Genomic DNA, 55,666 nt, shown 5'->3' with positions numbered 1-55,666 from the left:
ATTGTTGTTCGCGGCCATGGCCGCCGGTTCGCTCGCGCTCGCAACGGGAGCCAGCGCGCAGGCCGTGAAGATCGGCATGACGGTGTCGACGACCGGTCCGGCCGCGTCGCTCGGCATTCCCGAGGCGAACACCGCCAAGCTGATGCCCAAGGAGATCGGCGGCATCCCGGTCGAGGTCATCGTGCTCGACGACGCCTCGGACACCACCAAGGGCGTCGCGAATACCCGCAAGCTCCTGACGGACGACAAGGTCGACGTCGTTGTCGGCTCCTCGACGACGCCGGTCTCCCTCGCCATGCTCGAGGTGGCCAGCGAGATGAAGGCGCCAATGATTTCGCTCGCGGCCTCCGCGGCGATCGTCAGCCCGATGGACGAGAAGCGCCGCTGGGTCTTCAAGACCCCGCAGAACGATCGCCTCATGGCCGACGCCCTCGTCGACTACATGGCGGCCCAGAAGGTGAAGTCGGTCGCCTTCATCGGCTTCAACGACGCCTATGGCGACGGCTGGCTCAACGTCATCACGCCGGCCCTGAAGGAGAAAAACATCCAGCTCGTCGCGACCGAGCGCTATGCCCGGACGGATACGAGCGTGACGGGACCCGTCCTCAAGCTCATGGCGGCCAAGCCCGAGGCCGTGCTGGTCGCCGGCTCCGGGACCCCGGCTGCCCTGCCGCAGAAGACGCTCAAGGAGCGTGGATACGCGGGCAAGATCTACCAGACCCACGGCGTCGCCAATGCTGACTTCCTCCGCGTCGGCGGCAAGGATGTGGAAGGCACGATCCTGCCGGCGGGACCGGTCCTGGTTGCGGCGCAGCTGCCGGAAACGAATCCCGTGAAAAAGGCTGGCCTGGACTACGTGCAGAAGTACGAGGCCATGTTCGGCGCCGGCTCCGCCAACACCTTCGGCGCGCACGCGAACGACGCCCTCGTCCTGCTGCAGGCCGCCATTCCGGTCGCGGCCAAAAACGCCAAGCCCGGCACGCCCGAGTTCCGCGCCGCCCTGCGGGATGCGCTGGAAGGCCTGAAGGACGTTGTCTACAGCCAGGGCGTCGTCACGATGACCAAGGACGATCACGTCGGCCAGGACAAGCGCGCCCGCGTCATGGTCACGATCGAGAACGGCGCTTGGAAGCTGCTGCCGGAAGCGGCGACGCAATAAGACGGTCGCGGCTGCATGGGCCGGCGCCTCCTAGCGCCGGCCTACCCCCTCGCAATCTCGCGAGGAGCCGTGACAGCCGGCGGCGCGCTCACCATATTCAGCTCCGAAATCGGAGCTGATCAATGTTCCTCTTCCGCAAGAAGACCGAGGTGCCGAGCCAGGCCGACGCTTTGCCTGGCCGCCCCAACCCAATCCCGACCGCCGAACGCCACTTCGTGAATGGCCGCCCGCTGAAGGGGCCCTATCCCGGGGGTGCGCAACTGGCCGTGTTCGGGATGGGGTGCTTTTGGGGGGTTGAGCGGATCTTCTGGCAACTGCCGGGCGTCTGGGTGACGGCCGTCGGCTATGCTGCTGGCCACACGCCGAATCCCACCTACGAGGAGGTCTGTTCCGGGATGACCGGGCACAACGAGGTCGTCCTCGTCGTGTACGACCCTGCGCAGATCGCCTACGAGCAGTTGTTGAAGGCGTTCTGGGAGGGGCATGACCCGACTCAGGGCATGCGCCAGGGCAACGACATCGGCACCCAGTACCGCTCCGGCATCTATGTCTTCGACGAGGAGCAGCGCCAGGCGGCTGAACGGTCGAAGGCGGCTTTCCAGGCCGCACTGGACGGGCGGGGCTACGGCACGATCACGACCGAAATCCGCGAAGCCGGTCCCTTCTACTTCGCCGAGGATTATCACCAGCAATATCTGGCCAAGAACCCCGGCGGTTATTGCGGGCTCGGCGGCACCGGCGTCACGTGCCCGATCGGTGTCGGAGTCGCGGCTTGATGGACCAGACCGGGGAAGCGCAGAATGGCCGGGGTCCCCTGGCCGAGCGCATTGTCGAGACCGTCATCTTCTCGAGCCGCTGGCTGCTCGCCCCATTCTATGTCGGGCTTGTCCTGGCGCTGGGCGTCCTGCTGCTGAAGTTCATGCAGGAGCTCCTGCACTTCGTCTCCCATTCGTTCCGGGCGACGGAGGCCGACATCATCCTCGGCGTGCTGACGCTGGTCGACCTCACCTTCACGGGGTCGCTCGTGGTGATCGTGATCTTCTCGGGTTACGAGAACTTCGTGTCGAAGATCGACATGGCGCAGACTCGCGACTGGCCGGAATGGATGTCGAAGATCGACTTCACCGGCCTGAAGCTCAAGCTCATGTCGTCCATCGTGGCGATCTCGGCGATCCAGCTCCTGAAGATCTTCATGGACCTGAAGAACATCTCGGACCGGGAGGTCGCCTGGTATGTCGGCCTGCACGTCGTGTTCGTGGTGTCAGGACTTGTCTTCGCCCTGACCGACCGGTTCGGCGAAGGCGGCCACGGCAAGTCCCACGGGGACAAGCCGCAACCGCATCTCTGACCGACCCGCGGCGCCTTAGGGCGCCGCGAGCACCTGCCGGCACTCATCCGGCAGGGCCGCCATGGTCATCGGGGGACGCGGTTTCCCAGGCTTCGGGAACAGCATGGCCGGGGTGAACCAGCGGTCGAGCTCGGAGCCGCAGCCCTCGCTCTCCGGCGGCGGGTCCTGGGACCGACAGCTGCCGCTCCCGGCCGGGCAGCCGAGCCGGATGTGGAAGTGGTAATTGTGGCCCCAGGTCGGGCGAACCTTGGCCAGCCAGTCGCGGTCGCCCCTGGCGTCACGGCAGAGCGCGCGCTTGATCGCCGGGTTCACGAAGACGCGCTCCACCTCGTCCTCCCGGGCCACCGCGCGGAGGAGCGCGAGATGCCCCGGCGTGTAGCGCGCCGGGTCGGTGTCGAGGCGGTCGGGCCGGACGAGGTTCGTCGCCGACATCTCCTCCCGTTCCGCCCTGCTCAGGCGACGATCCGGCATCGGGGTGAGCCAGATATCGGCGTCGAGCCCGAGTTGGTGAGACGCGTGCCCCGTCAACATGGGCCCGCCGCGCGGCTGGGCGAGATCGCCGACCAGCAGTCCCGGCCAGCCGTTGATCTGCGGCACCCGCGCCGAGAGTCGCTGCAGGAACGAGACCATGGCCGGGTGGCCCCAGTTCCGGTTCCGCGACAACCGCATCACCTGCCAGTTGGGCCCGTCGATCGGCAGCGCCGCCCCGCCTGCGAGGCAGCCCCTCGAGTAGAAGCCGATGGCCCGCGGCGCGAGCGGAGCTGGCGCCGTTGCCCGGCCGAAGAGCTCCTTGGCAGGAGTTGCGGGATCGTTCGGGTTGGCGAGGGGCGGCAGGGGCTTCGGGTTCAGGGTGCCGCGATCCTGCGCGAGCGCGGGGCCGGACAGGCAGCCCATCAGGGCCAGGGCATGAATCAGACGCATGCGGTAAGTCTAGCCGAGCGCATCTCTGTCCGAAATCGAGCCAATTGTCCGGTCAGGCGCCACCGGCCCGCCTGAACTCGCTCTCGATGTCGCGCACGCGCCCACGTCCGGAGCGGCGTGCGGCCAGGATGCCGCCGATCGCCGCCGCCACGCCCACAATCGCGGCGGCCGTCACGACGGGGTGGAGTTGCGCTTCGAGATAGACGCTCGTCTCTCGGCGCCCGCCGGGCAATCCGGAATGCTCCATCCCATCCTGGCGCGGCGCATAGAGGTTGTCGCGACGCCCAGGCGGAGTGGGCACCTCCGTCTTTTGTCCCTGGAATCCGACCGCCTCCATCATGAGGTCGGTGAGCCGGGGGAAATGCGCGCCCATCAGCGAGATCGCATAACCGCCTAGGCCGACCACGATCGTCCGCTTCGGGGTCTCTGCCGCGTGCAGGATCGCCTTCGCGACGAGCGAGGGGTCATAGGCAGGCGGGGGGTTGCGGATGCCCGGCGCATCGAGCCTGCTTCTCGCGTGCTCGAAGAAGGGCGTGTCGATCGCGGACGGCTTGACGAGCGTCACCGAGACCGGCGCACGGTCATGCTCCAGTTCCATGCGGAGCGTGTCCGTGAAGGCCTTCACGGCATGTTTCGCCGCCGCATAGGGCCCCTGCAGCACGAGCGCGCGGTCCGACAGGACGCTGCCGATGTTGATGATGGCGCCGCCTCGCTCACGTAGTTCGCGGGCCGCGATCAACGAGCCATGCACGACGCCCCAGTAATCCACGTCGAAAACCCGGCGGTGATCGGCCAGCGGGATGTCCTGGACCGTGCCGTAGACGGACACGCCGGCGTTGTTGACCCAGGTATCGAAGCCGCCGAAGGCCTCGCGGGCCCGCGCGGCGACATGCTCGAGATCCTCGCGCCGGGCAACGTCAGCAACCACGACGGCCGCCTCGCCTCCCCCGCGGCTGATCTCAGCGGCCAGGGCATCCAGGGCCTCGCGATTGCGCGACACCAGCACGAGACGCGCTCCGCGGGACGCCGCCAGATGCGCCGTGGCGAGCCCGATGCCGCTCGACGCACCCGTGATCACGATGACCTGGTCGCGGATCGGCTTCAGCTGGATGGCCATTTCTTCTTCCCTCGAACGCCGCTCCAACGTGGGGCCGGAGAGCCCAGTTCCTGCCGGGGGCCGCACCGGAACCGTGAAACAGGCGTGACGTTCACCTCGCAGCTTCAACGAAACGCATGGAGGATCCGATGGCGATCGGCACGACAGACTACGTGACGGGCCAGACGAGCGGCGATGCGGCCGCAGGGATACCGACGCCCGCCGGCAATTCCCTTATCGCAAGCGACCGCGTGGAGGGCACTCCCGTCCGGCGGCCGGACGGCGAGAAGATCGGCACGATCGAGCGGCTGATGATCGACAAGCTCTCCGGCAAGGTGGCCTATGCGGTGATGAGCTTCGGCGGCTTCCTCGGGCTCGGCGAGGATTACCATACGATCCCGTGGTCCGCGCTGAAGTACAATACGGCACTGGACGCCTACGAGATGAACCTGACCGAGGATCAGCTCCGGGATGCACCCCGGCGGACGGGCGAAGGCCGCGACCCGTCCTTCGACCGCGACTGGGAGGAGCACGTCCACCGCTACTACAACGCCACTCCCTATTGGGGGATCTGATCCCCGATGGGGCATCGAGGATCGAGGTATCCTTTGATCCCCTGATCCTCGGCTTCTCAGCCCTCGGCGGCGCCCCCCCGGCGCCGCTGAACGAGCTGGGCGAGGGGCGTGGCGCCGGGCGCTCGCTCGAGCGGTCGGAATCGCACCACGTTTGCGGGCGCTTCGCCCGCCAGGATGTCGTCCTCCGGATCGCGATCCATGACGTCGAGAGTCCTGGCGATGAGGCGTCGCGCCTCGGCGAAAGATTCATCGACCTGCAGGATGTAGTACGCCTGCTGCAGATGGTCCTGCGCCAGCGTCTTCAGCCGTGTTCTCAACTGTCCACCTGCCGACATCCCGAATCGAAACCTCGGAGCCAAGGTTACCGATTCCAGAACGGGTTCAACAGGCAGGAGAGCTGCGGCAATACTTCGATCCAGCCCTAATTTGATCTTGAATCGATTCGCGAAGAGTCAAGCGTTCAGGCACTATTCCCATCCCGCGGCCAAGTACCGTCAGCCTCGGGGTGCTGCTCCACCAAGGAGCGATCATCGTTTTTCACCGAGTTCACACGTGTGGAGACCGGCCACGCGATCATCTCCTCCGCCGGGAACGGACCCAGAAGATCGCGAGGATCCTCCTCCGTGCCGAGCCAACGGCGGAAGTCCGCGGGCTTCAGGATGGCGGGCATTCGGCTGTGGATAGGACGCACAACCGCGTTCGCTCGGGTCGTCACCACGCAGAAGGTCCGGATCCATTCCCCTGTCGCCGGGTCCTTCCAGTTCTCCCAGAGGCCCGCGAGGCCGAAGGGCGATCCGTCTCGCATCGCCACACAGAATGGCTGCTTGATCTTTTCGCCCTCCACGGGCTTCCACTCGTAGAAGCCGTCGATCGGCACGATGCAGCGCCGGCGCGCATAGGCGGGCGCGAACTCTGCACGATGGGTCAGAAGCTCGGCCGCCGCGTTAATCAGAGGCTTTTTCGGCTTCTCCGGCGAGGAGGAGGGGATGAGCCCCCAACGCAGGAGCTCCAGCGAGCGCTCGCCCGTCGCCGGGTTCTGCCGGATGACCCAGAGCTCCTGCGTGGGGGCACCATTGTAGCGAGGCGGCGTGTTGCGGAATCGGTCTCCCGAGGGATCTCCCCTCCCCTCCACGATCTGAAGAGACAGGATGTCGGGAGGGCTTGCCTGCACCACGCGTCCGCACATGAGGAACAGCTTAGCTCAGATCGGCATTCGGCGGCAGCGCGCGAGCGCGCTTTACCCTTCCTCCCGGGTAGCCTTGACCACGGATTCTGCCGCGGCCCGTACTCGGACGTCGGAGAGGTCGTTCTCGCCGATCTCGGCATCAAGCGCGTCCTGAACGGCGCCGCGATCGATCGGACCGGCCCGCAGTTCCCCGGCGAGCGAGGCGATCTTCGCGGCCGAGTCGGCGCAATCGGGGCACTGGCGCGCAACTCCCATCGCGAGTTCCACGATGGCCCCGAGGATCGCATCCGGGTCGCGCGACATCCTGGTCTCCCGCTCTCAGCCTCGTTGATTGCCGACCGGTCCTCGCAGAGCTTGCGCCCATCCGGGCTCGGCTTCATCACCCCAGCATGAAAGAGGGACCTGACGGCCGGCTGCCCATCGAGGCGATCCTGCCTGATCTGACCGCCGCACTCCAGCAACGGCCTAATGCCGTTCTCGTTGCGCCGCCCGGGGCGGGAAAGACGACGCGAGTCCCGCTCGCTCTCATCGAAGAGAGCTGGGCGAAGGGCGGCCGCATCATCCTGCTCGAACCGCGCCGGCTCGCCGCGCGGGCGGCAGCCGACCGCATGGCCCGGACGCTCGGGGAGCGGGTCGGCGATACGGTCGGCCTGCGAGTGCGCATGGAATCGCGTGTCGGGCCGAAGACCAGGATCGAGGTTGTCACGGAGGGCGTCTTCACGCGCCGCATCGTCGAGGATCCGGCGCTCGAGGGCGTTTCCGCCGTGCTCTTCGACGAGTTCCACGAGCGTTCGCTGGATGCGGATCTGGGTCTCGCGCTTGCCATCGAGGCGCAGGCTGGGCTGCGCGAGGACCTCCGTATCCTGGCCATGTCGGCGACACTGGACGGCGCGCGCGTTGCGGCCCTGCTCGGCGACGCTCCGGTCATCCGCTCCGAAGGCCGCGCCTATCCGGTCGAGACTCGCTACCTCGGGCGCGACCCCAACCGCCGCATCGAGGAGCAGGTTGCCGATGCGACGCTCAGGGCATTGCGGGCCGAGCCCGGCTCGGCACTCGTCTTCCTGCCTGGCGCGGGCGAAATCCGACGGGTCGAGACGGCCTTGAACGAGCGGCTGAGCGATCCAGGAATCGACGTCGTGCCTCTTTTCGGCGCCCTGGACCGGGGCGAGCAGGACGCGGCGATCAGGCCGGCTCCGCCCGGCCGGCGCAAGGTCGTGCTCGCGACGTCCATCGCGGAGACCTCCCTGACGATCGAGGGTGTCCGGATCGTCGTGGATTCCGGCCTCGCCCGCGTGCCGGTCTACGAACCCGGGATCGGGTTGACGCGCCTGGAGACCCGCCGCGCCTCGCGCGCCTCGGCGGACCAGCGCCGCGGCCGCGCCGGGCGCACGGAGCCAGGGATCTGCTACCGGCTCTGGGAGGAAGCGGCAACGGGCTCGCTCGACGCCTTCAGCCGCCCGGAGATCCTGGCCGCCGACCTCTCCGGGCTGCTTCTCGATTGCGCCGAATGGGGGGTTGCCGATCCGACCAGCCTCCCGTTCCTGGATCCGCCGCCTGCCCCTGCCTTGGCCGAAGCACGGGTCCAGCTCACGGAGCTTGGCGCTCTCGATACCGACGGACGCATCACGCCGGTCGGGCGCCGTATCCGCGCTCTGCCCTTACCGGCAAGGCTCGCCCGGATGGTCCTGTCCGGTGCCGAGCACGGCTGCGCAACGGAGGCGGCGGTACTCGCGGGGCTCGTCTCCGAACGGGGGCTCGGCGGAGATGCGGTCGATCTGGAGGATCGGCTCGATCGCTTCCGCCGCGACCGCTCCGGCCGGGCAACCGAACTCCGCCGCATGGCTGCAGGCTGGGCGCGGCTAGCCGTCCGGGATGCTGCGGCGCTTCCTTCACGGGAGGAGGACGGCGTCTCCACAGGCTTCCTGGTCGCCCTGGCCTATCCGGACCGGATTGCCAAGGCGCGCGGAAAACCCGGCGAGTACGCGATGGCGAATGGCCGCGGCGCCGCGCTGGAGCCGCATCTCGCCCTCGCCCGCCAGCCTTTCATTGCCATCGCGGAAATCGCGGGCGGAGCGGCATCCGCCCGTATCCTCGCGGCCGCGGCGATCTCGCCGGAGGAGATCGAAAGCCTCGCAGCGGGCAGGATCGTCTCGCGCGAGGAGATCGTATTCGACCCAATCGCGCGGGCCCTGCGCGCCCGATCGGTCCGGCGGCTCGGATCGGTGCTGCTCGGCGACAAACCCCTGCCCGTGCCGGCGACCGAGGATTCCGCCCGCATCCTCGCTCGCGGGCTCGCGGGGCTCGGCGCGGCGCAACTGCCCTGGTCCGATGGCAGCCGTCAGCTTCGCGACCGCATCGCCTTTCTGCGCAGTGCGGAGGGGCCGGAATGGCCGGACCTATCGGACGCCGCGCTCGGGGAGAGCATCGAAGACTGGCTGGCGCCCCACCTTGTCGGCAAACGGGGCCTGGCGGACATCTCCGCGGCCGAGTTGCGGGATGCCCTGGAGGCGCTGATCCCGTGGGACAAGCGTCGGCGTCTGGACGAGGAGGCGCCGACCCATCTCACCGTCCCCACGGGGTCTTCCATCCCGGTCGATTACGCGGCGGAGGGAGGACCCGCTATTTCCGTCCGCGTGCAGGAGTTGTTCGGCCTCGCGAAACACCCCACGATCGGGGGAGGCCGCGTCCCTCTCGTGCTGAACCTGCTCTCGCCCGCGCACCGGCCGATCCAGGTCACCCGGGACCTGCCGGCCTTCTGGCGCGGCTCCTGGAGCGACGTCAGGTCCGAGATGCGCGGCCGCTATCCCCGGCACCCCTGGCCGGAAGATCCGGCCAATGCCGAGCCTACCCGCCGGGCGAAGCCGCGCGGGACGTGAGCGCGACCCGTCAGCCGGAGAGCCGGGCCACCCTGGCGCCGGTTACTCGCGCGAGAACATGGGGGTCGATCGGGAATACCGTTGAAGGCGTGCCGGCAGCCGCCCAGACCCGCTCGTGCCGTAGCAGGTCCTCGTCCATGTAGGTCTTGAGGATCCGCCCATGGCCGAAGGGCGGGATGCCGCCGATGGCAAAGCTCGTCCAGGCCCGGACCGCCTTGCCGTCTGGGCGGATGATCGCCTCCCCGATCTCCGCCCCGGCAAGCGCCTCGTCCACCCGGTTGGCGCCCGAGACGAGCAGAAGCAGCGGCTCGCCGCTTTGGTGGCCCGCGAAGACGAGCGACTTCACGATCGCGGCGACCTCGCAGCCGCAGGCCGCTGCGGCCTCTTCGGCCGTCCGCGTCGGGGCGTGGTGTTCGAGAATCTCGATCGCAAGGCCGAGCCCCACGGCGGCCTCGCGCACACGATCCGAGGCCGGGGGGAGCGGACGGGTCACCGCCCCAGCCCCATGACCTGGCCGAAGGTTATCGGGTCCCGGCCCATCGTGATCGGCCCGAGCCCGCAGAATTTGCCGGTCGAGTCCATGCCGCGCAGTTCCGCCTCGACCCGGAACGCGCCGGGCTCGCCCGAGATCGTGAAGAGGTGGTAGCCGGCCCGGTGCGTCAGGGCGCCGCCTCGGGCTGAGGCGCTCGGCGCACCGACGACCGGCACCCAACCGTCCGGCCCCTCGATATGCGCGACCGAGCCGACATGGTTGTGGCCATGGATGATCAGGTCGGCGCCGACTTTCCGGATAATGGCCTCGAACTTGTCGGCATCGGTCAGATTCCGGCCGGCGGGCGCCCCGCCCACATGCGGCGGATGGTGGATGAGGATGAGGCGGAAGAGCGGCTCCCGGGCGAGTGCCGCCAGCAGCTCCTCGGCCTCCTTGCGCTGCGTGCGCCCCAGCTTGCCCGAGGCGACGAAAGGCGCGGTCGGCACGGCGGACGAGAGGCCAACGATCGCAACCTGGCCGCGCCGGCGCAGGTAGGGAAACCGATGCGGACTGGGTTCGTCGCCGCGGGCGAAGGGATCCACGGCCTTGAGGAGCCCGGCGAGCGATTTCTGGACATAGGCGTCGTGATTGCCGGGCACGAAGCTGACGGTCTCCGGGCTGCCGAGCCCGTCGAGGAACAGCCGAGAGCTCGGCCACTCGCTGGCGAGGCCGAGATTGCAGATGTCACCCGTGCAGGCGATGTGGTCCGGGGTCTGGTCGCGGAGATCGCTCACGAGCCCCGCCAGCACATCCATGTCGTGGGCGTCGCGCCGCCCGCGGCGCCAGTTCACATAGCCGGTGAAGCGCTTGCCGAGCAGGTGCCGGATCGCCGGCCGGGGCAGCGGCCCCACATGGGGGTCGGTCAGGTGGGCGATACGGAACATGCGGCCGCAAACTCGGGCCGAGTTCCCGCCCCGTCAAGCCGGACCGGGGAACTCAGTACTGCGCGCCGGCGATGAGTTGCGATCGGACCGAGTTGTCGCTGAGGTCGAGTTCGGGCTGCCAGGAGAAGGCCGGCCGACGGGCCATCAGCGCGAGAATGTATGAGAGAAACATCGTCGAATACCTACACCGTTAGATAGTGTACTCCTGCGTAGAAGCGAGAGCTAAGGGGCTCCCCTCCGGCCAGCCATGTTGGTTTAGCATAGATGATGTAATGGACTTGAAACGGCTTCTCTTTTCCCATGTCGTGGCCAGAGTATCGCGGCGCGCCCTCCACGGATGGTTCCTACTCTCGCGCGGCATGACGCTGGGGGTCCGCGCGGTCGTGATCGACGCGGAGGACCGCGTCTGCCTCGTCCGGCACACCTATGCGCCGGGTTGGCAATTCCCGGGCGGCGGCATCGAGGTCGGCGAGAACGCGCTGGAAGGGCTCGCCCGGGAGCTCCGCGAGGAGGCCGCGGTCGAATTGGCTGGCGCGCCGCAGCTTCATGGCGTCTTCCTGAACGGCCATGTCTCGCGGCGCGATCACGTGCTTGTCTTCGTCGTGCGCGATTTTACCGCGGCTGGCGGCGGCCGGATGCCGGACCATGAAATCGCTGAGTGCAGGTTCTTTCCCCTGGATGCCCTGCCGGAGGGGCTGACCCGGGGAACGCGCGAGCGCCTGTCGGAGATTGCCGAAAGACGTGTGCCCACTGCATTGTGGTAGCGGCGGAATTGGGAGGCCGGATGGGCATCCTACAGGAACTCTGCGTCGTAGCGGCCGTCGTGACCGCCCAGCCCTCCTGGGCCCATGGCGGGTATCCGAGGGATTGCTGCGCCGACCATGATTGCCGCCCGGCCCTGCTGGGCGAGATCGAGGCGCTGCAGGATGGGCGCTACCTCGTGGTGCCAACGGGCGAGATCTTCACCCGCTTCCAGGCACGCCCGAGCTTCGACGAGAACTTCCACCGCTGCCTCTACAACCCGGCGGATCCGAAGAGTCGGACCTTTTGCATCCTCGTGCCTGCGGGCAGCTGATCTGGCCCCGGAAAGGTCGGCAGTTTAAGGGCCCGGGGCGGCCGCCGAGATGCCGCCCAAGTCTGCGAGGAGGAGCATGTCCGGCCCCCTTACCGGTCTCAAGGTGATCGAACTCGGGCAGCTCATCGCGGCCCCTTTTGCGACCCGGCTGCTCGCCGAGTTCGGCGCGACCGTGATCAAGGTCGAGCCGCCCGGTATCGGCGATCCCCTGCGGAAGTGGCGCAAGACCCATCAGGGGACCTCGCTCTGGTCATACGTCCAGAGCCGCAACAAGCATTCGGTCACGATCGATCTCAAGGCCCCAGAGGGGCAGGATATCGTGCGCCGGCTTGCCGCCGATGCGGACGTGGTCGTCGAAAACTTCCGCCCCGGCACGCTGGAGAAGTGGGCACTCGGGTTCGAGGATCTTTCGCGCCTGAATCCGAAGATCATCCTGGTCCGGCTCTCGGGTTACGGCCAGACAGGGCCCTATCGCGAGCGGCCGGGCTTCGGCGTGATCGGCGAGGCCATGGGCGGCATTCGCTACACGACCGGGTCGCCTGACCGACCGCCCTCCCGTGTCGGGGTCTCGATCGGTGATTCCCTTGCCGCGCTGCATGCCGTCATCGGAACCCTGATGGCGATCATCGACATCGTCCGGAACGGCGGCACGGGGCAGGTCGTGGACGTCTCGCTCTACGAGAGCGTCTTCAACATCATGGAGAGCCTGATCCCGGAATACGGCGTCCTCGGCGAGATTCGGGAGCGTTCAGGGGGCGCCCTGCCGGGTATTGCGCCCACGAATGCCTACAAGGCTTCGGACGGTTACGTGCTTGTGGCCGGCAATGGAGATTCCATCTTCCGTCGGCTCATGAAGGCGATCGGGCGGGAGGACCTCGGCGAGGACCCGCGCTTTGCCGACAATGCGGGACGGGCCGCGGAAGCGGACTTCATCGACGCTGCCATCGAGGCTTGGACGGAGCAGCGCACCGTGGAGGAAGCGCTCGCCGTCATGAACCAGGCCTCTGTACCTGCGGGACGCATCTACAACGCGGCCGACATCATGGCGGACCCACACTACCGCGCTCGCGACATGATCATCGACGCGCAGCTTCCGGACGGCACCCCGATGCCCGTCCCCGGCATCGCCCCCAAGCTGTCGCGGACGCCTGGCGCGATGCGCTGGCTTGGACCGAAGCTCGGCGAGCACACGGACGAGATCCTCGGGTCTGCCGGCTACTCGGCGGAAGAGGTCGCGGATCTCCGCCGGCGGGGAATCGTTTGATCTACCCGAGCAGCCGGCCGAGGAACCGATGACAGAGACCATGCCCGCCTTCCACGACGCCGAGGAGCGGAGCCGCTTCGAGCTCGACGTCTCCGGGCAGGTCGCCTACGCCGATTACCAGCGGCGACCGGGCGTGCTCGTCATCAGCTACGTCTATGCGCCGCCGCCTCTGCGCGGGACAGGCGCGTCCGACCGGCTCATGTCTGCGGTGGCGGAGCAGGCCAGAGCCGAGGACCGCAAGATCCTCGCCCTCTGCGGCTATGCGCGCGGCTGGCTCCGCGCGCACCGCGCTCACCGCGACCTTCTGGTCTCCTGACCGCGGACGGTCGGAGCTCAGGGCTTCCCCAACCCCGCAGTCGCGCGCTCCACGGCCTCCTTGGCGGCAGAGCTTTCCCCCGCCGCCTTGGGCCCGCCCGCATCCCCGCCCGCGTCGCTGATGCGCCGAATATTCTCGGCTGGGGTCTCGGCCGCGGTCTGGTCGGAGGTCTCGATGCTGCCGCCGGCAATCGAATCGAGCCGAGGCGCCCCTGAGGCGACGCGAGCCGTCTCCGCCTCCCAGCTCGGGTCGCTGTTCAGATGCCGCTGGAGGTCATCCGGCCGGGCGAGGTCCGTCGGCGCATCCTGGCCCATGAACTGCCCGTTCTCGTCGCGGTAGGCGTCGAAGCTCTTGAGATTCTCGGTTTTCGCCTGGTTGGCCATCGGAGCCTCCTCAAACTGTTGAGGGGAGAACCCGCAGGGGCCCGGGCGGTTGCCGCACGCATGAAAAAGGGCGGCAGAGCCGCCCTTGATCAGAACTCGCCTCGAGTGCGGACCGGCTAACCGATGCCCTCGAAGAGCGCGCTCGAGATGTAGCGCTCAGCGAAGGACGGCGCGATCGTCACGATACGCTTGCCCTCCATCCCGGGCCGAGCCGCGACCTCGAGCGCCGCCGCAACGTTCGCCCCGGTCGAGATGCCGCCCGGAATGCCCTCGACCTTCGCCAGCAGGCGCGAGGTATCGAAGGCGGTCTGATTGGAGACGGTCAGGACCTCGTCGATGACGGCGCGATCCAGCACGTCCGGCACGAAGCCGGCGCCGATGCCCTGGATCTTGTGCGGGCCGGGCTGGCCGCCGGAGAGGACGGGAGAATCTTCCGGCTCGACCGCGATGACCTTGAGGTTCGGCAGGCGCGGCTTCAGCACCTCTCCGACGCCCGTGATGGTGCCGCCGGTACCCACCGCCGCGATGAAGACGTCGAGCTCCCCGCCAGTGTCGCTCCAGATCTCCTCGGCCGTCGTTATCCGGTGGATCTCGGGATTGGCCGGGTGCTTGAACTGCTGGGGCATGACGGCGCCGGGCGTCTCGCGGACGAGCTCCTCGGCCTTGGCGACCGCGCCTTTCATTCCCTGCGGGCCGGGCGTGAGCACGAGTTCGGCGCCCAGGAAGGCCAGCATCTTGCGACGCTCGAGCGACATCGTCTCCGGCATGACGAGGATCATGCGATAGCCCCGCGCCGCGGCCACGAAAGCGAGCGCGATTCCGGTATTGCCGGAGGTCGGCTCGATCAGGGTGCCACCCTCCTTCAGCTGCCCGGATGCCTCGAGCGCGTCGATCATGTTGACGCCGATACGGTCCTTCACGCTCGCGATCGGGTTGAAGAACTCGAGCTTCAGCAGGATCTCGGCTTTCACGCCCTTCTGCTTCGCGAGGCGGTCGAGACGGACCAACGGGGTGTCGCCGATGGTCTCCGTGATGGAACCGTAGACCCTGCCGCGGCCGCGCGTACGGTGCTCGCCGGCCGGGTGCCTCAATGCTGACTGAGCCATGCCGTCCTCCTGAAATTCTGCAACAGACCTACCTTATTTCCAGATCCATGTCGATGAATGCAATGTTGCACATTACTAGATTGTGAAATCCACGGGATGGTCGCCGGGGCCCGCTGTGTCGACCCGTCGGCACAGATCCTCGACGGTAATCCCGTCCAGCTCACGCAGGAAGACCTCCCCCGCGGCTGCGATCGCAGGCGAGACGACCTCCTCGACGAGCGCCGAGCGCGGAGCCGTGCCACCGCCCTCCTCCTCGCGCCCCCCGCTGGCGCCCTGCACGGCGCGAACGATGTCGCCGACCGAGACCCGCCGCCGCTCGCGGGCAAGCTCGTATCCACCTCGCGGGCCGCGCAGGCCCTTGAGGATCCCACTCCTGACAAGGGCCTGGAGGATCGTCTCGAGGTGGCGCGGCGGCAGATCGTGGCGCGTTGCGAGCGCCTTCGCGCTGACCGGGACGGGACGGGCATGCAGCGCCACGTCCACCACGGCGGCGACGGCCAGGAGCGTGCGGCGCGACAGAAGGTTCAACGCCGCGGCTCCATCACAGCCGTGCTGCCGATCCCGGTCGACCCGAACCCTCCCGCCCCGCGGGCGCTCGCCCCGGGAAAATCTTCGACGACCTTGAAGGTCGGACGCCCGATCGGCACGAAGAGCATCTGCGCCAGCCGGTCCCCCGGGGAGATGGTGATTGCCGCGCCCGAGGCCGGCGGGTTCCGGTTCCAGGCCGAGATCATGCAAGGCCCCTCGTAATCGGCGTCGATGATGCCGATCGTGTTGCCGAGGACGAGGCCGCGATGCCCGAGCCCTGACCGCGGCGCGATGAGTGCGCACCAGCCCGGATCTCCGATGCGGATGGCGATGCCTGATGAGACGAGGGCCGGAGGATCGCCGGGCGAGAGGGTCAGCGGCTCCTCCAGGCAGGCGAAGAGGTCTAGGCCCGCGGCCATCGCGGAGCCCCAATGAGGAAAGCCCCACTCCGTCAGGCGGGAGTCGAGTAGCTTTACGTCTACGTTCATCGACAGCCCATTCTCGTGCAGCTCATCCGCGAGGAATTTCCACCAGCACGCCGGAAGCACAAGTGCTTGCAGTTTCCGGCCCTCTCTGCCATAAGCCGCGCCTCTGGACCGCCCGGCCGTAGGGCTGCCGTGGCGGTTCATTCCCTGCTCCAAGCAGATAACGGAAGCGCCGCCCGGGTTCGCCCGGGCGCGGCGCGTTCAGGAGAGCCAAATGCCCAAGCTCAAGACGAAGTCGGGCGCAAAAAAGCGCTTCAAGATCTCCGGTACGGGGAAAGTGATCAGGGCCCAAGCCGGCAAGCGGCACGGCATGATCAAGCGGACCAACAAGCAGATCCGCAACCTGCGCGGCACGACCACCCTGTTCAAGGGCGACGCCGACAACGTGAAGAAGTTCTTCCTGCCGAACGGCTGAAGAACCACACGCCCCCGCAGACAACTAGCTTCCCAGGAGATCCCCCATGGCCCGCGTGAAACGCGGCGTGACGAGCCACGCCAAGCACAAGAAGGTTCTGGATCAGGCGAAGGGCTTCTATGGCCGTCGCAAGAACACGATTCGGATCGCCAAGCAGGCGGTCGAGAAGTCGATGCAGTACGCCTACCGGGATCGCAAGAACCGGAAGCGTTCGTTCCGCGCCCTCTGGATCCAGCGCCTCAACGCCGCTGCGCGCGAGCATGGCCTGACCTATTCCCGCCTCATCGACGGCCTCGCCAAGGCGGGCGTCAAGGTGGACCGCAAGGTCCTGTCGGACATCGCCATTCGCGAGCCGGAGGCATTCGCCGCCATCGTCGCCCAGGCGAAGGCCGCGCTGCCGGCCGACCTCGTCAAGGCCGCCTGAGACCAACCTTTCTTGGTTGTCATGGCCGGGCTCGCCCCGGCCATCCCGATAGGCTGAGGCGCCGCTTTTCTCCGATCGGGGTCGCCGGGACCAGCCCGGCGATGACGCGTTCGAAGCAGATCGCCCAGTCATGACCGACCTCCAGACACTCGAACGCGACCTCCTCGCCCAAGTCGACGCCGCCTCCGACGAGGCGGCGCTCGAATCCTTGCGCGTAGCCGCCCTCGGCAAGAAGGGCTCGATCTCCGAGCTCCTGAAGACCCTCGGCCGGATGACACCGGAAGAGCGGAAGGAGAAGGGCCCGCTCATCAACGGGCTCCGTGATGCGGTCCAGGGCGCCATCCTGTCCCGCCGCGAGGCGCTGGCGGATGCTGCGCTGGAGGCGAGGCTCGCTTCCGAGAAGGTCGATGTCTCCCTTCCGGTCCGCGAGGCGCCGGAAACGCGCGGTCGCATCCACCCCATCAGTCAGGTCATCGACGAGCTCACGGCGATCTTCGCCGACATGGGCTTCCGGGTCGCCGAAGGCCCGGATGTCGAGACGGACTACTACAACTTCACCGCGTTGAACTTCCCCGTCGGGCACCCCGCGCGGGAGATGCACGACACCTTCTTCCTGCAGCCCGACCACAAGGGCGAGCGGAAGGTGCTTCGCACGCACACGTCGCCGGTCCAGATCCGCACGATGAAGAGCCAGGAGCCGCCGATCCGGGTGATCACGCCCGGCCGGACCTACCGGCACGATTCCGACCAGACCCACACGCCCATGTTCCACCAGGTCGAAGGGCTGGTGATCGACAAGGAGGCGAACCTCGCGAATCTCAAGTGGATCCTCGAGGAGTTCTGCAAGGCGTTCTTCGAGGTCGAGGAGGTGAAGATGCGGTTCCGGCCGTCCTTCTTCCCCTTCACGGAGCCCTCGATGGAGGTGGACATCCAGTGCTCCCGCCGCGGCGACGAGATCCGGTTCGGCGAGGGCAGCGACTGGCTCGAGATTCTCGGCTGCGGGATGGTTCACCCCAACGTGCTGCGCAATTGCGGCCTGGATCCGGACGTCTACCAGGGTTTCGCCTGGGGCATGGGCATCGACCGGATCGCGATGCTGAAATACGGCATGCCGGACCTGCGCGCGTTCTTCGATGCGGATGTCCGCTGGCTCGACCATTACGGGTTCAGGCCGCTTGATCTCCCGAGCCTCGTCGGTGGGCTGACGTCATGAAATTCACCCTCTCCTGGCTCAAAGAGCACCTCGACACCTCCGCATCCCTCGACGCCATCACGGAGGCGCTCACCCGCATCGGGCTCGAGGTCGAAGGCGTCGAGGACAAGGCGGCGGCGCTGAAGCCGTATGTGATTGCCTCCGTTATCTCGGCCGAGCAGCACCCGAATGCCGACCGGCTTCGGGTCTGCATGGTCGATACAGGCACGGGTGAGCCGGTCCAGGTCGTCTGCGGCGCGCCGAATGCGCGGGCGGGCATGAAGTCGGTCTTCGCCCCGCCCGGGACCTACGTGCCCGGCAAGGACATTACGCTCGTCGTGGCGAACGTCCGGGGCGTCGAGAGCCGCGGCATGCTGTGCTCGGCGGCCGAGCTCGAGATCTCGGACGACCATGACGGCATCCTGGACCTTCCGGCCGATGCGCCAGTCGGGCAGCCATATGCCGGCTATGCCGGGCTCGACGATCCACTGATCGAGATCAACCTCACGCCGAACCGGCCGGACTGCACCTCGGTAGCCGGGATTGCGCGGGATCTGGCGGCGGCCGGGATCGGGGCCATCAAGACGCCGCGGGTCGAGCCCGTCCCGGGGTCCTTTGCCATGCCGGTCAAGCTGACGCTCGACTTTGCCGAAGAGGACCGCAAGCTCTGCCCAGCCTTCGCGCTCCGCCTCGTGCGCGGCGTCAAGAACGGCCCCTCGCCCGCTTGGCTCCAGACGCGCCTGGCCTCGATCGGCCTCCGGCCGATCAACGCGCTGGTCGACATCACCAATTTCATGACCTTCGACCGTGGCCGGCCGCTTCACGTGTTCGACGCGGGGAAGGTCGCGGGCGCCATCACGGTCCGTCGCGGCAAACCGGGCGAAGAGATCCTGGCGCTGGACGGGCGCACCTACGCGCTGGATGACGAGATCGTCGTCATCGCGGACGAGAACGGCCCGGAATCCATCGCCGGCATCATGGGCGGCGAGCATTCGGGCTGTGACGAGAGCACGACGGATGTCCTCATCGAGTCGGCCCTCTGGGACCCGCTGAACATCGCCCGCACGGGGCGGCGGCTCGGCATCAATTCGGATGCGCGCTATCGCTTCGAGCGCGGCGTCGACCCGGCCTTCACGGTCCCGGGCCTCGAGCTCGCGACGAAGCTCGTGCTCGAGCTCTGCGGCGGCGAGGCTTCGAAAATCCTGCTCGAGGGCGAGATCCCGGATCGCGAGCACCCGATCGACTTCCCCTGGAACGAGGTGAAGCGCCTGACCGGGCTGGACATCCCCCGTCCGGAGGCGAAGGCGATCCTGACCGAGCTCGGCTTCACGGTGGCCGGCAACGCCGCGAACGAGCGCGCGAAGGTGCTGCCGCCGTCCTGGCGGCCCGACATCGAAGGCAAGGCCGACCTCGTCGAAGAGATCGTGCGCATTGCCGGCCTGGAGCGGGTCGTGTCCCAGCCGCTCCCGCGCATCCAGCCGGGTGTCGTGAAGCCGATCCTCACCCCGCTGCAGAAGCGGACGCGGCTCGCCAAGCGCGAGCTTGCCTCGCGCGGCCTGGTGGAGGCGGTGACGTGGTCGTTCATCGCTCACGCGGAGGCGAAGCTGTTCGGCGGCGGCGCCCGGACCCTGCAGCTCGCCAACCCGATCGCGGCGGATCTCTCCGATATGCGCCCGAGCCTGCTGCCCGGGCTGATCAAGGCGGCGCAGCGGAACGCCGATCGCGGCTATGGCGACGTGGCCCTGTTCGAGGTCGGCCAGTGCTTCGCCACGGACGAGCCCGAGGGTCAGGCCATCAACGCCGCGGCCCTGCGACGGGGAACCGCTCGCACGGCCGGCGCCGGTCGTCACTGGGATGGAAGCGCTAGCCCGGTGGATGTCTTCGACGCGAAGGCGGACGCCATGGCGCTGCTCTCCGCTCTTGGCGTGTCGACGGGCGGGCTTCAGCTCGTGCCCGGCGGCCCCGACTGGTTTCATCCCGGCCGCTCGGCCACCCTGCAATTCGGGCCTCGGAACGTCGTCGGCTCGTTCGGCGAACTGCACCCGCGCATCCTGAAGGCCCTGGACGCCAAAGGCCCGATGGTCGGCTTCGAGATCGTGCTCGACAACCTTCCCCTGCCGAAATACCGGCCGACGAAGATGAAGCCGAAGCTGGTCATCTCGGACCTGCAGCCCGTGCGGCGGGACTTCGCCTTCGTGGTCGGACGCGAGATCGCGGCGGGAGAGGTCGTCAGGGCGGCCGAGAATGCCGAGCGCGGCCTCATCGCCGGGGTCACGCTCTTCGACGTCTACGAAGGCGCCGGCATCGAACCCGGCAAGAAGTCCGTCGCACTGGAGGTGACCCTGCAGCCCGCCGAGCGCACGTTGACCGATGCCGAGCTCGAGCAGGTCTCCGCCAGGATCATCGCCGCGGTCGCCAAGAAGACCGGCGCGGTGCTGCGCTCGTGAGCGAGGCCTGGGGCGGAGACTTCATCCCGGGCGGGCGGGTGAACCTCGTCGAGGCCCTATCTGTCGCGCAGCACCTGCCGGCCGAAGCGCTGGACGAGGCGGTCAGACGGCCCCAGGCCGTCGCTGAATTCGTCTTGCAGGTCGTGGAGCGTGCGGCCTCCGGCGAGGACCTGACCGGCCGCGAGCAGAACCTCCTGTTCTGGGGCGTCCACGTCCTCGGCGCTGCCCGGGACTGCCGGCTGCATGCACCCCTGCTACGGCTTCTCCGCCGTCCCGCCGAGCCGCTCGGCGAACTCATCGGCGATGCGGTCGGGACCACCCTGCCCCGCATCGTCGCGGGTTCGTTCGACGGCGATCCGGCGGCGCTGGAAGATGCGCTGCTCGATCGGGAAGCGGACGAATTCGTCCGCTGGAACCTGTTCGGCGCCTACGCCTTCCTGGTCTTCTCGGATCGCATCCCGCGCAAGCGGGCGGAAGCACTCCTGGTCCGCTTCGACGAGACCCGCCCGGCCCGGGCCGGAGATTCCGCCTGGACGGGCTGGCAAGAGGCGGTCGCCCTTCTCGGCTTCGAGGACCTCGCACCGCGGATTCAGGCAGCGCGGGCGGATGCTCGCCTTCTCGAGGAGGAAGGCGATCCGGACTGGTTCGAGCTGACGCTAGCCGAGGCCGTCGCCAAGCCGGACGATCCGGCCCGCTTCCGGGAACGCGAGCTCGGCTTGATCGAGGACGTCGTCGCCGAACTCGAGGCCGCTCTGGAGAGCGAGGAGGAGGCCGAGCCGGAGGAGCCTGTCCACAACCCGCTCCGGCATGTCGGACGCAACGACCCCTGCCCCTGCGGCTCGGGCAAGAAGTATAAGAAGTGCTGCCTCGGCAAGGAGACCGAGCACCCCTAGGGAGGGACGATGTCGGATACGATCGCCTGGGCGAAGCCCGAGGATGTGGGGATGTCGCGCGAGCGCCTCGGGCGCATCGGCGACGTGGTCACGGCCGACGTCGAAAAGGGTCTCATCCCCGGAGCCGTGACGGTCGTCGCCCGGCGCGGGCGCGTCGTCCACTTCAAGGCCTACGGCCGCCGCGATCCCGGCCGCGACGAGCCGATGGAGCGGGATGCGATCTTTCGCATCTACTCGATGACCAAGCCGCTGGTCTCGGTCGCCCTGATGATGCTGGTCGAAGAGGGCCGGCTGCTCCTCTCCGATCCGCTCAGCGCGTTCGTGCCCGAGTTCTCGGACGTAAAGGTCAGGGCCGAGCGGGACGGCTGCGCCGAGCTCGTGCCGGCAGCAAGGCCGATCACGGTCCACGACCTTCTCCGACACACATCCGGTCTCACCTACGAGTGGATGGACGAGGGTCCCGTCCAGAAGGCCTACGCGGAGGCGGAAGCCGGACGGCGCAGCCGCAGCAACCCCGCACAGGCGGCGCTGCTGGCGACCCTCCCCCTCGTGGCCCATCCAGGTGCCGAGTGGAACTACAGCCGCTCGACCGACCTCGTGGGACGCGTGATCGAGGTCGTCACCGGCCTGTCGCTCGGGGTCGCCCTGCGGACGCGGCTATTCGAGCCGCTCGGCATGATGGAGACCGGCTTCATGGTCCCGCCGAATTATCAGGCGCGCATCGCCGAAGCCTTCCCGACGGACCCCGAGACCGGCGAGCCCCAGGCGCTCCTCGACGTCGCGAAGGAAGTCGCGATGGAGAATGGCGGCGGCGGGCTTGCTTCCACGGCGTCCGACTACGCGCGATTCCTGCACATGCTGCTTTCGGGCGGGCAGCTCGACGGCGTGCGCTTCCTCTCGCCGAGGACCCTCGCCTACATGACGGCGGACCATCTCGGGCCCGAGATCCGGATCATGCCGGACATACTGCCGGAGGGCTATGGGTTCGGGCTCGGCTTCGCCGTGCGCCGCCAGGACGGGATCGCGAGCTTCCCCGGCTCGGCCGGCGATTATTACTGGGAGGGCCTCGGCGGGACGAGCTTCTGGGTGGATCCGCGCGAGGAGCTGTACGGCCTGATCATGGTGCAGGCGCCGGGACGGCGTGAGCACTACCGGCGCATGCTGCGCCAGCTCGTCTACGCAGCCATCGTGGATTGAGCTGAGCGCCGCTCAGCTCGCCTTCTTCAGCTTCTGCGACGCCTTCGCCGGCGTGCGCCGGGCAGCCGCTGCAGGCTTGGTCTTGGCGGTTGCAGCGCTCTTGGCCGTCTTGGGCTCCGCGCGCGCCTTCTCCGCCTTGGCAGCAGGCGCAGCCTTCCCCTTCGGTTCGGCGGCCGCATTGTCCTGGTCGGCCGAGATCGACCGCCTGAGGGCATCCATGAGGCTGACGACGTTGGTCGGCTTCGGCGGTGCGTTGAGCTTCACGGGCTGGTGCGTCTGCTTGGCCTTGATCAATTCCAGAAGGGCATTCTGGTAGCGGTCCTCGAACCGCTTGGGATCGAAGTGCGACATCTTGCGGCCGATGATGTGGGTCGCGAGGTCGAGCATCTCCTCGGACACCTCCGGCTCGCCGATATCCTCGAAGTAGTCCTCGTCCTCCCGGACTTCGTAGGCGTAGCGAAGCGTGGTCGCGACCAGCCCCTTTCCGCGAGGCTCGAGCATGATCGGCCTCTCTCGGCGGTAGAGAACCACCCGTCCCAGCCCGACGACGTTCTTCTCCCGCATCGCATCGCGGATGACGGCGAAAGCCTCCTCGCCCAGCTTGCCGTCGGGCGTCAGGTAGTAGGGGGTGTCGAGGAAAGTCTCGTCGATCTCGTCGCGAGGAACGAAGGTCTCGATATCGATCGTATGGGTCGACTCGATCGCGACGGATTCGATCTCGTCCTCTTCGAGGACGACGTACTCGTTCTTCGCGACCTGGTATCCCCGCACCTGTTCGTCGGACTCGACCTCTTCGTCCGTTTCAGGGTCCACGAGCTTGCGGCGGAGCCGGTTGCCGGTATCGCGGTGGAGGAGGTGGAAGGAGACCCTCTCCTTCGTGGTCGTGGCCGGAAAGAGCTGGACGGGGCAAGACACAAGCGACAGCTTGAGGTAGCCCTTCCAATTGGACCGGGGCGCCATTGGCGGACTCCGTACGCTACGATCACTCGGGAACTCGACTCGGGCGACTCAACGACTCCTCGGATCGACTCGTTCCCGCCGCAGATCCGGACCCGAGCCGGAGGCGTTGCTTGCCATCGAAGAGGTTGGGAACCACCTTGCACGCAATGCTCGATTCCGAACCAGCCGCCCCGCGGGCCTGCGCCTGGCCCAGCGCCGATACCCAGGGCGAGGAAATCAGGGATCTCGACCCTGCCCTTTTCAAGCCGGGGCTGGCGCTTCGCGACTGGTTGCTCGCCGAGGGCGCGCGCCTCGAAGACTGGGCGCCGCTGCTGGAAGGCCTGGCCGACCGGCTGAATGCGCTGGGCGTTCCCATCGATCGGATCACGACCGCGATCGATGCGCTCCATTCCGAATATACCGGGATCGGGCGCGTCTGGACGCGCGAGAACGGGTTCGCGTTCAAGCTCTTCCCCCATGGCGAGCAATCCGAGCGCGCCTATGAGCGTAGCCCCTTTGCCGAGGCGCATCGGACGGGACGCTGGCTCATCCTCGATCTTCGCACCACTCCGGACGACGCCTTCGACATCATCCCCGAGCTGAAGGCGGAGGGATATGTGTACTATGTCTGCGTTCCGCTCTGCTTCACGAATGGGACGCGGAACGGCGTGACCTTTGCGACCCGCGCGCAGCACGGCTTCGACTCAAGGGCGCTTTCCGTCCTGCGCTTCGTCATGCCGACGCTCGCCGCCGTGTTGGAGACGCGCTCGGTCAATCAGCGCCTCGACAACGTGCTTCGCATCTATGTCGGCGACGAGCCGCACAAGGCTATCCTATCCGGCACGATCCAGCGTGGCGAGGTCAGCCGCATCCGATCGGCCATCCTGTTCGCGGACATGCGGAGCTACACACGTATCTCGTCCGAGCTCGAGCCCGAACGGGCGGTCGAGCTCCTGAACACCTTCTTCGATTGTCTCGTACCGCCCATCAATGCCGAAGGCGGCGAGGTGCTGAAGTATCTGGGCGACGGCCTGCTCGCGATCTTCCGCGACCGGGGCGACGATACCGGGCAAAGTGCTCAAGCGGCCCTCTCGGCCGCGGTGGCCGGGCTCGTCCTCCTCGAGCAGGCCAACCAGGAAGGACGTTTTCCGACGCGCGTAGACGCAGGCATCGCGCTCCACCACGGCGAAGCGGCCTACGGCAATGTCGGGTCCGGCGCCCGGCTGGATTTCACGGTGATCGGCCCCGACGTGAACCTCGCCAGCCGCATCGCACAGATGAACAAGGTGCTTCGTGAACCTTTGTTGATGTCGAAGGCGTTCGCCGACCACCTCTGGGGCGACCCCGAAATGATCGGCCGGCACCCGCTCGACGGTTTTCTGGAGCCCGTCCCGATCTACCGGCTCAAAGCAGCGGCCGAGATGCCTGCCGCCGCCGTGATGACAGCCGCGGAATAATCCCCATCCCGTTGCATTGCAGAGTGCGCCGGAACACCGGCGAAACATACCAGAAATGCGACCCTGAACAGGTGAAATGCGAGGCGGCTTTGCTTGCTGCCTTGTAGGGCCTGGCTTTATACCTGGGGCGGGGAACAGGGTACGCGATGTCCTGGACAAGCAAGGTCGTCTGGTCCGAAGGCTTGTTCCTTCGGCCGCACCACCTTCAGCAGAACGACCGCTATATGGAGGCGCTGCTCGAAAGCCGGGTCCGCCACATCACGCCCTATCCTTGGGGCTTCTCCACAATCGAAATCGACCGGGATCTGGCTCAGCAGAGCAAGTTCTCCGTGCGGCGCGCGACCGGCGTGATGCCGGACGGCACGCCTTTCGACATTCCAGGGTCGTCGCCCCTTCCCCCTCCGATCGACGTGCCCGAAACGGCCGGGAAGCAGTTGCTATGGTTGTCGCTGCCGCTGGCGGCGGCCAACACACGGGAAGTGGAGGACGCAGAGGCTGACAGCGCAAGCCGGTATTATCCCGCGACGGAAGTCCTTATCGACGCGACATCCGCCCTGCGAATGGAGGAAGAGATCGACGTCGCTCATCCTCGTCTCTCCTTCGAGCTGCGACGGACGGGAAAGCCGGGCTATGTAAGCCTGCCCATCGCGCGTGTTCTCGAGGTGCGGGACCGGACGATCGTCTTCGACGAGAAGTTCGCGCCACCGGTTCTGAGCTGCGCCGCGCATCCCGTGATCGACGGGTGGATCGATCGCGTGATCGGCTGGATCGACAACAAGCTCGAGGAGCTGGCCCGCTACGCGGCCGACCCAACCGCCGGCGGCGGCCTCCAGAGCGCCGACTACTTCGTTCTGCAACTGCTGAACCGGCACGTCCCGGTGCTGAAGCACTTCCGGCAGTCCCGCTACATCCACCCAGAGCGGCTCTACGAGGAATTCCTGCGCATCGCCGGGGAGCTTGCGACCTTTGCGACGGCCGAGCGCCGGGCGCGCAACTATCCCGCTTACGATCACGACAATCTGGAAGAGGTATTCACGCCGCTCGTCCGGGACATCCAGGACTTCCTGTCGGCGCAGCTCGGGCGCCGGGCGATCCGGCTCGAGATCATCGAGCGTGCGCCGAATGCCTTCGTCTCGACCATCCGCGACCGCAACCTGTTCCGGAACGCGGCCCTAGTGCTGGAGGTCTCCGCCAGGCGCCCGCTCACCGAGATCCAGGGCCACTTCCCGCACCTGTTCAAGGTCGGCCCGAACACGAAGATGAACGAGATCGTGCATGCCCATCTACCCGGCGTCGGTCTCGTGCATCTTCCGACGCCGCCGCCCCAGATCCGGGCCATCACGGACCACGTCTACTTCCTGCTAGACCGGCAGTCGCCGCTCTGGCCGGAATTCAGCGTCGCGAGTTCCATCGGGATGCACTTTTCCGGCGACTGGCCGGAGCTCGAGCTTGAACTCTGGGCGGTGCTGGAGGGACGGCGGTGACCTGCGGCCGGACCTCCTATCCGGCTTCCGAGAGCTCCCATTCGGGCGGAGGGGGCGATGAGCAAACCTTTTGACCCGTTCGGTCGAAGTGACCGCACCATCATTCTGCCGAACCCAGGGGGACGGCGGGCCGAACCTCCTCCGGCCCCGGTCTCCGCTCCCAATCCCACGCCGTCCTTCGCGCCTCCTCCGCCTTTGCCGCCTCGTCCGGCCGCACCAGTCGCTCCCAGCTCCCAGCCGGCTTTCGCTCCCGCCTCGTACGGCGTCGTGCCCGGCGCCCCCCCAGCGGCGGACGAGTCTTGGGCGTTCCCGCAGCCAGCGGCTCCCCCGGCAGCACCCGATCCTGGGGAGCGGCGACGCGCCCTCATCCTGAAGCGCGACGTTGTCGTAGCGCCGAACGAGAACCCCTTCCTGCGGGCAGGCGGTCCCCTCCTGCTCCTGCTGGGGCGTTTGCGGGTCCAGCTGTCGCGCGCATCTTTCGCGAACCTGATGGAGCAGGTCGCCTCGACGATCGAGGAGTTCGAGCGCGACACGCGCACGGCCGGCATCTCCGCCGAGCAGACCCGGATCGCCAAGTACGTCGTCTGCGCGACCGCCGACGACATCGTCCAGAACATTCCGACGGACGACCGGCATGTCTGGACCCAGTACTCGATGCTCTCCCGCTTCTTTGGCGAGCGGATCGGCGGCGTGAAGTTTTTCGAGGAGCTCGAGCGCGCGAAGGTCGATCCCTCGGGCAATTACTACCTGCTCGAGCTCATGCACGCCTGCCTGGCTCTTGGCTTCCGGGGTATCCACGGCACAACGGCCGGCGGCGCCGCCACCCTCCAGACGATCCAGCGCAACCTCTACGAACTCCTCCGGCGCACCCGCCAGCCGAGCCGCGAGGTCTCCCCGCGCTGGCAGGGCCAGGCGATCGCGGCCGCGGTCTCGCGCTTCCAGCTTCCGGTCTGGGCGGTCGGCTCGGTGGTGGGCGTTCTGCTGCTCGGGCTGTTCTTCGTCCTCAGAATGCTGCTGTCCGGCGGCGCCGAGGCCGCCGCGACAGCACTCGTCACGGTTCACCCGACGACCGAGGTCGGCATCCAACGGCGCATCTACACGCCGCCGCCGCCCCCGCCTCCGCCACCACCGCAGAGCCAGCTGGCCCGCTTCCGGGGGGCGCTGCAGGCCGAGATCGCCAACGGCAACCTCTCGGTGCAGGAGACCGGCAACCAGGTCGTGATCCGGGTCGCGGCGGCGCTCTTTGCGCCCGGAAGGGCCGAGGTGAAGCCGGAATTCGCGACACTGGTCCAGCGTCTCACGGAACTGCTCGACCGGGAGCCCGGCGCCCTGAAGGTCGTCGGCCACACCGACGCGCAGCCGATCAAGAACGTGCGCTTTCCCTCCAATTTCGTCCTGTCCCAGGAGCGCGCAAAGGCCGTCGCCACCCTGATGAAGGCCAAGCTCACGCGGCCGGAGCGGATCGAGGTGGAAGGCAAGGGTGCGGACGTGCCGATCGCACCGAACGACACGGTAGACGGGCGAGCGAAAAACCGCCGCGTCGAGATCATCATTCCCCGCAGCGTGTGACGGCGGAGCAGCGATGAGATCCGCCCACTTGCCGAGGCAGGCACCATGACGTGGAAGACCTGGCTCAGATATGCCTCCATCCTGATCGGCGCCCTCGCCCTCGCGGCAATCGTGTGGTGGGCGGGGCCCCTGGTGGCAATCGGCGATGTCCGGCCTCTCGAAGGGCTCTGGGTCCCGCTCGCGATCTGCACCGCCATCATCGCGGTCGCTCTCGCCTATGTCGGCTACGATATCTGGAAGCGCCGCAAGGCCGCCCGGGCCATCGAGGAGGCGCTGAGCGCCGCCGAGGAAAGTTCCAGCGACGGCGTGGTGCTCAGCGGCGCGATGAAGGATGCGCTCGCGACGCTGAGGAAGGCCCGCGGCAAGGGCGACTACCTCTACGAGCTGCCCTGGTACATCATCATCGGCCCCCCGGGCTCCGGCAAAACGACCGCGCTCGTCAATTCGGGGCTCAAGTTTCCGCTGAATACCGGCAAGACGCCGGAAGCCGTCGCGGGTAGCGGCGGCACCCGATACTGCGACTGGTGGTTCACGGAAGACGCGGTGCTGATCGACACGGCGGGCCGCTACACGACACAGGACTCGGACGCGAAGGCGGATCGCGCGAGCTGGCTCGCCTTCCTGGACCTCCTGAAGAAGAATCGCCCGCGCCAGCCGATCAATGGCGTGCTGATCGCGATCAGCCTGGACGACCTTCTTAGCGCGGGCGAGGCGGAGGTCGAGGCGCATGCCAACGCCATCCGCAAGCGGCTGCTGGAACTGCACGAGCGGCTAGGGGTCGACTTCCCGGTCTATGCACTCTTCACCAAGGCCGATCTCGTCTCGGGGTTCACGGAATTCTTCGGCCATCTCTCCGAGCCGGACCGGCGGATGGTGTGGGGCCATACCTTCCAGACGGCCGACAAGACCCGCAACATGATCGGGGAGGTCCCGGCCGAGTTCGACGCCCTGGTGGAGCGATTGAACGAGTGGCTGCCCGATCGTCTGCAGGAGGAGCCCAACCCGACCGCTCGTGTCGTGCTGTTCGGCTTCCCGAGCCAGGTCGCAGCGTCGAAGAAGCACGTCGTCGATTTCCTCAATCGGATCTTCGAGCCCAGCCGATACCACTCCAACGCGACGCTCCGCGGCTTCTATTTCACCTCCGGCACGCAGCAGGGCACGCCGATCGACCAATTGATCGGCGCTCTGTCCCGGTCCTTCGGCTCTGAGGATTTCGGCGCGGCGAGCTACTCGGGCCTCGGGAAGAGCTACTTCCTGACCGACCTTCTGAAGAAAGTCGTCATTGGGGAGGCGGGGTGGGTCTCGACGAACCGTAGCGCGGTGCGGCGGGCCACGGTCCTTCGCGTGGCTGCCTATGCCTCGATCGCCGTTATCTCGGCCACGCTCGTCGGGCTCTGGTGGACGAGCTATCTGCGCAACAACCAGCTGATCCAGCAATCGAACACGCAACTGGCGAAGTACCGCGGCGACGCAACCGAGGTTCTCCGCGAAGCCGTCGTGGCGGACCGGAACTTCGCCAAGGTGCTGCCTCTGCTCAACACGCTCCGGTACCTCCCGGCCGGGTATGCGCTTCGAGAGGACGGCACGCCCGTCCTCGCGACCATGGGATTGAGCCAGCGCGAGCGCCTGCAATCCGCATCCGAGACGACCTACCACACCGGCCTCGAGCGCATGTTCCGCTCACGCCTGATTTTCCGAATGGAGGAGTTGCTCGAGGCCAACCGCAACAATCCGAGCTTCATCTACGAGGCCCTGAAGGTCTACCTGATGCTGGGCGGGCGGCCCGAGGCACCGCCGGACCGGGACCTCGTGATCAACTGGATGCGTCGCGACTGGGCCGAGGCGCTCTACCCCGGCGCTGGCTTTGCCAAGGGCCGGGAACTCCTCGAACAGCATCTCGTCGCGATGCTCGATCTGGAGGATGGTTCTTCACCGGTCGTGACCATCAACCAATCCCTCGTCGAGGACTGCCAGCGGACCCTTGCGCGACTGAGCGTCGCCGAGCGAACCTACGAATTGCTGAAGTCGCAGGCCCGCACCGCGCCGCAGCGCGACTGGACGGTGGTGAAGGCCGGCGGCCCTGACGCCAACATCGTGTTCGAGGTGGTGGGCGGAGGTGACCTCGACGTCATCCGGGTCCCCTTCTTCTTCACCTATGACGGCTTTTTCGAAGCCTTCATCGACCGCTTCGGGGATGTGGCCGATGTTGCCGACCGGGACCGGTGGGTTCTCGGCGCTGCTGGCCAACAGCAGGCCTACACGGCGCAGTACGGCTCGCTATTCGCCGACCTCCTGAAGATCTACGCCCGGGAATTCGTACCCTCCTGGACGACTGCCCTAAGCCGGCTGAAGCTTCGCCCGCTGGCCACCGACAAGCCTCGCTATACAGCGCTCCAAGCCATCTCGGCCCCGACCTCGCCGCTCAAGCAGGTCATCGAGTCCCTGCGGGAAGAGACCCGGCTGACTCGCGAGAGGCCGGGCGCGAACCGGGCAGCCCAGAATGGCGGTGGCACGCAATCGATCGATCCTCGGACGGGGAAGGCGAAGGCCATCGTTGCCGATGCGGGAATGCGCGCCGCGGAAACGCGCGTTCAGGCCGCCCTCCCGTCCAGCGTCGCGAATACTGCCTCGGCTCTCGGGCGGCTGGCCCTGGAGGGTACGCTCGGCGGCCGAGGCGGGAGCGGAGCCGCCGGTGGGAGCGCGGCACAGCCGGACCGCTTTGCCATACCGACGAACGAGGCGCCCGGCGCCAACATCGAGGCGAGCTTCCGACAGTTCCATCTGCTGCTCGAGGGCGACGCCGGCCGGCGGACGGTCGACGTCCTGATCCAGAACCTCAACGAGCTGAAGAACGCGGCCCTTGAGGCGACGAACCCTTCGATGGCGCAGGCGGCAAACATCAACCTCGTCACGCAGACCAGGAATCTCCGCTCCCTCGCCTCGCGCTTCCCGCCGCCGTTCGAGCCGATGATCCGCGGCATCGCGAACGAGTTCGAGGGCAGCGCGACAGGAGCCGCGGTCTCGCAGCTGGCGCAGATGCTGGCGGATCAGGTGACGCGGGACTGCCAGCAGATCGTGACCAACCGCTATCCGTTCACCCGGAGCAGCGAACGCGAGGTGCCGATCGCGGATTTCGCCCGCCTCTTTGCTCCGAACGGAATCCTGGACAAGTTCTTCCAGACGAACCTGGCACCGCGTGCTGATCGCTCGCGGGCGCAATGGACGTGGCGGCCCGACGACCAGATCGCCCGCTCGCTCTCGCCTTCGACATTGCGGGAATTCCAGCGCGCCTCGGAGATCCGCGACGCGTTCTTTGGCACGGGCGGCAACATGCCATCCATCACCATGGCCGTGACCCCCCTGACCCTGGCGGGCGATGCGGCGCGCGCGAAGCTCGACATCAACGGCACCCCCGTCGTGACGCAGCAGGGGATCAACACGCCCTCCACCGTGCAGTGGCCCGGCCCCGGCGGGCTCGGCCGGACCGCGATCAGCCTTGAAGGTCAGACTGTCGGCGGGGGCTTCTTCGGTGGAGGGCAGACCACACCTCCGCAACTCCTTGCGGAACGTACCGGGACCTGGTCGCTCTTCCGCATGCTGGATTCGGGCTCGGTCCTCCGGCAGGGCGATAGCGTGGTGGCGACCTTCGTCGCGGGTGGGAGAGAGCTGTCCTACCGGTTCAACGTGAGCTCGATCCTGAACCCGCTCGTACTTCCGGCGCTGCGCGAGTTCCGCTGCCCGACCGGGATCTGAGTCATGCGTTGCGGCCTCTACGGGAAACTCCCGGCCAAGCGCGACTTCATCGCGGTTTCCACGCCGCGCGAATTCCTCGCGGCCTGGGAGCCCTGGCTCCAGGGTGGAATATCGGCAAGCCGCGTGAAGCTTGGTCCGGCTTGGCAGGAGGCCTATCTGCGCGCGCCGATCTGGCGCTTCTGGCTGGGTGCTGAGATCTGCGGCGCTCCGGTTCTTGGCGCCATCATGCCTTCCGTGGATGGCGTCGGGCGTTATTTTCCCCTCACGATCTTCGTGCGCTGCGAACCGGGCGAGGAACTCGCCCCGCCTGAAATCGACTCCAACGACGAGTGGCTGTCCAAAGCGGAGGAGTTGCTCCTCTCGGCTCTGAGCGAAGGCACGGATTTCGAAGCCCTGACAGGCGCCATCGAAACTTTCCCCCCCGCCCGGGCGAGCTGTCCTTCCGCTCAGGAGGGCACCTTCCATCGCTTGCCCGACGGCAGCGTGACCGCGCCGCTGCAAGGACGTGCGCTGGAGGAGGCCCTGTCCGGCATCAGACAGCTCGACCATGTCCGCCTGTACGGGTCGGCCACCTTCTGGTGGACGCTTGGAGGGGAAGGATTCGCACAACAGGTCCTCGCCGCCCGCCGCATGCCGGACCCGTATGCCTTTGCGGGCATGTTGACGGGCCGCTTCGACGACACGCTATGATCGCCTCGCGCGAGCGCGCTTTTCGGCCGGCTACCGGATGAGATGCTCCATGGCGCCCGAAACCCGAGGTTCCGGTCTCAACTCCGACCTGGTGCAGCGGGCCGGCATCTTCGATGTCGGGGCGGCGAGCCATCCCGGACGTGTGCGGCAGGTCAACGAGGACAGCTACTTCGTTTCCCCGGCAAACGGCGTCTTCGCCGTCGCGGACGGCATGGGAGGACACGAGGCCGGCGCCTTGGCGAGCTCGACCGTCGTCCAGTGCCTGGAGACGATCGGGACGGCGGTATCGGCCGCCGACCTCCTGGCGAGGCTCGAGGATCGTATTCTGCGCGCGAACATGACGCTGCACGAGATCGCAAGGCAGCGTGGACGGATCGTCGGCTCGACCGTCGCGATCCTACTGACCTTCGGAGACCATTTCGCCTGCGTGTGGTCGGGCGATAGCCGGATCTACCGCATCCGCCATAATGCGATCGCCCAGCTCTCGCGCGACCACACGGAAGTGCGGGACCTGGTCGAGCGCGGCCTGCTGACGCCCGAGGAGGCGCGCACATGGCCGCGGAAGAACGTCATCACGCGCGCGATCGGCGTGAGGGAGGAACCGGAGCTGGAACTCGAACACGGCACGCTCCTGCCCGGAGACACCTTCGTCATCTGCTCCGACGGCCTGACGGGCCATGTCGAAGACCGCGAGATCCTTGCCGCCTCTGAAAGCAGCCGGTGCCAGGATGCGAGCGATGCCCTCATCGCGCTCACGCTGGAACGAGGAGCTGCCGACAACGTCACCGTGATCGTCCTGCGCTACGGAGAGGACACGCCGCGTGGGGCCGGACCGACGGCATCCGACGCAGCTTCGCTGCGCGGGACCATGCATGACCCGGCTTCCGAGGCGGGAGACGTGCAATGAGCGATGAGACCATCATCGCGCCAGGGCCGTTCAGCCGCATCAGCCCGGGATACAGGCTGAACGAGATCTACGAGATCGACTGCCTCCTGGCGACCGGAGGCATGGGGGAAGTCTACCGAGGCCACGCCATCGAGACCGGGGATGAGGTCGCCATCAAGACGATCCGGCCGGAATTCGCTCAGAACACTGCGGCGCTCGCCCTCTTCAAGAAGGAGGCATCGGCTCTTCGCAACCTCTATCACGAGGCGATCGTCCGCTACTTCGTCTTCTCGATCGACCGGGGACTTCCCTATCTGGCGATGGAGTTCGTCGAGGGAAAGTCCCTTTCCGAGCTCCTTCAAAAGGGCCCGCTGAACCTGGAGCAGCTCCGCGTCCTCCAGAAGCGCCTGGCTGCGGGCCTGCAGGCTGCGCACGAGCTCGGGATCATCCACCGCGACGTCTCGCCCGACAACATCATCCTCCCGAACGAAAACTTGGCGCGTGCCAAGATCATCGATTTCGGCATCGCTCGCTCCGGACAGGGCGAAGGAACGGTGATCGGGAGCGGCTTTGCGGGGAAGTTCTCCTATGTGTCGCCGGAGCAGCTCGGTCTGTTCGGCGGAAACGTTACCGCCCAATCCGACATCTACAGCCTCGGGCTCGTCCTGGCCGAGGCCGCCCTCGGCAAGCCGATCGACATGGGCCATAGCCATGTCGACGTCATCGAGAAGCGCCGGCGGGTCCCGGACCTCTCCGGCGTTGATCCCCGCTTTCGGCCGCTTCTCCAGCGCATGCTGCAGCCGAACCCCAAGGACCGGCCCGCGGGCATGGCCGAGGTGGCCGAATGGGCGCCGAGCGGAGGGCGGAGCGCCGGGAAGGGAGCGAAGGCTGTCGCGATCGCCGCCAGCATCGCTCTGTCATTGGGAGCCCTTGGCGGGGCCGGCTGGATCTTCGCGCCGGAGCTCTTCAAGCTCCTGCCGCAACAATCGCCGGAGCGCGCGGCCTCTTCGTCGAGCCCGCAGGCGAGCCTGCCGGATCTGCCGCAGAACGAGGCGTTGCTCGCCGAGGATCCGGGGCGGCAGGCAATTTCCCGCCCTACCGAGAACGAACCCACCTCTCCTGTCGTCCCGGCATTTGAGCCTCAGCGAGGCGGCTCTGAAGTCGCAGCGCTGCCTCCCCCGCCGCCGCCAGCGGCCCCTGACCTGGTGCCGGCCGAGCCGCTCCCATCGGCTCTTTCCGGTCCGGCCACTCCGGAGCAGGTCGCCGGGTACGTGAGGGACTACACGGGAGGCGAATGCTTCTTCGTGACGCCCATCGCGGTGGCGGTCAGAGAAGCCCGGATCGAGGCTTTCGGGGCAAGTCCAACGCCGTTCATGGAATTCGACACCGCGTTTCAGCGCAATATGGGCTTCGAGCCCGAGATCAGTCTGAGGCAGGTGACCCGGGCGCAATGTCCGGTGGTCGAGTTCCTGGCGCGTGAGGGTGGACAGCGAGGGGGCCGTTCACCGGTGCTGGCGATCAAATCGGACAGGCTGCGCAGTGGAGAGGAGCTCAGCGGTTCCGTCGATGCCGGCGCGGACAAGAATATCGAGCTCCTGCTCGTGGCGGATGACGGGCTGGTCCACAACCTGGCCCCCTTTGCGAGACGGACTGGCGACAGCCTCTCGTTCAGCCTGCGCGTGGAGGGCAGTTCGGGCGGGGAGAAGCCCCAGCTCATCCTCGCCGTGTCGTCCCCGCGCCCGCTGCCCTCGCTGAAGCTTTCCAGCCCGCAGAGCGCCGAGCGCGTCTTCCGCCAGCTTCAGGACGACGTTGCCCGCCACCAGGTCTCCGGGGTAGCGGCGCGATACTTCAAGCTTGGTGGTTGACCCGACCCGGTTCCGCTCGCCCGGGCCGAGGGGATCCGGTAGACTGAGGCAGGCTTGGCCCTGAGGGAAGCTGCCTGGCCGAGGTGTTGCTCGTGCGGAATGTCGAGGCCCTCGAGGCGCAGCTGTCGGAGGAGAATTGCCTCGAGGCAGTGAGGCGCATCCAGCACGGGAACAGCCCGTGCAAGGCGTGCGATGCACATGCAGGCTACCGCTACGTGCCGAAGCGGCGCGCACTCGCATGCCGCGGGTGCGGGCTGCAGGTATTCCCGTGTGTCGGGAGCCCGTTCGCCCGCCCTCGCCCGACGCTCAAGCAATGGTTCATGGCCATCTACCTGGTCGCCGGCCAGGAACGCCTATCCCCGCGGGACATTCGGCGGGTGCTCGGCGTCTCGTCTGAGGTGGCGCAGGAGCTCTTCGAGGGCGCGCAGCTTCTGAAGGAGGAGAGCGAAGCCGGGGCGGGAGAGGTCGACTGGTTCGACGGCGTCCGGGACTTCACCGAGGACCTCGCGGCTCACCCCGAGGCACGTCGGGTCGGATCGGCACGGTCGACCGCCGCGAGAACGTTCCCGGGGGAACTGGGAGCGCGGTGGCAATATCTGGCGCTTGCCGGGATCGTCGTACTTGCCGGGATCGGAGCGAGCATCGGCTGGCTCGCAGTCCCTGAGGCGCCGGAGGAGGATCCGGAGCTCGCCCAGGCGACCGCCATCCTGAGCCTGGCGTCGGATCGGCCCGTCCTGCTCGTGTCGGCGGAGGTCGCCGAGCAGCTCTATGACGTCGAGGACATCGAGGCCGAAGGCTCGGCGTCGGTGATGCCTTCCATCCGGCTTGCCCCCGCTCCAGGCGACACGCAAGTCGCGGGCGGCGCAAAGCCGCTCTCGAGCCCGACCGTGAAGCTCGCTCCCTCCGTCGGCCAATCGCTGCTGAAGGGCGACCTTTCGGCCCTCAAGGGCAAGGAGGGCCAGCAGCGGCCGGAGCTTGCCGCCTACAGCGCGCTCGCCCTCGAGCTCGAGGCGCGAGGCCCCAGAAACCCTGACGAGCTCCTCGCCTTCGGGCCGATGAAGATCCGCCGGCACCTCGTGGAGAAGATCATCCGGGCAGCCCGCCAGACCCAGGTCGATCCTGTCCTCCTGATGGCGATCGCCGACAAGGAATCGAGCTTCGCCACCGAGGTCCAGGCCCAGACGTCATCTGCGACCGGCCTCTTCCAGTTCATCGAGAGAACCTGGCTCGGCGTCGTCAGGGATTTCGGCCCAGCCTACGGCCTGGACAAGGAAGCCAAGCTCATCCAGAGCGCGCTTTCGCCTGAGGAGCGCGTGCGCATCCTGAGCCTGCGCCGGGACGCATACCTGTCCGCGGTCTTCGCGGCGGAGATGCTCAAGCGTGACGCGCTTCGAATCCAGAAGAAGATCGGCCGACCGCTGACCGGGGGCGAGGTGTACCTCGTCCACTTCCTGGGACCGGACGGGGCCGAGCGCCTGATCGACCGCGTCGCGAACACGCCAACCCTCGCCGCGGCCGAGCTGCTGCCCAAGCCGGCCGAGGCGAACAAGACCATCTTCTATGCGAGTGCCCCGGATGGCGGCGCAAAGAAGCTGTCCGTCTCGGAGGTCAAGGACAAGTTCGAGACGATGATATCGCTCCGGCTGGATCGCTACCGCAACGTCCACGGGGTCGCGGGCGGGCAGCGGACCGCGCCGGGCAGGCAGTCCGAGAACCCCCGCTCGGCCGGGCAGTGATGCCTCAGGCGGAGGGAAGCACCGTCAGAACCCGACGCCCAGAAGGGTGTAGCGCATGCAGCTCATCTGCGCGCAGCGGTTGAAGCTCGGGCCGCTCGCAGCGGCGGGCGCCGCGTAGACGCCTGTGACGGCCGCCGGGCGCGGGGCAGGCCGCGACCGGATCGAAGTGGCAGCCACCCGGATCAGGGCGGGCTGAGCAGCAGTCCTGACCGGCGCGCGACGCGGCGAGGGTGCGCTCTTCGGCTGCGCTGCGGGGGCGGCGGCGGGCGCCGATCGGGCCGTCGGCTGTGGCGCGCCCGCAGAATTATCTGCCGTCGCCGGAGTGGCGCCGACGAGCCGGGCGACGTCGTTGTAGCAGCGCGTTGCCCGGTCGAACATCTTCTGCTCTTCGAGGGGACGGCACACGAGTTCGACGTGGCGTTTCGCCCAGGCGAGCTTCGCCTCCATCTGTGCCTCGGGCCCGGGGGAAGGAGAGGCGCCGCCCTGAGCCGCCGCAACACCTGCCGCGGACAGCAATCCGACAACGCCGGCGCCCAGCGCCAGCACACGGAACCGAGGCGGCATCGCTTCTCTCCTTCGGGACTCGAACGCTAGCGAAATTGGACTTTGGTGTCACCCCCGATCGAGGCTGAGCCAAGTCTATGCCCAGATACCGTTTCGGATTCACTACCGGGTGTCGCAATCATCCCACAGACGACGAGCAGTCAACTCTTGGCGCCACCACGGTCGTAACATTCCGCGAAAAACATCATGAATGCGTCCACGATCCCGTCCTCGTGCGGAGATGTCAGCGTGTCCCAGCGAGTGACGTAGAGATCCCAGAGCTTTGCCTTCTTGGAACTGAGCAGCGCACCGAGCCCTCGGTCACTCTCGCTGGATTCCTCGATCGCGGCGGGATCCAGATCCTCCATCAGCAGCCGGAGGGCGTGCTGCATGGCCGAGTAGGTCTTCACCTGATGGATCTTCAGGTCCTTGTAGCTCTGCTCGAGGGCCCGGCGGGCATCGAGATACCCGCTGGAGGGTCTGCCCAGCATGATCTTCAGCGCATCCTCGACGGTGGGCGAGAACTTGAGCGGGTTGTTGTCGAGGGCCTGGATCATCGTATGCCCCCCCGCGCGGGCGACCCGCTTGGTCTCGGCGCGGGCGGATAGAAGCTGCTTCAGGCTCTCGGTCGAGAGGCGCATCAGCGCGCCCAATTCCTCGGCGAATTCCCCGGGATTGCGCCAATCGAGAATCTCCGGCGCGATGCCCGCACCTTTGGCGAAGCGAGCGACGAAGTCGGCTCCCTCATTCGAAGCAACCGGATGGGCGGGACGAGCCTGCGCCGGCTGCGCCTCGGAGGGCGGCGCGTTCACCGGGGGCAGAGGCTGAACCCGTTCGGTCCCGAGCGACGGACGCCCCCATGGATTGTCGTCCGGTATGGCGCCGGGTCTCGGCGAGGTTGGACCCAGTTCTGCCCAGCCTGCTTCCGCAGCAGCCGGGATGTCCGGCGCCCAGGAAGCCGGAGACGCCGGGATCGGGGCCTGCGAACCGGGTTGGCCCTGCCCCCACGCGGCCACACCCTGCCAGGGAGCCGGAGCCGGCCCAGCATCCCCGGCGGCCCAAGGGTCTGAAAGAGCCGGCGGCGCCGCGGCGGGGCGGCGTGGACTCGGCATCGGAGCGGCGGCCTCGGGCTGCACCGGCCGGGGCGCCGGCCCCCTGGCCCAGTCCATACCTTCCGCCATCGGCGCAGAGATGGGCGGAGGCGGCGGATATCCCCCTTCCGGGACAGGCGGCGGCACATCGATCGCCCACTCGCGGAAATCCGCCTGGACGGGCTGCATCTCACGTGCAGGCCGCAGGTCCTTCGGCGAGATCGGCGGCGCCGCGTCCGCCGAGGCGTTCCAGTATTCGTAGGGCGCTGGCGCGGCCTGGACCGGTTCCGGGCCCGGCGCCTCCGCCACAGAGGCTTCTTCCCCCTCCAGCCTGACCAGGATCATGTAGCGGCCGATCTCGATCCGATCGCCGTCCCGCAGCCGATGCGCCTCCTGCATGCGGGAGGCGCTGCGGTTCAGGAACGTGCCATTGCGCGACACGTCGTGCAGCCAGTACCCGCCGTCTCGATAGCGGATCTCGCAATGCTTTCCGGACACGGTGCGCGTCGGGTCGGGGAGGCACCAATCCAAATAGGCGTCGCGGCCGATATCGATCCCGCGCTTGCCCGTGATCGTGTAGGTCAGTGGACCGCCATCGGGGAGGCTCGCCTCGTTCTCGATGATCAGGTGAACCGCCATGGGTCGCCGACCTCCCCCGTCGACTGCCCTGCCGGCAGGACGGCGCCAGGGCTGCGCGACGCCTCGCCCGTGGGCTAGCAAAAGATGTCCGGGAGGAAGGATCGCGCGGCCAAGTCGCCACCGCAAGCGGGAGTTTCGTCGCTCAGCCGGGGCCGCTCAGGCGGTCTGCCCCCCTTCGTGCTGCATGAGCCTCAAGGCTCCGTCGACGCAGAGGTTGAGGCGCTGAGCCCGCTCCCTTGCCCCAACGCGCGCGAGCGCGACGAGAATGGCCGTCTTGATCGCCTTCGGCGTCATATCCGGCCTGGAGGGTACGACCGCGCCGCCAAGGAGGGATATGTTGCCTCCCGACCAGCCCGCTCCCAGTGCCAGCCATGGCGTCGGGCCGCGCCTGTCGCTCTCGTTGCCGAGCCTCAGGGCCTCGATGCGCCGCGCATCCTCGGGATCCCGAACCCAGGCCTCGGCGCTGAGGAGGCAGGAATCTTCCGAACCGGGCACTATGTCGGCGACGGAGCGCACACATTGGCAGCCCCACCAGACCGCCTCCCGCCGCGCAAGAGCATAGGCGGCAAAGGTCAGCGCGTCCTCCGGCGTATCGCCCGCGGCCAGGACCCGTAGGAACGCCGGCGGCGGCTCAAGGCTCGCCGGGGTGCGGATGTCGTCCGCGAGGTCCGGGAAGGTCTCGAATACCTCGTTGGCCGTCATGAACCGGAGGCGCGACATCGGCGACCTCAGTTCAGCTTGATGAGCGGGGCATTCTGGTCGATGCCCGCGGTGCCCTCGAGCTTGATCTGGCCTGCCTCGATCTTGATCTGTGCCGGATCGAGCGTGATCTTGCTCGACCCGCAGATGATCTCGATCTTCTTCGTGGCCGTGATCTTTACCTCGCCGGTCACATGGACATCCCAGTTGCCGTTGCTGACCTTCATCTTCTCTGTCCCCTTGACCAGTTCGGTCGAGCGGGACGGGTCCGTGGCGGATCCCTGGTAGTTCTCGGCGATCCGGCGCTTCTCCGTGTTGCGGACGTTCGACTCGAGGTCCTTCTCGGCCCGGAACTGGACCTTCTCGCTATTCTTCGTGTCGTCGAAGATGAACTCGTTGTAGCCGCCGTGGCCCAGTGTGGAATCCGTCTTGAGACCGGAGATGTTCTTCTTATCGGGGAATGGCATGTACGGAAACTGGAAGTCGCTGTTGTACACCGCCCCGGTCACGAGTGGCTGGTCGGGGTCTCCCTCGAGGAACTCGACCACGACCTCCATCCCGACGCGGGGAATGACCTGCCAACCCCATTGCTTGCCGGCCCACATCTGGGCAACGCGGACGGCCCGGGAGCAGAACTCGTTCTGGTCCTCGCGATTCCAGTGGAAGTTCACGAAGATGCGGCCGTCCTTGTCGACGTCGATCTCCTCCTTCGAGCCCTTGGCCTGCGTGACCACGAAGGCCGTCTGGGGTCCGTAGACGCGCGGCTTGGGCGTGACCTGGGGCGCCCGATAGGGCCGCGCCTTTTCCTGGAACTCGTACTGCCCGTGGTAGATCTCGTCGGATCTGGCTCCGCCGCCGGTCCGATAATCCTCGCTCGTGAAGGAGTGGTTCGCCCGGACGACGAAGTACTCGCCGTTGTCGGTCTTGTGCCCGCCGAGCGTGAAGGCCGCGCCCGGATAGAGGCTGACGGCATCACCCGAAGCGAATTTGCGATAATCCAGGGCCTGCTCGGCCTCGAGCCGGACCTGCGCGAGGTAGCGGCCATCCGCTTGCTGGGTCCAACGCCCCGGATAATCGTATTGCTCCAGCTGCGCGCGTTCGTACCCCTCGGTGCCCTGCTTGTCCGCCACCTGCGTACGCTTCGCCGCCTGCATGTAGTCGTAGTCGCGCAGTTCGACCCGGCCGGTGCGGAAGCGACGCTCCGCGCGCCACTCGAACAGATGCTCCCGGTCTCGCCTGTCCTGGCCCGAGAGCGGGCTGTACGACAAGTTCGCCCCCCCGCCTCCGAAGGCCGCGGAAGGATGCTTCGAGCCTGAGTCGATCAGGTGCAACACATGATTGTTCTGGTTGTGCTCGAAGTACCAGTAGATGCCGTTCTCTTCGCAGAGACGCGAGACGAAGGAGAGATCGGTCTCCCGGTACTGTGCGACGTATTCGAGAGCCTCGAAGCCGTGATCGACCTCGATCTTGACGTCACCACTGAAGCCGTTGTCCTCAAAAACTTTCCTCAAGATGTCCGGCACCGTCTTCTGCTTGAAGATTCGGCTCTTGCCCGTCCGGCCGAGGAGCCATAGCCACGGCCTGAGGGTCAGGCGGTAGACATATTTCTCCTGCCTGGCGCCGATCCAGGCGGCCTCGGTGAGCACGCCGGTGAAATACCGCGTCACCCCACCATAACTCGTCAGCGATATGCTACAATTTCTGCCAATCGCCGGCGTGAAATCGATGTCGAGCCCCGAGCTCAGCGCTTCCACGCGATACTCGAAGAGTTCACTAAGTCCTTCCGTACCTTCGAAGCGGTGAAACAGCAGCTTATCTTTTCCGAGCGGCGTCGCGAGCTTGGCGATCCTTTTATCCTGGGTCGCAGCGCTGTCTTGTGCGGCGGTCATATGCGCCCTCGACTGAAGCGGCTCGCTTGACGCGGCGGAATACATCAGCCATATTCGACCTGCTGTTCTGGGGCAACTCACGATGTCTCGTAAGATTTTGTTCCCGCTGCTGGCGCTAGGCGTCGCTAGCCTGGGGCAGCATGCACACGCTCAGACAAGCGCGAAGGCGAGCTATACGGCTTCGGACATCGTGTCCCACTTCGCCGCCCAGCCCGATCTCGGCCCGCCGCGGGCTCTCTGCATCGGCACGGAGAGCGAATGCGCGAAGGCGATCGCACCCCGTCCGAAGCCGGCAAGCAGCTTCGACCTCGTCGTGAATTTCGAGTACAATTCGGCAAACCTGACTGGTGCCGCCCGGACGAATCTCGACGAGTTCGCGAAGGCCATGAAGGATCCGCGGCTGAGCACCGCAGCCTTCGTGGTGGAAGGCCACACGGACGGCAAGGGGAGCGACGAGTTCAACCTCAGCCTCTCAACGCGGCGAGCCACTGCCGTGGTGGAGTACCTGAAGGGCCAGGGGGTCGACGTCGCGCGCCTGGAAGCCAAGGGGATGGGTAAGCTGAGGCCGATCGGCGACGATCCGTTCTCATCAGCGAACCGGCGCGTCGAGACGCGGCTCCGCACGGACTAGGCGCCCCTCCCTTCCCGGCCGCGATGAACGCCCGGAGCAGGTCTTCGCGAGCCGATGGCGACCTTCGACTTCCAGCGCCTCACGGAGCCACTATCGTCCGACGCGGCGTGCGGGCCTGATCTCGACCTGGAGGGCGATCCGGATTTCCTGAACTTCGTGGCGCGGGCGGAAGGGCTGTTTCCCGCATCGTTCTTCACGCGTGACAGCGACGGCAAGCTCCAGGCCTTCGATCGTACAACGATCGATTTCGCGTCTGAGTTCAAGACGCTCGATCAGCTCCTTGGAAGCACGCGCGACCTGCGGCTGCTGACGATCTATGGCCGCCTTCTCGCCCTGAACCGGGACCTCTCCGGCTTCGCATCGTGCCTCGACGGGACGGCGGCGCTCCTGCGCGATCATTGGGCTGACGTGAACCCCAAGGGCGAGGACGGGGACTTCACCCTGCGCGTGGCCGTGCTGCAGGCCTTCGACGACAATCCCAGCGTCGTGCTGCCCCTCCAGCACATTCCGCTGGCGACGAGCCGCCGCGCCGGCGCGATCAGCTACCGCACGATCATGGTGGCGTCCGGAGACGCGAAGCCGCGCGAGGACGAGACGCCGGTCGACCGGGGCACGATCGATCGGGCTTTCGCGGAGGCGGATGCCGAGGCGCTGAAAGGCACCGCCGCCGACCTCCGCAGGATCGTCGACGCGGCGAAGACGATACAGGTCACGAGCATCGAGAATGCCGGCTACGACCAGGCCGTCACGCTCGATAAACTGCCGGCGCTCGCGCAGAAGATGCTCGAGACCCTGGAGGCGGCGTTGGCCGCGAGAGATCCCGGGGCGGTCCAGCCGCCTGCCCCGGTCGCCTCCGGCGCCACGGAGATTCCTGCCGCGGGCGGGACGGTCCAGGCCGTCACGCCGGTCGCGATGGGCCGGATCGCATCCATCGGCGATGCGCGAAAGGCGCTCGCCGCGATCGATTCCTATTTCCGTCGCCTCGAGCCATCGAGCCCGGCCGCCATCCTGGTCCAGCAGGCAGAGAGGCTGATCGGCAAATCCTTCCCGGAGGTTGTCCGGCTGCTCGTGCCCGCGCTCGCGGATTCGGCGAAGATCCAGCTGGGCCAGGAAAAGCTGTTCGGCCTCACCTTCGACCAGGTCCCCGATCCTGGCGAGACCTGGTCGGGTGCGGAAGACACCACCGGAACATCCTCGGACGACAGGAGCTCGAATCCGTCCGGTGACGCCACGGACGCGGGCACGGCGTTCGCGGCCAACACGCGAGCGGAGGCTGCGGTTCTGCTGGATCAGGTGAGCATGTTCTATCGTTCGGCGGAGCCATCGAGCCCAATACCGCTCCTAACCGAACGCGCGAGGAGCATGCTCGACCGAGACTTCCTGACTATCCTGAAAGACGTCCTGCCCGAAATCGTCCCGCGCGACGAGTGAGCGCCTCCACCACGGGATGACGGAGAGATAGGGCGGCTCGCTTCGCCGCCCCGCGATCTTGCCGCGAAGCAGTTTCTGGCCATAACACAGTTGAAGTTCCAGGAAGCGTCGCGTTGACTGCGATCCGGATTTCGCATTCTATCGTCTCAACTGGACAATGGAGCAACGGGCGCTCCCACGAACCGGAACGACACAATCCGGAAACACAGAACCAACAGACAGAGAACAACCGCGCAAAGGCGGCGGAACAGCGGGGATGGCCATGGCCGACACGGGTCAGAAATTCATCAAACGCAACCGCCCGCCGCGTGTCCACATCACGTACGAGGACCCGTACGACGCGGAGAAGAAGATCGAGCTGCCCTTCGTGATGGGCGTGATGTCCGACCTGTCCGGCAATGATCCGGGCGTCGAGAAGGCCGACATCGCCGAGCGGAAGTTCACCGAATTCGACATGGACAATTTCGACCAGCGGATGGCCGCCATCCAGCCGGGCGCGAAGTTCCGTGTCGAGAACAAGCTCTCGGAGGACTCGAAGGAGCAGCTCTCCGTCAATCTCCGCTTCAACAAGATGGAGGATTTCAGCCCCGCCGCGGTGGCCCGTCAGGTTCCGTCCCTGGCGAAGCTCCTGGAGGCCCGCGAGCAGCTATCGAACCTGCTGCGGTACATGGACGGCAAGGTCGCGGCGACAGACCAGCTGAAGGCGCTCCTGAAGGACCCCAGGCTCATGGAGGCGCTCCAGCAGCGCATCACGGAGCAGAAAAAGGACGACGGCGCCGCGAAAGACGCCTGAGGACGCAGCTGCGGGCGGCAGGCCGGTGGGGGAGGATTACTCCCACCGATCTCCGTGTTGAGACGGAACGGACGAGGCGATCATGTCATCACAACTGGCCGACCTGCAGCAGGACAGCAGGAGCGTCGAAACTCGCGAAGCCGACGAATTCGCCGATCTTCTGAAGCAGAGCTTCAAGCCGCGGACCGAGCGGGCCGCGAGCGAGGTCGAGAACGCGGTCGGAACGCTGGTCCGCGAGGCGCTGTCCGACACGAGCCTGATCAAGGACGATGTCCTCGACACGATCGAGGAGATGATCGCCCGCATCGACGAGAAGCTCACCGTCCAGATGAACGAGATCCTCCATGCGGAGGAGTTCCAGAAGATCGAGAGCGCCTGGCGGGGCCTCAACTACCTGGTGATGAACTCGGAGACGGATTCGACCCTGAAGATCAGGGTAATGAACATCTCCAAGAACGAGCTCGCCCGCAACCTCAAGCTGTTCCCGGGCGCACGCTGGGATCAGAGCCCGCTCTTCAAGAAGATCTACGAGGCTGAGTTCGGACAGCTCGGCGGCGAGCCCTTCGGCTGCCTGATCGCCGATTACTACTTCAGCCACCTGCCCACCGACGTGCAGCTCCTGCGCGACGTCTCAAAGGTCGCCGGTGCGGCGCATGCGCCGTTCTTCGCAGCGGCCGACCCGACGCTGCTCGGCATGGACAGCTTCACCGAGCTGACCAATCCGCGCGACCTCGGCAAGATCTTCGACACGCCCGAATACGCGGCCTGGAAGTCGCTCCGCGACAATCCCGATTCCCGTTATGTCGGGCTGTGCATGCCGCGCGTCCTGTCCCGCCTCCCCTACGGCGCCAAGACCGAGCCCGTCGAGGAATTCGCCTTCGAGGAGGAGACGGACGGCCATTCTGGCGAGCGATACGGCTGGATGAACGCCGCCTACGCGATGGCCGTCAACATCAACCGCGCCTACAAAGAGAGCGGCTGGACGGTGCGCATCCGCGGCGTGCAATCGGGTGGTGAAGTGATCAATCTGCCCACCCACACCTTCCCGACCGATGACGGCGGCGTGGACATGAAGTGTCCGACCGAGATCGCAATAAGCGACCGGCGCGAAGCCGAACTCGCCAAGTCGGGCCTGATCCCGCTCATCCACCGCAAGAACACTGACAAGGCCGCCTTCATCGGCGCTCAATCACTGTACAAGCCGAAGGCATATTTCGGCGAGAAGGGCGTCGAAGCCACAGCCTCCGACAACCTCTCGGCCCGCCTTCCCTACATGTTCGCGGTGTCCCGTTTCGCGCACTATCTGAAATGCATGGTGCGCGACAAGATCGGCGCCACAATGGAGAAGGAGCAGCTCACGCGCTGGCTGCAGGAGTGGATCAACCAGTATGTCGATGGTGATCCGATCAACTCGAGCGAGCAGACAAAGGCGCGGAAGCCACTCGCCGCCGCCAGGGTCGACATCTTCGAAGACGAAGAGAACCCAGGATACTATTCGGCCAAATTCTACCTCCGCCCACATTATCAGCTTGAGGGTATGGACGTCGGCATGAGTCTTGTTTCCCGCCTGCCGGCTCCTAAAAAATAGAGACAACAAGCCGGCTGACGCAACGACAGGTGTGCGATCGCACGGAAATCGCGGCCGTTCTGGTGCAAGTATAATATACCCGCTCAAGAACGAGCAGGCGAGCGGATGGAGGGCGACATGGCGGTCGATATTTTCCTTAAGCTGGACGGCATCAAGGGCGAGGCGCAGGACGCGAAGTACAAGGACGAGATCGACGTCCTTGCATGGTCCTGGGGCGCCAGCCAGTCGGGAACTACCCATATGGGCGGCGGCTCTGGCGCCGGTAAGGTCGCCGTTCAGGACCTGAGCATCACGAAGTACATCGACAAATCCAGCCCGACCCTGTTCCAGCATTGCTGCACCGGCAAGCACATTTCGAAGGGCGAGCTGATCGTCCGCAAGGCCGGCGACAAGCCGCTCGAGTATCTCAAGGTCGAGCTCAAGGACATCATCGTCTCGCACGTGTCGATGGGCGGCTCGGGCAGCGAAGACCGCCTGACCGAGAACATCACGCTCAATTTCCGCGAGTTCCACACGAAGTACGCCGTCCAGAACAAGGATGGCTCAAAGGGTGCGGAGACCGAGGTGAAGTGGGACATCGCTGCCAACCAGTCGAGCTGATCGCTTGAAGCGGACGAGGCTGCGGTCGGGCTCGCCCGGGCGGCAGCCCAACGCCAGAAGCGCAGCCGGTCGGTGATCGGTCCGAAACGCCGCGGAAGCGCGGCGTTTTGCCTTGGCGCACTCTTCGGACGCTTAGGCGTGCCGTGGCGAGACCTGAGATCAGTCGGAAGTTGGACCGGGTATGAGCAGCCGCGGAAAGCCCATGCGCATGCGGACGCCGCTGATGGCGGCCTTCCGGCAGGCATTCGATGAGCGGGATGCGCGGCAGCGCATCGATGAACGCGACGAGGCGGGCGAGCGCGTCGTCGCCGGGCGGCGCGCGACCGCTCGCTCCACGATGTCGGAGGCTGCCTTGCAGCGGACCGTCAGCGAGGATCTTGAGAGTCTCATGAACACGACGAACCTGGAGGCCTGCCTCGATCTCGAGGACATGGACGCGGTTCGCTCGTCGATCCTCAACTACGGTTTCACCGATATCGTGCATCGCACCATCGACGAGATTGGCGTGAACGAGATCGGGGAGGAGATCCAGGCTGCCCTCCGGGCCTACGAGCCCAGGTTGGCTCCGGGCTCCGTGCAGGTGAAGCGCGACCGTCTGACCTTGGACGACGACCTGAAGGTCAGGTTCGTTGTGCGCGCCGACCTGAACTGCGATCCCCTCAACCTTCCCGTCGAGTTCGTGGCCGACCTGGAGCGCGACACGGGAAAGATCTCGATAAGCCGGCGTTGACCCCAGCGTCGGACGAGAAGCCGGGCCCGGACGCTGCCGTCATGCAGCCGCACACGACCATTGGCGCTTCCCACAAGCGGCTTGCGGTGAGCTATCCTGGCCTCGCCGGAACCGTACGCCGCCGATGAACAGAGAGTTCCTCGATCTCTACAACCGCGAACTGAGGCTTCTCCAGGAGCAGGCGCGCGAGTTCGCGGAAGAGTATCCGGGGATCGCCGAACGCCTCGGCGGCCTCGTCGAGGACCGGTCCGATCCGATGATCGCCGGCCTCCTCGAAGGCGCGGCTTTCCTGGCAGCACGCGTCCAGCTGAAGCTGAAGCACGAGTTTCCGGAGTTCACCAGCAACCTCCTCGAACAACTCGTCCCCAACTTCCTGGCCCCCATCCCCTCCGCCCTGCTGGCAAGGGTCCAGGCTCCCTTCGGCGACCCTGCCCTCCGGGAAGGGCGGCAGATCGCCCGGGGCAGCTATATCGACGCGACCTATCGCGAGCGGGAGCGGCGCGTGGCGTGCCGCTACCGCCTGGCGACGGACATCGTGCTCTGGCCGTTCGATATCGTCGGGGCGGAGTACTATTCGGGTCCCGCCCCACTCCACGCGCTCGGAGCCGCAGCCGGTCCGGAGGTCGTGGCGGGGCTGCGGCTGACGCTCACGCACCGGGCCTCGTCGCGCGTCGAGGACGAGCCCTCCGAACGGGATGCCGCCTCTCAACCCGCGATCTGGTTCGCCGGATGTCCCGCGCGCGAGCTCCCTGTCTATATCCTCGGCCACGAATCCGACGCGGTCGCGATCTGTGAGCAGATCTTCGCCAACCGGGTAGGCGTTCAGATCCGCTATCTCGACGCGTTCGGCGACCCGGTTGTCCTCCAGGCTCCGCCCGACTGCCTCCAGCCGCTTGGCTTTGGCCGCGAGGAAGCCCTGATCCCGAATGATGCCCGCATCTTCGAGGGGTTCGATCTCCTGCGCGAGTACTTCATGTTCCCGCGCAAATTCCTTGGCTTTCGTCTCACCGGGCTCGCGTCGCTCCTTCCCCAGATCAAGGGAAAGACCATCGACATCCTGATCAGCTTCAACGAGCTGAACCCGCGCCTCTCAGCCGCCGTCCAGGCGAGCGCCTTCGCCCTCTACGTCGCGCCTGCCGTCAACCTATTCGAGATGAGCCTGGACCGGGTTCCCGTGAAAGCCCGCCAGCACGAATACCACGTCATCCCCGACCGGAGCCGCTATCTTGATTTCGAGCCCCACCGGCTGGTGGACGTCTATGCACATTACGCCGGCCGTCCGGAGAAGGTGCCGGTCCGGCCGCTCTATTCCGCCTCTCCGGACGCAAAGGGCGATACGGGGCTCTCCTACACGATCCGCCGATTGCCCCGACGGCGCTCGACGCGGGAGCGCGCCTATGGCGCGACGTCCGACTACACCGGAACGGACATGTTCCTGTCGCTACTGGAACCGGCCCGGATCGACAGCGAGGCGCGGGTCGGCGAGCTGAGCATCAAGGCCCTCTGCTCGAACCGCCATTTGCCGGAGCAACTGCCCGTCGGAGAGGGTGGCGCCGATTTCCGGCTCGCGGACGACGCGACACTCGATGTGATCTGCGTCTCGGGACCGACCCTCCCTCGGGAACCCGTCGTGTCGCAGTTGCGAAGCCGAACCGACACGATCCACGCCGGAGCCGTCACATGGCGGCTCATCAACCTCCTCAGCCTCAATCATCTCGGCCTGGTCCAGCGCGGGGCGGGAGCGCGGGCTCTTCGCGAGATGCTCACGATCTTTGCGGACCTCACGGACCCCGCCACGGAGCGCCGTATCCGAGGGGTCCGCAACGTCGACAGCCGGGCAGTTGTCCGCCGGTTACGGCAGCGCACCGGGACCGGGACGGCCCGTGGCACGGAGATTACGGTCACGCTCGACGAGAAGGCCTTCGAGGGCACCGGCGCCTTCCTGCTCGGGGCGATCCTCGACCGCTTCTTTGCCGAATACGCCTCGCTCAACCACTTCACCCAGACGGTGCTCCGCACGACGGAGCGCGGCGAAGTCATCCGCTGGCCGCCCCGTGCCGGCTCGAGGCGAATCCTGTGAGACGCCCAGCGGAGTCTCGGCCGTGACTCTTCGCTCCGACCTCGAGCGAGAGCCCTGGGCGCATGATCTCTTCGCGATCCTGCGCGCCATCGAGCGCAGCCATCCCGACAGGCCGCGCATCGGCGACAGCGCCAGCAGTCGGGACGAATATGTCAGGCTGGGCGAGGATCCCTATCTCGACTTCCCCGCGTCGAACATCAGCCGGACGGACCAGGACCGCGAAGGCCGGTTGCGCCTCTATGTGAAATTTCTGGGCCTGCTGGGGCCGCAGGGTCCGCTTCCGCTTTCCACGACGAGCGAAGCCTATGGATGGTGGCTCGCGCGGGACGATTCCTTCGCGCGGTTCCTCGACCTTTTCAACAACCGGTTTCTTCAGCTTTTTTTCCGCGCCTGGGCCGATGCACGCCCGATCGCGCAGCACGACCGGCCGGATCTCGATCGGTTCGCCGCCTATCTCGGCAGCGCCATCGGGATCGGCTCCCCCATCTACCAGGGGCTGGATTCGGTACCCGACACGGCCAAGCTCGCCTTTGCAGGCCTGCTCGCCCCTAAGGCGAAATCCGCTACCCGGCTGCGTGGCGCGCTCGGCGGCCTGTTCGGGGTGGACGTGGACATCGAGGAGTTTGTCGGAACCCACTTGCCGTTCGACCAATCCGACAGGAGCCGGCTCGGGCAGAAGCACGCGACGCTCGGGGTCGATCTCCTGGTCGGTGCGAGCGTGTTCAGCGTCGAGGACAAGATACGGCTTCTCATCACCACAAAGAACATGAGCGAATACGAGCGCTTCCTGCCGAGCGGCGACAGGTGCGAACCGGTCGCGGATCTTGTATTCTTCTATCTGGGCCATGAGCTCGACTGGGACCTCGAACTCGCACTTCCCGCGCGAGAAGTGCGACCCGTGAGCCTGGGCCGGTTCGGGCGGCTCGGCTACACGACCTGGATCCAGAAAAATGAGGACGCGCCGACCGAGGGTTATAGGCGCGATGCGCGCTTCCACCCGGCGGAACGGATCGCCAGGCGACGGCAGGCCACGGCCTGAGCAAGACAGGGGGGTGCGATGGCCGATATCAGTCTCGAAACCGTCACAGGGAAGCTGAACCGCGTTGGTTACGAGGCCTTTATCCAGGCGCTGAGGCACGCCAAGAGCGCCGGAAATCGCAACGTCGAGCTCGCCCACTGGCTGTTCCACCTCCTCCAGAAGAACGACACCGACGTGTCGCTGACGGCGGACCGCTTCAAGCTCGATCGCGGCAAGCTTCTCTCCGACATCGCCCGGGTGGTGGACGGATTTCGGAAGAACGAAACCGAGATGCCGGGCATCTCGAACGTCGTGGTCGATATGCTCGACCGTGGCTGGCACTACGCGACGCTCTTCTTTGGGGAGACACAGATCAGGTCCGGCCATGTGCTCGTCGCCATCCTGAAGTCGAACGAGCTGAAGCGCGCGCTGATCGGGATCTCGCCGGAATTCTCCAAGATCCCCGTGGACGCGCTGGCGGCGGAGCACCGGGGCATCTGGTCGAAATCGGACGAGGAGAACCTTCGCCCGATGGACGGTTCCGGCGCGGTCGCGGCCGGGACGCCGGGCGCGGAAGCCTCGCTCCAACGGGGCCAGACCGCCCTCGACCGCTTCTCGCAGGACCTCACGGCCAAGGCCGCCTCAGGCGAGATGGATCCGGTGCGGGGTCGTGACGAGGAGATCCGCCAGCTCATCGACGTGCTGATGCGCCGGCGCCAGAACAACCCGATCCTCACGGGCGAGGCGGGCGTCGGCAAGACAGCCGTCGTGGAGGGATTCGCCCAGCGCATCGCGGCGGGCGACGTTCCGCCGAGCCTGGAGGGCGTGCGCCTCTGCGCCCTGGATATCGGCCTCATGCAGGCCGGCGCTTCCATGAAGGGCGAGTTCGAGCAGCGGCTGCGTTCGGTCATCGACGAGGTGCAATCGTCCCCAACCCCGATCATTCTCTTCATTGACGAGGCGCACACGTTGATCGGCGCCGGCGGGCAGGCCGGGACCGGCGATGCCGCAAACCTCCTCAAGCCGGCCCTCGCCCGCGGCACCCTGAAGACGATCGCGGCCACGACCTGGGCCGAGTACCGGCAATATTTCGAGAAGGACCCCGCCCTGACGCGGCGGTTCCAGCCTATCCAGGTCGGAGAGCCTGCGATCGAGAAGGCCTGCGACATGCTCCGCGGTCTCACGGGGCAGATGGAGAAGCACCACAAGGTGCGGATCTCAGATGCCGCGATCGTGGCCGCTGTCACGCTCTCCTCCCGCTATATTCCGGCGCGGCAGCTGCCCGACAAGGCCGTGAGCCTTCTCGACACGGCTTGCGCCCGGGTCGCCATCAGCCAGACGGCGATCCCGGCCGCGATCGGGGACACACGCGTTGCCATCGCCGCGCGACGCGGCGAGCGCGAGGCCCTGATCAAGGATCGCGATCTCGGGGTGGCGGACGAGGACCGCATCGTCGAGCTCGAGGCCGAAGTCGCGCGCCTCGAGGAGAAGCTCGCGAAGCTTGAGGGCGAGTGGCAATCTGAAACGGCCATCGTGGACGAGATCCGCGGGCTGCGCGAGCAGATCACGAAGGGCGCGACCGGGCTGCCGAACGGCTCGGGCGATGCCTCTCTTCCCGCCGGCGGGGCGGATGCCCCGCCCGATATCGATGCGATCCGCTCGACCTTGAAGGAGCGCTCGGCCGCCCTCGAGGAGATCGATCCCGAACGGCGCATGATCTACGCCCATGTGGACGAACAGGCGATCGCTTCCGTCGTCTCGGACTGGACCGGCATTCCGGTCGGCCGAATGGTGAAGGACGAGATCCAGAACGTCCTCAGGTTGCCGGAGATCCTGAACCGCCGCGTCATCGGCCAGTCGCATGGGCTCTCGATGGTGGCCAAGCGCATCGAGACGAACCGCGCCAAGCTCGACAACCCGAACAAGCCTATCGGCGTCTTCATGCTCGTCGGCCCGTCCGGGGTCGGTAAAACCGAGACAGCCCTCGCGCTCGCCGAGGCCCTCTATGGCGGCGAGCAGAACATGATCACCATCAACATGAGCGAGTTCCAGGAGGCGCACACGGTCTCCACGCTCAAGGGAGCGCCCCCCGGCTATGTCGGCTACGGCGAGGGCGGGCGGCTCACGGAGGCGGTGCGGCGCAAGCCCTACAGCGTCATTCTGCTCGACGAGGTCGAAAAGGCCCACCCGGACGTCCACGAGATCTTCTTCCAGGTCTTCGACAAGGGCGTAATGGAGGACGGCACCGGCCGGCGCATCGACTTCAAGAACACCCTCATCATCCTGACCTCGAATGTCGGGACCGATCTGATCATGCAGCTCTCGCGCGATCCGAGCTACCTGAGCGATCCCGACGCACTTGCACAGGCGCTGCGACCGGATCTCCTGAAGGTGTTCCCGGCCGCCCTGCTCGGCCGCATCGTGACGATCCCCTATTTCCCGCTCTCGCCCGCCATGCTGAGCGGCATCGTCCGTCTCCAGCTCGACCGGATCGGGCACCGGATCCGCGAGAACCACGATGCCAGGTTCGTCTATGACGATGCGGTGGTCGATCACATCGTCTCCCTCTGCAATGATCCGGATTCGGGCGGCCGGATGATCGACAACATCATCACGAATACGCTGCTGCCGGCGCTGTCGCGCGAGTTCCTGCACCGCTCTCTCGCCAAGGAAGAGCTGGTGGAGGCGCGGGTCACCATGGAGGGCGGCCAGTTCGCCTATGCGTGGCGTTCGGCGACCGACCAGCCCCTCCCGGACGCCGAGGAAAGCGCCACGACGGCGATGCCGCCCAGAGAGGATTTTGGCGCGACACCGGATATCGCGGGCGTTCCGGCAAGCGGGACGGCGGGGGCGCCGCCCGCGCCCGCCTGAACCGAACCCGGCGAGCACCGTGCGGCTGCGCCTTCTGCTCCAGACGAGAGGATGTCGAACATGACGCAGAACAGGTTCGAGCAGGTCGACGAGCGGCCCGACGATGCCATGACCCTGGTCCTCGGACGGGACGGCGAGAAGCAATACGGCATTATCGACTGCCCGCGCTCGGCTTCGCAGGGCCGGCTGCCGAAGGATTTCTCCAGCGGCGAACTCCCCCTGAAGGAAGCGTTCCGCTCGGCCATCCGGCTCGCGAACGATTTCAAGGTGCCGCTGGTCGTCATGGATCCGGACGGGCTCTGGCAGCCCGATTGGGGCAAGCTCTACCGGTACGGGGACGACGAGGAACCAGCCGGCGAATAGCGCGTCGTTCCATGTCGATCCGCCGTGCCGTTGCGAGGTGGAACATGGTACTGGAGCAATGCGGCGAACGAACCCGATCCTCACCCGAGCATGTCTGCGGAGAGTAGCGCCTTGCCTGTCGCCCGTTTTGCTTCTGTCGCGCTTGCGGCCTTCACCCTTGGCTGCGGGATGGCCGGGGCCCAACCCGCCACGGATAAGCGGCTAAGCGGGTCCATCACCCTGGAGCTGAACAAGCTCGAGGCAGCCGGGCCCGGCTGCCGGGCCTATTTCGTGGTCGAGAACCGGACTCCCGAGACGGTAAAGGAGCTTCGGCTCGACACCTTCATCTTCGACGCCAGCGGCCAGATCACGCGGCGCATCGGCCTCACCTTTCCCGACATCCGGGCCGAGCGCACCAAGGTCGTCCCGTTCGACCTCAATGGAGCAGCCTGCACCGAGATTGGCCGCGTACTGGTCAACGACGTCCTCGCCTGCACGGGCGGCAGCGGTGCTGCCATCGCCAATTGCGGCGACCTGCTGAAGGTGACCACGCGCGCTGGCGCGAAGTTCGAGTACTGACCGGGCTCCTCCTCGCCTCGCTCGAAAGAGCCGCGTCCTCTCCCGCAGAGGATGCTCGTCAGAACCCGACGCCCATGATGGCGCGGGGCGCTGCCGGTTTCGGTGCGCTGGACGCCGTGGAGACCGGTGCCTGGGACGGCCCGGAGGGACGCACGGCGCGCGGCTCGGGCGCGCGTCGTTCCCGCTCGACGGCAACGGCGCGTGGCTTCGGCTCGCGGCGTGCGGCCGGCTTCGTCTCGGGCCGTGCGACAGCCACGCACTGACCTCGCTGAAGGCGCTCCCCCGCGCCGCATTCGAGCGGGCAGACATGGGCTGGCCGGCGCTTGAGATCGTCGAGCAGATCCGCATTCGGCTCCGAAGGCAGCGGCGCGAGCTTCACCTGGCGGGAAAAGCGCCGGAGCGCCGCCTGGGCATCCTTGTCCCACTTGCCGCCGGGCTCGTCGTCGAGACAGCCGATGCGGCTGAGTTCGGCCTTGGTCTCTCGAACCAACCGGTCCCGATCAAGAACCTCCTTCGGGAAGCCGCTGGACGCGGGGGGCTGGTCCGTGGCGGGAGGCCGGGCCGCATCGACGGATGCCAGACGCATCGGTGGCGGGTCCGGCACTGGCCGCGGCGCCACGCTGTCGGTCAGCACAGCGAGCTTGGAGCTCGGGACCGCCGACTTGATGGCCTCGACAGTCGTCTGGGCCGAACCATCCGAAGCGGGACGCGTGGCTTCGGCCACCACTTCGGCCTGCGCGGCTGTAGCCCGCCGGCGCTGCTCCTCCTCCAGCTGCGCCCAAGCAAGGCGATCGCGTTCGGCCTGCTCAGCGGCCAGCCGCACGCGCTCCTGCTCCGCCCGGGCCGCCTCGGCAGCCTTCCGCCGCTGCTCGTCCGCACGGGCAGCCTCCTCGGCCAGGCGGTTGCGAGCCTCTGCCGCGGCACGCTCCTCTGCAAGCTTCCTCTGGCGGGCTTCCTCGGCCAGCCGCTCCTGCTCGAGCCGTCGCGCCACGGCCTGCCGACGCTCTTCTTCGATGCGAGCTTCCCGTTCGAGGCGCTGGCGCTCCCGAGCGTCGGCGGCGGCACGCTCCTCCGCCAACTTCTTCTGGCGCGCTTCCTCGGCCAGGCGCTCCTGCTCGACCCGGCGCGCTTCCGCCTGCCGGCGCTCTTCTTCGAGACGGGCCTCACGCTCGAGGCGCTGCCGCTCCCGAACCTCGGCGGCTGCACGTTCCTCCGCCAACTTCTTCTGCCGAGCTTCCTCTGCCAGACGCTCCTGCTCCGCCCGGCGCGCTTCCGCCTGCCGGCGCTCCTCTTCGAGACGTGCCTCGCGCTCGAGGCGCTGGCGCTCCCGGGCCTCGGCGGCTGCGCGTTCCTCCGCCAACTTCTTCTGGCGCGCTTCCTCGGCCAACCGCTCCTGCTCGACCCGGCGCGCTTCCACCTGCCGGCGCTCCTCGTCGAGACGGGCCTCGCGCGCGAGGCGCT

General features: G+C 67.0%; 52 protein-coding genes (1 of these 52 cut by a window edge). 36 read left to right on the top strand and 16 right to left on the bottom strand.

The genetic code is table 11. The features are described from left to right. From ACO2SS_RS26345 to ACO2SS_RS26335, 3 genes are all read left to right on the top strand, one after another. On the top strand, positions 1 to 1,159 hold the 3' portion of the coding sequence (locus tag ACO2SS_RS26345; protein WP_423280832.1) for an ABC transporter substrate-binding protein. It extends 5 nt beyond the left edge of the window; 1,159 of the gene's 1,164 nt are visible here — the last part of the coding sequence; its start codon lies beyond the left edge, outside the window; the stop codon is at positions 1,157 to 1,159. Positions 1,160 to 1,281: 122 nt separating this feature from the next. Next, positions 1,282 to 1,935 carry a peptide-methionine (S)-S-oxide reductase MsrA gene (gene msrA, locus ACO2SS_RS26340; RefSeq protein WP_423280831.1) on the top strand — a complete coding sequence of 218 codons (654 nt, stop codon included), beginning with the start codon at positions 1,282 to 1,284 and terminating at the stop codon, positions 1,933 to 1,935. A gap of 38 nt (positions 1,936 to 1,973) precedes the next feature. Beyond that, positions 1,974 to 2,507 carry a TIGR00645 family protein gene (locus tag ACO2SS_RS26335; RefSeq protein WP_423280842.1) on the top strand — a complete coding sequence of 178 codons (534 nt, stop codon included), beginning with the start codon at positions 1,974 to 1,976 and terminating at the stop codon, positions 2,505 to 2,507. Between the two features lie 15 nt (positions 2,508 to 2,522). Here the strand turns inward: ACO2SS_RS26335 and mepA are convergent, their stop codons facing one another. Further along, positions 2,523 to 3,428 carry a penicillin-insensitive murein endopeptidase gene (gene mepA, locus ACO2SS_RS26330; RefSeq protein ID WP_423280830.1) on the bottom strand — a complete coding sequence of 302 codons (906 nt, stop codon included), beginning with the start codon at positions 3,426 to 3,428 and terminating at the stop codon, positions 2,523 to 2,525. 52 nt (positions 3,429 to 3,480) lie between these two features. Further along, on the bottom strand, positions 3,481 to 4,539 hold the full coding sequence (locus tag ACO2SS_RS26325; protein ID WP_423280841.1) for an SDR family oxidoreductase: 1,059 nt from the start codon (positions 4,537 to 4,539) through the stop codon (positions 3,481 to 3,483). Between the two features lie 134 nt (positions 4,540 to 4,673). Between ACO2SS_RS26325 and ACO2SS_RS26320 the strand changes: the two genes are divergently transcribed. After that, positions 4,674 to 5,099, top strand: a complete 426-nt coding sequence (locus ACO2SS_RS26320; RefSeq protein ID WP_423280829.1) for a PRC-barrel domain-containing protein — start codon at positions 4,674 to 4,676, stop codon at positions 5,097 to 5,099. 56 nt (positions 5,100 to 5,155) lie between these two features. On the opposite strand, the gene ACO2SS_RS26315 is transcribed toward ACO2SS_RS26320, so the two are convergent. From ACO2SS_RS26315 to ACO2SS_RS26305, 3 genes are all read right to left on the bottom strand, one after another. Then, positions 5,156 to 5,416 carry a hypothetical protein gene (locus ACO2SS_RS26315; RefSeq protein WP_423280828.1) on the bottom strand — a complete coding sequence of 87 codons (261 nt, stop codon included), beginning with the start codon at positions 5,414 to 5,416 and terminating at the stop codon, positions 5,156 to 5,158. A gap of 143 nt (positions 5,417 to 5,559) precedes the next feature. After that, positions 5,560 to 6,285, bottom strand: coding sequence for an SOS response-associated peptidase (locus ACO2SS_RS26310; protein WP_423280827.1), 726 nt, complete (start codon positions 6,283 to 6,285; stop codon positions 5,560 to 5,562). 51 nt (positions 6,286 to 6,336) lie between these two features. Beyond that, positions 6,337 to 6,588, bottom strand: coding sequence for a hypothetical protein (locus tag ACO2SS_RS26305; protein WP_423280826.1), 252 nt, complete (start codon positions 6,586 to 6,588; stop codon positions 6,337 to 6,339). Positions 6,589 to 6,674: 86 nt separating this feature from the next. Between ACO2SS_RS26305 and hrpB the strand changes: the two genes are divergently transcribed. Then, the gene (gene hrpB / locus ACO2SS_RS26300) at positions 6,675 to 9,161 is read left to right on the top strand and encodes an ATP-dependent helicase HrpB (protein ID WP_423280825.1); all 2,487 of its coding nucleotides are present in this window, start codon (positions 6,675 to 6,677) and stop codon (positions 9,159 to 9,161) included. Positions 9,162 to 9,171: 10 nt separating this feature from the next. On the opposite strand, the gene ACO2SS_RS26295 is transcribed toward hrpB, so the two are convergent. Both ACO2SS_RS26295 and ACO2SS_RS26290 read right to left on the bottom strand, forming a co-directional pair. Next, entirely contained in the window at positions 9,172 to 9,654 is a 483-nt protein-coding gene (locus ACO2SS_RS26295) for a YbaK/EbsC family protein (RefSeq protein WP_423280824.1), read from the bottom strand. Further along, positions 9,651 to 10,577, bottom strand: coding sequence for a metallophosphoesterase family protein (locus ACO2SS_RS26290; protein WP_423280823.1), 927 nt, complete (start codon positions 10,575 to 10,577; stop codon positions 9,651 to 9,653). Before ACO2SS_RS26290 ends, ACO2SS_RS26295 begins: the two co-directional genes overlap by 4 nt. Positions 10,578 to 10,849: 272 nt before the next feature. On the opposite strand from ACO2SS_RS26290, the gene ACO2SS_RS26285 reads away from it, so the two are divergent. The 4 genes from ACO2SS_RS26285 (at position 10,850) to ACO2SS_RS26270 (ending at position 13,232) form a co-directional block, all read left to right on the top strand. Continuing rightward, a complete protein-coding gene (locus ACO2SS_RS26285; protein ID WP_423280822.1) occupies positions 10,850 to 11,341 on the top strand; it encodes an NUDIX domain-containing protein in 492 nt (163 codons plus the stop codon). Positions 11,342 to 11,361: 20 nt separating this feature from the next. Continuing rightward, positions 11,362 to 11,652, top strand: a complete 291-nt coding sequence (locus ACO2SS_RS26280) for a hypothetical protein (RefSeq protein ID WP_423280821.1) — start codon at positions 11,362 to 11,364, stop codon at positions 11,650 to 11,652. A 76-nt stretch (positions 11,653 to 11,728) separates the two neighbouring features. After that, positions 11,729 to 12,916 (top strand): CaiB/BaiF CoA transferase family protein, encoded by a 1,188-nt coding sequence (locus tag ACO2SS_RS26275; protein WP_423280820.1) that lies wholly within the window; start codon positions 11,729 to 11,731, stop codon positions 12,914 to 12,916. 28 nt (positions 12,917 to 12,944) lie between these two features. Beyond that, positions 12,945 to 13,232: a GNAT family N-acetyltransferase gene (locus ACO2SS_RS26270; protein ID WP_423280819.1), complete on the top strand. Its 288-nt coding sequence runs from the start codon at positions 12,945 to 12,947 to the stop codon at positions 13,230 to 13,232. A gap of 17 nt (positions 13,233 to 13,249) precedes the next feature. Here the strand turns inward: ACO2SS_RS26270 and ACO2SS_RS26265 are convergent, their stop codons facing one another. From ACO2SS_RS26265 to dut, 4 genes are all read right to left on the bottom strand, one after another. Beyond that, complete coding sequence (locus tag ACO2SS_RS26265) at positions 13,250 to 13,615, bottom strand: hypothetical protein (RefSeq protein WP_423280818.1); 366 nt, start codon at positions 13,613 to 13,615, stop codon at positions 13,250 to 13,252. A gap of 116 nt (positions 13,616 to 13,731) precedes the next feature. Further along, positions 13,732 to 14,721, bottom strand: a complete 990-nt coding sequence (gene cysK, locus ACO2SS_RS26260; protein ID WP_423280817.1) for a cysteine synthase A — start codon at positions 14,719 to 14,721, stop codon at positions 13,732 to 13,734. 75 nt (positions 14,722 to 14,796) lie between these two features. Further along, a complete protein-coding gene (locus ACO2SS_RS26255; RefSeq protein ID WP_423280816.1) occupies positions 14,797 to 15,249 on the bottom strand; it encodes an RrF2 family transcriptional regulator in 453 nt (150 codons plus the stop codon). Continuing rightward, positions 15,246 to 15,737 (bottom strand): dUTP diphosphatase, encoded by a 492-nt coding sequence (gene dut / locus ACO2SS_RS26250; protein ID WP_423280815.1) that lies wholly within the window; start codon positions 15,735 to 15,737, stop codon positions 15,246 to 15,248. Before dut ends, ACO2SS_RS26255 begins: the two co-directional genes overlap by 4 nt. 211 nt (positions 15,738 to 15,948) lie before the next feature. On the opposite strand from dut, the gene rpmI reads away from it, so the two are divergent. The 6 genes from rpmI to ACO2SS_RS26220 all read left to right on the top strand — a co-directional run bounded on the left by rpmI (position 15,949) and on the right by ACO2SS_RS26220 (position 22,302). Continuing rightward, positions 15,949 to 16,149: a 50S ribosomal protein L35 gene (gene rpmI / locus ACO2SS_RS26245; RefSeq protein ID WP_171220119.1), complete on the top strand. Its 201-nt coding sequence runs from the start codon at positions 15,949 to 15,951 to the stop codon at positions 16,147 to 16,149. A 46-nt stretch (positions 16,150 to 16,195) separates the two neighbouring features. Beyond that, on the top strand, positions 16,196 to 16,573 hold the full coding sequence (gene rplT / locus ACO2SS_RS26240) for a 50S ribosomal protein L20 (RefSeq protein ID WP_423280814.1): 378 nt from the start codon (positions 16,196 to 16,198) through the stop codon (positions 16,571 to 16,573). Positions 16,574 to 16,703: 130 nt separating this feature from the next. Continuing rightward, a complete protein-coding gene (gene pheS, locus ACO2SS_RS26235; RefSeq protein WP_423280813.1) occupies positions 16,704 to 17,786 on the top strand; it encodes a phenylalanine--tRNA ligase subunit alpha in 1,083 nt (360 codons plus the stop codon). Next, positions 17,783 to 20,212: a phenylalanine--tRNA ligase subunit beta gene (gene pheT, locus ACO2SS_RS26230; RefSeq protein ID WP_423280812.1), complete on the top strand. Its 2,430-nt coding sequence runs from the start codon at positions 17,783 to 17,785 to the stop codon at positions 20,210 to 20,212. Before pheS ends, pheT begins: the two co-directional genes overlap by 4 nt. After that, the gene (locus ACO2SS_RS26225) at positions 20,209 to 21,105 is read left to right on the top strand and encodes a DUF1186 domain-containing protein (RefSeq protein ID WP_423280811.1); all 897 of its coding nucleotides are present in this window, start codon (positions 20,209 to 20,211) and stop codon (positions 21,103 to 21,105) included. Before pheT ends, ACO2SS_RS26225 begins: the two co-directional genes overlap by 4 nt. Positions 21,106 to 21,114: 9 nt before the next feature. After that, positions 21,115 to 22,302: a serine hydrolase domain-containing protein gene (locus ACO2SS_RS26220; protein ID WP_423280810.1), complete on the top strand. Its 1,188-nt coding sequence runs from the start codon at positions 21,115 to 21,117 to the stop codon at positions 22,300 to 22,302. A 12-nt stretch (positions 22,303 to 22,314) separates the two neighbouring features. On the opposite strand, the gene ACO2SS_RS26215 is transcribed toward ACO2SS_RS26220, so the two are convergent. Beyond that, positions 22,315 to 23,262 carry a Ku protein gene (locus ACO2SS_RS26215; RefSeq protein ID WP_423280809.1) on the bottom strand — a complete coding sequence of 316 codons (948 nt, stop codon included), beginning with the start codon at positions 23,260 to 23,262 and terminating at the stop codon, positions 22,315 to 22,317. A 146-nt stretch (positions 23,263 to 23,408) separates the two neighbouring features. Here ACO2SS_RS26215 and ACO2SS_RS26210 point away from each other — a divergent pair, with 146 nt between their 5' ends. The 8 genes from ACO2SS_RS26210 to ACO2SS_RS26175 all read left to right on the top strand — a co-directional run bounded on the left by ACO2SS_RS26210 (position 23,409) and on the right by ACO2SS_RS26175 (position 36,681). After that, positions 23,409 to 24,698 (top strand): adenylate/guanylate cyclase domain-containing protein, encoded by a 1,290-nt coding sequence (locus tag ACO2SS_RS26210; RefSeq protein WP_423280840.1) that lies wholly within the window; start codon positions 23,409 to 23,411, stop codon positions 24,696 to 24,698. Between the two features lie 146 nt (positions 24,699 to 24,844). Continuing rightward, the gene (tssK, locus tag ACO2SS_RS26205) at positions 24,845 to 26,182 is read left to right on the top strand and encodes a type VI secretion system baseplate subunit TssK (protein ID WP_423280808.1); all 1,338 of its coding nucleotides are present in this window, start codon (positions 24,845 to 24,847) and stop codon (positions 26,180 to 26,182) included. A gap of 267 nt (positions 26,183 to 26,449) precedes the next feature. Further along, positions 26,450 to 27,751: a type VI secretion system protein TssL, long form gene (gene tssL / locus ACO2SS_RS26200; protein WP_423280807.1), complete on the top strand. Its 1,302-nt coding sequence runs from the start codon at positions 26,450 to 26,452 to the stop codon at positions 27,749 to 27,751. A gap of 45 nt (positions 27,752 to 27,796) precedes the next feature. Further along, positions 27,797 to 31,504: a type VI secretion system membrane subunit TssM gene (tssM, locus tag ACO2SS_RS26195; protein ID WP_423280806.1), complete on the top strand. Its 3,708-nt coding sequence runs from the start codon at positions 27,797 to 27,799 to the stop codon at positions 31,502 to 31,504. 3 nt (positions 31,505 to 31,507) lie between these two features. Further along, on the top strand, positions 31,508 to 32,194 hold the full coding sequence (tagF, locus tag ACO2SS_RS26190; protein WP_423280805.1) for a type VI secretion system-associated protein TagF: 687 nt from the start codon (positions 31,508 to 31,510) through the stop codon (positions 32,192 to 32,194). 49 nt (positions 32,195 to 32,243) lie between these two features. After that, positions 32,244 to 33,101, top strand: coding sequence for a PP2C family protein-serine/threonine phosphatase (locus ACO2SS_RS26185; RefSeq protein ID WP_423280804.1), 858 nt, complete (start codon positions 32,244 to 32,246; stop codon positions 33,099 to 33,101). Further along, positions 33,098 to 34,945: a serine/threonine-protein kinase gene (locus ACO2SS_RS26180; RefSeq protein ID WP_423280803.1), complete on the top strand. Its 1,848-nt coding sequence runs from the start codon at positions 33,098 to 33,100 to the stop codon at positions 34,943 to 34,945. Before ACO2SS_RS26185 ends, ACO2SS_RS26180 begins: the two co-directional genes overlap by 4 nt. 320 nt (positions 34,946 to 35,265) lie before the next feature. Continuing rightward, positions 35,266 to 36,681, top strand: coding sequence for a transglycosylase SLT domain-containing protein (locus tag ACO2SS_RS26175; protein ID WP_423280802.1), 1,416 nt, complete (start codon positions 35,266 to 35,268; stop codon positions 36,679 to 36,681). Positions 36,682 to 36,705: 24 nt separating this feature from the next. On the opposite strand, the gene ACO2SS_RS26170 is transcribed toward ACO2SS_RS26175, so the two are convergent. The 4 genes from ACO2SS_RS26170 to ACO2SS_RS26155 all read right to left on the bottom strand — a co-directional run bounded on the left by ACO2SS_RS26170 (position 36,706) and on the right by ACO2SS_RS26155 (position 41,542). Beyond that, on the bottom strand, positions 36,706 to 37,245 hold the full coding sequence (locus tag ACO2SS_RS26170; RefSeq protein WP_423280801.1) for a hypothetical protein: 540 nt from the start codon (positions 37,243 to 37,245) through the stop codon (positions 36,706 to 36,708). A gap of 140 nt (positions 37,246 to 37,385) precedes the next feature. Then, a complete protein-coding gene (tagH, locus tag ACO2SS_RS26165; RefSeq protein ID WP_423280800.1) occupies positions 37,386 to 38,954 on the bottom strand; it encodes a type VI secretion system-associated FHA domain protein TagH in 1,569 nt (522 codons plus the stop codon). A gap of 156 nt (positions 38,955 to 39,110) precedes the next feature. Further along, positions 39,111 to 39,674, bottom strand: a complete 564-nt coding sequence (locus ACO2SS_RS26160; protein ID WP_423280799.1) for a DUF6931 family protein — start codon at positions 39,672 to 39,674, stop codon at positions 39,111 to 39,113. 8 nt (positions 39,675 to 39,682) lie between these two features. Further along, entirely contained in the window at positions 39,683 to 41,542 is a 1,860-nt protein-coding gene (locus ACO2SS_RS26155) for a type VI secretion system Vgr family protein (RefSeq protein WP_423280798.1), read from the bottom strand. Positions 41,543 to 41,624: 82 nt separating this feature from the next. Between ACO2SS_RS26155 and ACO2SS_RS26150 the strand changes: the two genes are divergently transcribed. The 13 genes from ACO2SS_RS26150 to ACO2SS_RS26090 form a co-directional block, all read left to right on the top strand. Then, positions 41,625 to 42,173 carry an OmpA family protein gene (locus tag ACO2SS_RS26150; RefSeq protein WP_423280797.1) on the top strand — a complete coding sequence of 183 codons (549 nt, stop codon included), beginning with the start codon at positions 41,625 to 41,627 and terminating at the stop codon, positions 42,171 to 42,173. A gap of 54 nt (positions 42,174 to 42,227) precedes the next feature. Next, complete coding sequence (locus ACO2SS_RS26145) at positions 42,228 to 43,604, top strand: ImpA family type VI secretion system protein (RefSeq protein ID WP_423280796.1); 1,377 nt, start codon at positions 42,228 to 42,230, stop codon at positions 43,602 to 43,604. 262 nt (positions 43,605 to 43,866) lie between these two features. After that, positions 43,867 to 44,397: a type VI secretion system contractile sheath small subunit gene (gene tssB / locus ACO2SS_RS26140; RefSeq protein WP_423280795.1), complete on the top strand. Its 531-nt coding sequence runs from the start codon at positions 43,867 to 43,869 to the stop codon at positions 44,395 to 44,397. A gap of 82 nt (positions 44,398 to 44,479) precedes the next feature. Next, complete coding sequence (gene tssC, locus ACO2SS_RS26135; RefSeq protein ID WP_423280794.1) at positions 44,480 to 45,985, top strand: type VI secretion system contractile sheath large subunit; 1,506 nt, start codon at positions 44,480 to 44,482, stop codon at positions 45,983 to 45,985. 117 nt (positions 45,986 to 46,102) lie between these two features. Next, the gene (locus ACO2SS_RS26130) at positions 46,103 to 46,585 is read left to right on the top strand and encodes an Hcp family type VI secretion system effector (RefSeq protein WP_423280793.1); all 483 of its coding nucleotides are present in this window, start codon (positions 46,103 to 46,105) and stop codon (positions 46,583 to 46,585) included. 202 nt (positions 46,586 to 46,787) lie between these two features. Continuing rightward, positions 46,788 to 47,315, top strand: a complete 528-nt coding sequence (tssE, locus tag ACO2SS_RS26125) for a type VI secretion system baseplate subunit TssE (protein ID WP_423280792.1) — start codon at positions 46,788 to 46,790, stop codon at positions 47,313 to 47,315. Positions 47,316 to 47,439: 124 nt separating this feature from the next. Next, the gene (gene tssF / locus ACO2SS_RS26120) at positions 47,440 to 49,395 is read left to right on the top strand and encodes a type VI secretion system baseplate subunit TssF (protein ID WP_423280791.1); all 1,956 of its coding nucleotides are present in this window, start codon (positions 47,440 to 47,442) and stop codon (positions 49,393 to 49,395) included. Between the two features lie 22 nt (positions 49,396 to 49,417). Further along, positions 49,418 to 50,434 (top strand): type VI secretion system baseplate subunit TssG, encoded by a 1,017-nt coding sequence (gene tssG, locus ACO2SS_RS26115; protein WP_423280790.1) that lies wholly within the window; start codon positions 49,418 to 49,420, stop codon positions 50,432 to 50,434. A gap of 18 nt (positions 50,435 to 50,452) precedes the next feature. Continuing rightward, complete coding sequence (tssH, locus tag ACO2SS_RS26110) at positions 50,453 to 53,284, top strand: type VI secretion system ATPase TssH (RefSeq protein WP_423280789.1); 2,832 nt, start codon at positions 50,453 to 50,455, stop codon at positions 53,282 to 53,284. A gap of 60 nt (positions 53,285 to 53,344) precedes the next feature. Further along, a complete protein-coding gene (locus ACO2SS_RS26105) occupies positions 53,345 to 53,647 on the top strand; it encodes a hypothetical protein (protein ID WP_423280788.1) in 303 nt (100 codons plus the stop codon). 111 nt (positions 53,648 to 53,758) lie between these two features. Next, complete coding sequence (locus tag ACO2SS_RS26100; protein ID WP_423280787.1) at positions 53,759 to 54,205, top strand: hypothetical protein; 447 nt, start codon at positions 53,759 to 53,761, stop codon at positions 54,203 to 54,205. A gap of 74 nt (positions 54,206 to 54,279) precedes the next feature. Then, positions 54,280 to 54,468 carry a hypothetical protein gene (locus ACO2SS_RS26095; RefSeq protein ID WP_423280786.1) on the top strand — a complete coding sequence of 63 codons (189 nt, stop codon included), beginning with the start codon at positions 54,280 to 54,282 and terminating at the stop codon, positions 54,466 to 54,468. Between the two features lie 44 nt (positions 54,469 to 54,512). Beyond that, positions 54,513 to 55,666: hypothetical protein (locus ACO2SS_RS26090; RefSeq protein WP_423280785.1), on the top strand; the 1,154-nt coding region annotated here is incomplete at its 3' end.

Origin of the sequence: Enterovirga sp. CN4-39 (assembly GCF_049446235.1) — a bacterium.
GTDB lineage: Bacteria > Pseudomonadota > Alphaproteobacteria > Rhizobiales > Beijerinckiaceae > Enterovirga.
This window is presented reverse-complemented; position numbering and strand designations above follow the sequence as displayed.

What these genes read in the sequence shown, in the direction of transcription:
- ACO2SS_RS26145 (WP_423280796.1), top strand. Translation starts at nt 42,228, where the DNA reads ATGGCGACCTTCGACTTCCAGCGCCTCACGGAGCCACTATCGTCCGAC.
- tssE (WP_423280792.1), top strand. Translation starts at nt 46,788, where the DNA reads ATGCGCATGCGGACGCCGCTGATGGCGGCCTTCCGGCAGGCATTCGAT.
- ACO2SS_RS26185 (WP_423280804.1), top strand. Translation starts at nt 32,244, where the DNA reads ATGGCGCCCGAAACCCGAGGTTCCGGTCTCAACTCCGACCTGGTGCAG.
- ACO2SS_RS26265 (WP_423280818.1), bottom strand. Translation starts at nt 13,615, where the DNA reads ATGGCCAACCAGGCGAAAACCGAGAATCTCAAGAGCTTCGACGCCTAC.
- hrpB (WP_423280825.1), top strand. Translation starts at nt 6,675, where the DNA reads ATGAAAGAGGGACCTGACGGCCGGCTGCCCATCGAGGCGATCCTGCCT.
- ACO2SS_RS26095 (WP_423280786.1), top strand. Translation starts at nt 54,280, where the DNA reads ATGATGGCGCGGGGCGCTGCCGGTTTCGGTGCGCTGGACGCCGTGGAG.
- tssF (WP_423280791.1), top strand. Translation starts at nt 47,440, where the DNA reads ATGAACAGAGAGTTCCTCGATCTCTACAACCGCGAACTGAGGCTTCTC.
- ACO2SS_RS26210 (WP_423280840.1), top strand. Translation starts at nt 23,409, where the DNA reads ATGCTCGATTCCGAACCAGCCGCCCCGCGGGCCTGCGCCTGGCCCAGC.
- ACO2SS_RS26170 (WP_423280801.1), bottom strand. Translation starts at nt 37,245, where the DNA reads ATGCCGCCTCGGTTCCGTGTGCTGGCGCTGGGCGCCGGCGTTGTCGGA.
- dut (WP_423280815.1), bottom strand. Translation starts at nt 15,737, where the DNA reads ATGAACGTAGACGTAAAGCTACTCGACTCCCGCCTGACGGAGTGGGGC.
- ACO2SS_RS26320 (WP_423280829.1), top strand. Translation starts at nt 4,674, where the DNA reads ATGGCGATCGGCACGACAGACTACGTGACGGGCCAGACGAGCGGCGAT.
- ACO2SS_RS26155 (WP_423280798.1), bottom strand. Translation starts at nt 41,542, where the DNA reads ATGACCGCCGCACAAGACAGCGCTGCGACCCAGGATAAAAGGATCGCC.
- ACO2SS_RS26180 (WP_423280803.1), top strand. Translation starts at nt 33,098, where the DNA reads ATGAGCGATGAGACCATCATCGCGCCAGGGCCGTTCAGCCGCATCAGC.
- ACO2SS_RS26305 (WP_423280826.1), bottom strand. Translation starts at nt 6,588, where the DNA reads ATGTCGCGCGACCCGGATGCGATCCTCGGGGCCATCGTGGAACTCGCG.
- pheS (WP_423280813.1), top strand. Translation starts at nt 16,704, where the DNA reads ATGACCGACCTCCAGACACTCGAACGCGACCTCCTCGCCCAAGTCGAC.
- ACO2SS_RS26160 (WP_423280799.1), bottom strand. Translation starts at nt 39,674, where the DNA reads ATGTCGCGCCTCCGGTTCATGACGGCCAACGAGGTATTCGAGACCTTC.
- rplT (WP_423280814.1), top strand. Translation starts at nt 16,196, where the DNA reads ATGGCCCGCGTGAAACGCGGCGTGACGAGCCACGCCAAGCACAAGAAG.
- tssC (WP_423280794.1), top strand. Translation starts at nt 44,480, where the DNA reads ATGTCATCACAACTGGCCGACCTGCAGCAGGACAGCAGGAGCGTCGAA.
- cysK (WP_423280817.1), bottom strand. Translation starts at nt 14,721, where the DNA reads ATGGCTCAGTCAGCATTGAGGCACCCGGCCGGCGAGCACCGTACGCGC.
- ACO2SS_RS26280 (WP_423280821.1), top strand. Translation starts at nt 11,362, where the DNA reads ATGGGCATCCTACAGGAACTCTGCGTCGTAGCGGCCGTCGTGACCGCC.
- mepA (WP_423280830.1), bottom strand. Translation starts at nt 3,428, where the DNA reads ATGCGTCTGATTCATGCCCTGGCCCTGATGGGCTGCCTGTCCGGCCCC.
- ACO2SS_RS26175 (WP_423280802.1), top strand. Translation starts at nt 35,266, where the DNA reads ATGGCCATCTACCTGGTCGCCGGCCAGGAACGCCTATCCCCGCGGGAC.
- ACO2SS_RS26270 (WP_423280819.1), top strand. Translation starts at nt 12,945, where the DNA reads ATGACAGAGACCATGCCCGCCTTCCACGACGCCGAGGAGCGGAGCCGC.
- tagH (WP_423280800.1), bottom strand. Translation starts at nt 38,954, where the DNA reads ATGGCGGTTCACCTGATCATCGAGAACGAGGCGAGCCTCCCCGATGGC.
- msrA (WP_423280831.1), top strand. Translation starts at nt 1,282, where the DNA reads ATGTTCCTCTTCCGCAAGAAGACCGAGGTGCCGAGCCAGGCCGACGCT.
- ACO2SS_RS26105 (WP_423280788.1), top strand. Translation starts at nt 53,345, where the DNA reads ATGACGCAGAACAGGTTCGAGCAGGTCGACGAGCGGCCCGACGATGCC.
- ACO2SS_RS26220 (WP_423280810.1), top strand. Translation starts at nt 21,115, where the DNA reads ATGTCGGATACGATCGCCTGGGCGAAGCCCGAGGATGTGGGGATGTCG.
- rpmI (WP_171220119.1), top strand. Translation starts at nt 15,949, where the DNA reads ATGCCCAAGCTCAAGACGAAGTCGGGCGCAAAAAAGCGCTTCAAGATC.
- ACO2SS_RS26150 (WP_423280797.1), top strand. Translation starts at nt 41,625, where the DNA reads ATGTCTCGTAAGATTTTGTTCCCGCTGCTGGCGCTAGGCGTCGCTAGC.
- ACO2SS_RS26130 (WP_423280793.1), top strand. Translation starts at nt 46,103, where the DNA reads ATGGCGGTCGATATTTTCCTTAAGCTGGACGGCATCAAGGGCGAGGCG.
- ACO2SS_RS26290 (WP_423280823.1), bottom strand. Translation starts at nt 10,577, where the DNA reads ATGTTCCGTATCGCCCACCTGACCGACCCCCATGTGGGGCCGCTGCCC.
- tssH (WP_423280789.1), top strand. Translation starts at nt 50,453, where the DNA reads ATGGCCGATATCAGTCTCGAAACCGTCACAGGGAAGCTGAACCGCGTT.
- tssM (WP_423280806.1), top strand. Translation starts at nt 27,797, where the DNA reads ATGACGTGGAAGACCTGGCTCAGATATGCCTCCATCCTGATCGGCGCC.
- ACO2SS_RS26275 (WP_423280820.1), top strand. Translation starts at nt 11,729, where the DNA reads ATGTCCGGCCCCCTTACCGGTCTCAAGGTGATCGAACTCGGGCAGCTC.
- tssK (WP_423280808.1), top strand. Translation starts at nt 24,845, where the DNA reads ATGTCCTGGACAAGCAAGGTCGTCTGGTCCGAAGGCTTGTTCCTTCGG.
- tssB (WP_423280795.1), top strand. Translation starts at nt 43,867, where the DNA reads ATGGCCGACACGGGTCAGAAATTCATCAAACGCAACCGCCCGCCGCGT.
- ACO2SS_RS26285 (WP_423280822.1), top strand. Translation starts at nt 10,850, where the DNA reads ATGGACTTGAAACGGCTTCTCTTTTCCCATGTCGTGGCCAGAGTATCG.
- tagF (WP_423280805.1), top strand. Translation starts at nt 31,508, where the DNA reads ATGCGTTGCGGCCTCTACGGGAAACTCCCGGCCAAGCGCGACTTCATC.
- pheT (WP_423280812.1), top strand. Translation starts at nt 17,783, where the DNA reads ATGAAATTCACCCTCTCCTGGCTCAAAGAGCACCTCGACACCTCCGCA.
- ACO2SS_RS26215 (WP_423280809.1), bottom strand. Translation starts at nt 23,262, where the DNA reads ATGGCGCCCCGGTCCAATTGGAAGGGCTACCTCAAGCTGTCGCTTGTG.
- ACO2SS_RS26310 (WP_423280827.1), bottom strand. Translation starts at nt 6,285, where the DNA reads ATGTGCGGACGCGTGGTGCAGGCAAGCCCTCCCGACATCCTGTCTCTT.